The 57,671-nt window shown below is 39.7% G+C and carries 57 protein-coding genes and 1 tRNA gene (2 of these 58 running past the window's edge); 28 read left to right on the top strand and 30 right to left on the bottom strand.

Going from position 1 to position 57,671, the window contains the following annotated elements; genetic code table 11:
* Positions 1-712, bottom strand: partial view of a hypothetical protein gene (locus A9P82_RS03735; RefSeq protein WP_156522592.1) — the 5' portion only. Its footprint begins 437 nt before the window's first position; the window shows 712 of its 1,149 coding nt (coding positions 1-712); its start codon is at positions 710-712; the stop codon falls past the left edge of the window.
* Positions 713-780: 68 nt separating this feature from the next.
* Complete coding sequence (gene gpmI, locus A9P82_RS03730; protein WP_066204301.1) at positions 781-2,307, bottom strand: 2,3-bisphosphoglycerate-independent phosphoglycerate mutase; 1,527 nt, start codon at positions 2,305-2,307, stop codon at positions 781-783.
* A gap of 232 nt (positions 2,308-2,539) precedes the next feature.
* Between gpmI and A9P82_RS03725 the strand changes: the two genes are divergently transcribed.
* The 4 genes from A9P82_RS03725 to rpsP all read left to right on the top strand — a co-directional run bounded on the left by A9P82_RS03725 (position 2,540) and on the right by rpsP (position 6,240).
* Positions 2,540-2,923 (top strand): DUF4783 domain-containing protein, encoded by a 384-nt coding sequence (locus A9P82_RS03725; protein ID WP_066204299.1) that lies wholly within the window; start codon positions 2,540-2,542, stop codon positions 2,921-2,923.
* Positions 2,924-3,075: 152 nt separating this feature from the next.
* The gene (locus A9P82_RS03720; RefSeq protein WP_066204297.1) at positions 3,076-4,356 is read left to right on the top strand and encodes a UDP-N-acetylmuramoyl-tripeptide--D-alanyl-D-alanine ligase; all 1,281 of its coding nucleotides are present in this window, start codon (positions 3,076-3,078) and stop codon (positions 4,354-4,356) included.
* Positions 4,357-4,471: 115 nt separating this feature from the next.
* Positions 4,472-5,659 carry a glycine C-acetyltransferase gene (gene kbl / locus A9P82_RS03715; RefSeq protein ID WP_066204296.1) on the top strand — a complete coding sequence of 396 codons (1,188 nt, stop codon included), beginning with the start codon at positions 4,472-4,474 and terminating at the stop codon, positions 5,657-5,659.
* Positions 5,660-5,760: 101 nt separating this feature from the next.
* The gene (gene rpsP / locus A9P82_RS15800; RefSeq protein ID WP_066204295.1) at positions 5,761-6,240 is read left to right on the top strand and encodes a 30S ribosomal protein S16; all 480 of its coding nucleotides are present in this window, start codon (positions 5,761-5,763) and stop codon (positions 6,238-6,240) included.
* 124 nt (positions 6,241-6,364) lie between these two features.
* Here rpsP and A9P82_RS03705 read toward each other — a convergent pair whose 3' ends face one another.
* The 10 genes from A9P82_RS03705 to A9P82_RS15585 all read right to left on the bottom strand — a co-directional run bounded on the left by A9P82_RS03705 (position 6,365) and on the right by A9P82_RS15585 (position 14,448).
* The gene (locus A9P82_RS03705) at positions 6,365-6,619 is read right to left on the bottom strand and encodes a GlsB/YeaQ/YmgE family stress response membrane protein (RefSeq protein ID WP_066204293.1); all 255 of its coding nucleotides are present in this window, start codon (positions 6,617-6,619) and stop codon (positions 6,365-6,367) included.
* A 63-nt stretch (positions 6,620-6,682) separates the two neighbouring features.
* Positions 6,683-8,449 (bottom strand): alpha-glucan family phosphorylase, encoded by a 1,767-nt coding sequence (glgP, locus tag A9P82_RS03700; protein WP_231891200.1) that lies wholly within the window; start codon positions 8,447-8,449, stop codon positions 6,683-6,685.
* 162 nt (positions 8,450-8,611) lie between these two features.
* On the bottom strand, positions 8,612-10,237 hold the full coding sequence (locus tag A9P82_RS03695) for an ABC-F family ATP-binding cassette domain-containing protein (RefSeq protein ID WP_066204291.1): 1,626 nt from the start codon (positions 10,235-10,237) through the stop codon (positions 8,612-8,614).
* 400 nt (positions 10,238-10,637) lie between these two features.
* The gene (locus A9P82_RS03690; RefSeq protein WP_066204289.1) at positions 10,638-11,159 is read right to left on the bottom strand and encodes a GNAT family N-acetyltransferase; all 522 of its coding nucleotides are present in this window, start codon (positions 11,157-11,159) and stop codon (positions 10,638-10,640) included.
* Between the two features lie 31 nt (positions 11,160-11,190).
* Positions 11,191-11,571: a VOC family protein gene (locus A9P82_RS03685; protein WP_066209553.1), complete on the bottom strand. Its 381-nt coding sequence runs from the start codon at positions 11,569-11,571 to the stop codon at positions 11,191-11,193.
* 81 nt (positions 11,572-11,652) lie between these two features.
* Complete coding sequence (locus A9P82_RS03680) at positions 11,653-12,450, bottom strand: alpha/beta fold hydrolase (RefSeq protein WP_066209551.1); 798 nt, start codon at positions 12,448-12,450, stop codon at positions 11,653-11,655.
* Between the two features lie 73 nt (positions 12,451-12,523).
* The gene (locus tag A9P82_RS03675; protein ID WP_066204287.1) at positions 12,524-12,958 is read right to left on the bottom strand and encodes a VOC family protein; all 435 of its coding nucleotides are present in this window, start codon (positions 12,956-12,958) and stop codon (positions 12,524-12,526) included.
* Positions 12,959-13,025: 67 nt separating this feature from the next.
* Positions 13,026-13,613 carry a Crp/Fnr family transcriptional regulator gene (locus tag A9P82_RS03670; protein WP_066204285.1) on the bottom strand — a complete coding sequence of 196 codons (588 nt, stop codon included), beginning with the start codon at positions 13,611-13,613 and terminating at the stop codon, positions 13,026-13,028.
* A gap of 79 nt (positions 13,614-13,692) precedes the next feature.
* Positions 13,693-14,133 (bottom strand): helix-turn-helix domain-containing protein, encoded by a 441-nt coding sequence (locus tag A9P82_RS15590; protein ID WP_197492232.1) that lies wholly within the window; start codon positions 14,131-14,133, stop codon positions 13,693-13,695.
* Positions 14,134-14,169: 36 nt separating this feature from the next.
* Complete coding sequence (locus A9P82_RS15585; RefSeq protein ID WP_197492231.1) at positions 14,170-14,448, bottom strand: hypothetical protein; 279 nt, start codon at positions 14,446-14,448, stop codon at positions 14,170-14,172.
* Between the two features lie 137 nt (positions 14,449-14,585).
* Between A9P82_RS15585 and mnmA the strand changes: the two genes are divergently transcribed.
* The gene (gene mnmA, locus A9P82_RS03660; RefSeq protein WP_066204283.1) at positions 14,586-15,683 is read left to right on the top strand and encodes a tRNA 2-thiouridine(34) synthase MnmA; all 1,098 of its coding nucleotides are present in this window, start codon (positions 14,586-14,588) and stop codon (positions 15,681-15,683) included.
* 78 nt (positions 15,684-15,761) lie between these two features.
* Here mnmA and A9P82_RS03655 read toward each other — a convergent pair whose 3' ends face one another.
* Positions 15,762-16,088, bottom strand: a complete 327-nt coding sequence (locus tag A9P82_RS03655) for a putative signal transducing protein (protein ID WP_082915206.1) — start codon at positions 16,086-16,088, stop codon at positions 15,762-15,764.
* Between the two features lie 4 nt (positions 16,089-16,092).
* Positions 16,093-16,620 (bottom strand): DUF1572 family protein, encoded by a 528-nt coding sequence (locus A9P82_RS03650; protein WP_066204279.1) that lies wholly within the window; start codon positions 16,618-16,620, stop codon positions 16,093-16,095.
* A 101-nt stretch (positions 16,621-16,721) separates the two neighbouring features.
* Between A9P82_RS03650 and murA the strand changes: the two genes are divergently transcribed.
* Positions 16,722-18,029 (top strand): UDP-N-acetylglucosamine 1-carboxyvinyltransferase, encoded by a 1,308-nt coding sequence (murA, locus tag A9P82_RS03645; RefSeq protein WP_066209549.1) that lies wholly within the window; start codon positions 16,722-16,724, stop codon positions 18,027-18,029.
* A 126-nt stretch (positions 18,030-18,155) separates the two neighbouring features.
* Here the strand turns inward: murA and A9P82_RS03640 are convergent, their stop codons facing one another.
* The 6 genes from A9P82_RS03640 to A9P82_RS03615 form a co-directional block, all read right to left on the bottom strand.
* Complete coding sequence (locus A9P82_RS03640) at positions 18,156-18,563, bottom strand: EVE domain-containing protein (RefSeq protein WP_066204275.1); 408 nt, start codon at positions 18,561-18,563, stop codon at positions 18,156-18,158.
* A 102-nt stretch (positions 18,564-18,665) separates the two neighbouring features.
* On the bottom strand, positions 18,666-19,385 hold the full coding sequence (locus tag A9P82_RS03635; RefSeq protein WP_066209547.1) for a (Fe-S)-binding protein: 720 nt from the start codon (positions 19,383-19,385) through the stop codon (positions 18,666-18,668).
* Positions 19,386-19,540: 155 nt separating this feature from the next.
* The gene (gene ribH / locus A9P82_RS03630; RefSeq protein ID WP_066204273.1) at positions 19,541-20,023 is read right to left on the bottom strand and encodes a 6,7-dimethyl-8-ribityllumazine synthase; all 483 of its coding nucleotides are present in this window, start codon (positions 20,021-20,023) and stop codon (positions 19,541-19,543) included.
* Between the two features lie 86 nt (positions 20,024-20,109).
* Positions 20,110-20,799, bottom strand: coding sequence for a tetratricopeptide repeat protein (locus tag A9P82_RS03625; RefSeq protein WP_066204271.1), 690 nt, complete (start codon positions 20,797-20,799; stop codon positions 20,110-20,112).
* Positions 20,800-20,850: 51 nt separating this feature from the next.
* The gene (gene pdhA / locus A9P82_RS03620) at positions 20,851-21,849 is read right to left on the bottom strand and encodes a pyruvate dehydrogenase (acetyl-transferring) E1 component subunit alpha (RefSeq protein ID WP_082915205.1); all 999 of its coding nucleotides are present in this window, start codon (positions 21,847-21,849) and stop codon (positions 20,851-20,853) included.
* 167 nt (positions 21,850-22,016) lie between these two features.
* Entirely contained in the window at positions 22,017-22,769 is a 753-nt protein-coding gene (locus A9P82_RS03615; RefSeq protein ID WP_156522590.1) for a hypothetical protein, read from the bottom strand.
* 148 nt (positions 22,770-22,917) lie between these two features.
* Between A9P82_RS03615 and A9P82_RS03610 the strand changes: the two genes are divergently transcribed.
* The 6 genes from A9P82_RS03610 to A9P82_RS03585 all read left to right on the top strand — a co-directional run bounded on the left by A9P82_RS03610 (position 22,918) and on the right by A9P82_RS03585 (position 30,172).
* Positions 22,918-23,493 carry a thymidine kinase gene (locus tag A9P82_RS03610; RefSeq protein WP_066204267.1) on the top strand — a complete coding sequence of 192 codons (576 nt, stop codon included), beginning with the start codon at positions 22,918-22,920 and terminating at the stop codon, positions 23,491-23,493.
* A gap of 89 nt (positions 23,494-23,582) precedes the next feature.
* Complete coding sequence (locus tag A9P82_RS03605) at positions 23,583-24,269, top strand: heme exporter protein CcmB (RefSeq protein ID WP_231891199.1); 687 nt, start codon at positions 23,583-23,585, stop codon at positions 24,267-24,269.
* A gap of 96 nt (positions 24,270-24,365) precedes the next feature.
* A complete protein-coding gene (locus A9P82_RS03600; protein ID WP_066204265.1) occupies positions 24,366-25,196 on the top strand; it encodes an IS982 family transposase in 831 nt (276 codons plus the stop codon).
* Between the two features lie 152 nt (positions 25,197-25,348).
* Entirely contained in the window at positions 25,349-25,783 is a 435-nt protein-coding gene (locus tag A9P82_RS03595) for a hypothetical protein (RefSeq protein WP_082915203.1), read from the top strand.
* A 135-nt stretch (positions 25,784-25,918) separates the two neighbouring features.
* Complete coding sequence (gene fmt, locus A9P82_RS03590) at positions 25,919-26,854, top strand: methionyl-tRNA formyltransferase (protein WP_231891198.1); 936 nt, start codon at positions 25,919-25,921, stop codon at positions 26,852-26,854.
* 135 nt (positions 26,855-26,989) lie between these two features.
* Positions 26,990-30,172, top strand: a complete 3,183-nt coding sequence (locus A9P82_RS03585) for an ATP-dependent DNA helicase (RefSeq protein ID WP_066204261.1) — start codon at positions 26,990-26,992, stop codon at positions 30,170-30,172.
* A gap of 3 nt (positions 30,173-30,175) precedes the next feature.
* On the opposite strand, the gene msrA is transcribed toward A9P82_RS03585, so the two are convergent.
* A complete protein-coding gene (gene msrA / locus A9P82_RS03580) occupies positions 30,176-30,829 on the bottom strand; it encodes a peptide-methionine (S)-S-oxide reductase MsrA (RefSeq protein ID WP_066204258.1) in 654 nt (217 codons plus the stop codon).
* Positions 30,830-30,895: 66 nt separating this feature from the next.
* The gene (prmC, locus tag A9P82_RS03575; RefSeq protein ID WP_066204256.1) at positions 30,896-31,756 is read right to left on the bottom strand and encodes a peptide chain release factor N(5)-glutamine methyltransferase; all 861 of its coding nucleotides are present in this window, start codon (positions 31,754-31,756) and stop codon (positions 30,896-30,898) included.
* 80 nt (positions 31,757-31,836) lie between these two features.
* Between prmC and A9P82_RS03570 the strand changes: the two genes are divergently transcribed.
* Positions 31,837-33,165 (top strand): MATE family efflux transporter, encoded by a 1,329-nt coding sequence (locus tag A9P82_RS03570; RefSeq protein WP_066204254.1) that lies wholly within the window; start codon positions 31,837-31,839, stop codon positions 33,163-33,165.
* 72 nt (positions 33,166-33,237) lie between these two features.
* Positions 33,238-33,696, top strand: coding sequence for a VanZ family protein (locus A9P82_RS03565; protein WP_082915202.1), 459 nt, complete (start codon positions 33,238-33,240; stop codon positions 33,694-33,696).
* A 40-nt stretch (positions 33,697-33,736) separates the two neighbouring features.
* On the opposite strand, the gene A9P82_RS03560 is transcribed toward A9P82_RS03565, so the two are convergent.
* Complete coding sequence (locus A9P82_RS03560; protein ID WP_066204250.1) at positions 33,737-33,949, bottom strand: hypothetical protein; 213 nt, start codon at positions 33,947-33,949, stop codon at positions 33,737-33,739.
* Positions 33,950-34,282: 333 nt separating this feature from the next.
* Between A9P82_RS03560 and A9P82_RS03555 the strand changes: the two genes are divergently transcribed.
* From A9P82_RS03555 to A9P82_RS03545, 3 genes are all read left to right on the top strand, one after another.
* Positions 34,283-34,519: a (4Fe-4S)-binding protein gene (locus A9P82_RS03555; RefSeq protein ID WP_066204249.1), complete on the top strand. Its 237-nt coding sequence runs from the start codon at positions 34,283-34,285 to the stop codon at positions 34,517-34,519.
* A gap of 129 nt (positions 34,520-34,648) precedes the next feature.
* Positions 34,649-35,335 carry an aquaporin Z gene (aqpZ, locus tag A9P82_RS03550; protein WP_066204247.1) on the top strand — a complete coding sequence of 229 codons (687 nt, stop codon included), beginning with the start codon at positions 34,649-34,651 and terminating at the stop codon, positions 35,333-35,335.
* A gap of 110 nt (positions 35,336-35,445) precedes the next feature.
* Positions 35,446-35,898, top strand: a complete 453-nt coding sequence (locus A9P82_RS03545; protein WP_066204245.1) for a CAP domain-containing protein — start codon at positions 35,446-35,448, stop codon at positions 35,896-35,898.
* 77 nt (positions 35,899-35,975) lie between these two features.
* Here A9P82_RS03545 and A9P82_RS03540 read toward each other — a convergent pair whose 3' ends face one another.
* Positions 35,976-38,012: a M13 family metallopeptidase gene (locus A9P82_RS03540; protein WP_082915201.1), complete on the bottom strand. Its 2,037-nt coding sequence runs from the start codon at positions 38,010-38,012 to the stop codon at positions 35,976-35,978.
* Between the two features lie 180 nt (positions 38,013-38,192).
* Here A9P82_RS03540 and A9P82_RS03535 point away from each other — a divergent pair, with 180 nt between their 5' ends.
* From A9P82_RS03535 to A9P82_RS03520, 4 genes are all read left to right on the top strand, one after another.
* A complete protein-coding gene (locus tag A9P82_RS03535) occupies positions 38,193-39,248 on the top strand; it encodes an isoaspartyl peptidase/L-asparaginase family protein (RefSeq protein ID WP_066204243.1) in 1,056 nt (351 codons plus the stop codon).
* A 153-nt stretch (positions 39,249-39,401) separates the two neighbouring features.
* Entirely contained in the window at positions 39,402-41,576 is a 2,175-nt protein-coding gene (ppk1, locus tag A9P82_RS03530) for a polyphosphate kinase 1 (protein ID WP_082915388.1), read from the top strand.
* Between the two features lie 15 nt (positions 41,577-41,591).
* Positions 41,592-42,479 carry a Ppx/GppA phosphatase family protein gene (locus A9P82_RS03525; RefSeq protein ID WP_066204239.1) on the top strand — a complete coding sequence of 296 codons (888 nt, stop codon included), beginning with the start codon at positions 41,592-41,594 and terminating at the stop codon, positions 42,477-42,479.
* A gap of 6 nt (positions 42,480-42,485) precedes the next feature.
* On the top strand, positions 42,486-43,403 hold the full coding sequence (locus A9P82_RS03520; RefSeq protein ID WP_197492230.1) for a lipid A deacylase LpxR family protein: 918 nt from the start codon (positions 42,486-42,488) through the stop codon (positions 43,401-43,403).
* Here A9P82_RS03520 and A9P82_RS03515 read toward each other — a convergent pair.
* From A9P82_RS03515 to A9P82_RS03500, 4 genes are all read right to left on the bottom strand, one after another.
* On the bottom strand, positions 43,393-44,427 hold the full coding sequence (locus tag A9P82_RS03515; protein WP_255364077.1) for an NAD(P)/FAD-dependent oxidoreductase: 1,035 nt from the start codon (positions 44,425-44,427) through the stop codon (positions 43,393-43,395). The genes A9P82_RS03520 and A9P82_RS03515 overlap by 11 nt on opposite strands.
* Positions 44,428-44,481: 54 nt before the next feature.
* Entirely contained in the window at positions 44,482-46,293 is a 1,812-nt protein-coding gene (locus A9P82_RS03510; protein WP_066204234.1) for an ABC transporter ATP-binding protein, read from the bottom strand.
* A gap of 207 nt (positions 46,294-46,500) precedes the next feature.
* Positions 46,501-47,118 (bottom strand): TetR/AcrR family transcriptional regulator, encoded by a 618-nt coding sequence (locus A9P82_RS03505; protein WP_066204232.1) that lies wholly within the window; start codon positions 47,116-47,118, stop codon positions 46,501-46,503.
* 2 nt (positions 47,119-47,120) lie between these two features.
* On the bottom strand, positions 47,121-47,480 hold the full coding sequence (locus A9P82_RS03500; RefSeq protein ID WP_082915200.1) for a hypothetical protein: 360 nt from the start codon (positions 47,478-47,480) through the stop codon (positions 47,121-47,123).
* A 176-nt stretch (positions 47,481-47,656) separates the two neighbouring features.
* On the opposite strand from A9P82_RS03500, the gene A9P82_RS03495 reads away from it, so the two are divergent.
* The 7 genes from A9P82_RS03495 (at position 47,657) to A9P82_RS03465 (ending at position 55,979) form a co-directional block, all read left to right on the top strand.
* Positions 47,657-49,186: a glycoside hydrolase family 32 protein gene (locus tag A9P82_RS03495; protein ID WP_066204230.1), complete on the top strand. Its 1,530-nt coding sequence runs from the start codon at positions 47,657-47,659 to the stop codon at positions 49,184-49,186.
* Between the two features lie 194 nt (positions 49,187-49,380).
* Positions 49,381-50,916, top strand: coding sequence for a glutamine-hydrolyzing GMP synthase (gene guaA, locus A9P82_RS03490; RefSeq protein ID WP_066204228.1), 1,536 nt, complete (start codon positions 49,381-49,383; stop codon positions 50,914-50,916).
* An 85-nt stretch (positions 50,917-51,001) separates the two neighbouring features.
* Positions 51,002-51,075 (top strand) — tRNA-Met (locus A9P82_RS03485).
* A 243-nt stretch (positions 51,076-51,318) separates the two neighbouring features.
* Positions 51,319-52,440, top strand: a complete 1,122-nt coding sequence (locus A9P82_RS03480) for a DUF1972 domain-containing protein (RefSeq protein ID WP_066204226.1) — start codon at positions 51,319-51,321, stop codon at positions 52,438-52,440.
* 306 nt (positions 52,441-52,746) lie between these two features.
* Positions 52,747-53,895 (top strand): amidohydrolase family protein, encoded by a 1,149-nt coding sequence (locus A9P82_RS03475; RefSeq protein WP_066204224.1) that lies wholly within the window; start codon positions 52,747-52,749, stop codon positions 53,893-53,895.
* Complete coding sequence (locus tag A9P82_RS03470) at positions 53,885-54,925, top strand: glycosyltransferase family 9 protein (protein WP_066204223.1); 1,041 nt, start codon at positions 53,885-53,887, stop codon at positions 54,923-54,925. The genes A9P82_RS03475 and A9P82_RS03470 overlap by 11 nt, the downstream gene beginning before the upstream one ends.
* Entirely contained in the window at positions 54,918-55,979 is a 1,062-nt protein-coding gene (locus tag A9P82_RS03465; protein WP_066204221.1) for a glycosyltransferase, read from the top strand. Before A9P82_RS03470 ends, A9P82_RS03465 begins: the two co-directional genes overlap by 8 nt.
* A gap of 4 nt (positions 55,980-55,983) precedes the next feature.
* On the opposite strand, the gene A9P82_RS03460 is transcribed toward A9P82_RS03465, so the two are convergent.
* Positions 55,984-57,276, bottom strand: coding sequence for an O-antigen ligase family protein (locus A9P82_RS03460; RefSeq protein WP_066204219.1), 1,293 nt, complete (start codon positions 57,274-57,276; stop codon positions 55,984-55,986).
* Positions 57,263-57,671: the final stretch of a glycosyltransferase family 4 protein gene (locus tag A9P82_RS03455; RefSeq protein WP_066204217.1), read on the bottom strand. The gene runs 689 nt beyond the window's last position; only the last 409 of its 1,098 coding nucleotides appear in the window; its start codon lies beyond the right edge, outside the window; the stop codon is at positions 57,263-57,265. The genes A9P82_RS03460 and A9P82_RS03455 overlap by 14 nt, the downstream gene beginning before the upstream one ends.

The following is a 57,671-nucleotide window of genomic DNA, read 5'->3' as shown; positions in this document are numbered from 1 at the left end:
CTAAATTGTAGCACATCAGCATTCCTTTGTCCACAGGTGGAACGCCTATTTTATCTGGATACTTATATGGGTACAAACGAATGGTTACGGAAATAATTTTGTCCGGAAATTGTTTTTTAAGACTGCGTAAAAAAGCAAAATATTTATCGCGTGTAGATGCAGTCCAGTCGCAGTCTATTTGGATTTCGTTGTATGGAACCGGTCGCGTTTTTCTTACCGAATCTCGGAAAGCATCATAATCAAAATTTGGCGAATAGCCGACGGAGTCTCTATATCTATACATTTTGTTTTCGGCTATTGCATTTTCTATTTCGCTGCTTGTTTCGTTGATTTTTCTTTTCAGTTTTACAGCCAGGGAATCGTTGCACCATACGCTGTCTATTCTTTCAAAAGTTCTGTTTGTAATAAAAATTACGGGAGTATATGTTTGTGTAACAGTGAGTGGAGTAAAAATGGCAGACTCATAATTGTTACTGTTTGCAGGAACGGGAATTTTCAAATGCTCACTCCAGTCAACATCCATAAACTTGATGTAGAAATGTTGCACACCTAATTTTACAATAAGGGAATCTTCTTTTTTATTTGTAAAATAATCGCTGTAATTATTTGTGTTTTTCCAATAATAAAAAGAGTATTCTGCTTTTTTGTGTTTGCAAGAAAGCAGCAGTAATACAGTTAAAAACAGCAATAGAGAACATCTTGCGTTATACATAAAAAGCAAGGGATATATTTTTATCAAATATACCCCTTTTATATTGTGATAAAACGGAAAAATTATTTTTAAATCAACACATTTCCCGTCATCTCTTTCGGTATCTCAACGCCCATAACTTTTAAAATAGTTGGAGCAATATCGCCGAGTTTTCCCTGTTTAATTGTTCCTTTAAAATCATTGCTGATGATGAACAACGGAACAAGGTTTACAGAGTGTTGCGTATTCGGACTGCCGTCTTCATTAATCATATTATCGGCGTTGCCGTGGTCGGCTGTGAGGAAAATGGTGTAGTCGTGTTTCAACGCTTCGGTTACAATTTCTTCCACACATTTATCTACCGTTTCGGCGGCTTTGATTACCGCGCTGAAAACACCTGTATGTCCCACCATATCTGTATTTGCGAAGTTTAAGCAAATAAAATCAGCCGTTTCATTTTCGATTTCGGGAATAATTTTTTCAGTGATTTCATAAGCGCTCATTTCGGGCTGCAAATCATACGTTGCTACTTTCGGCGACGGCGCCATAATTCTTTTTTCGCCATCAAATTCTTTCTCGCGACCGCCGCTGAAAAAGAAAGTTACGTGCGGATATTTTTCCGTTTCCGCAATGCGGATTTGTTTCTTGTGATTGTCTTGTAAAACTTCGCCAAGGGTATTTGTCAAATTATCATTTTCAAATATCACATGAACATTTTTATACGTCGCATCGTATTCCGTCATCGTAGTGTAATGCAAATCGAATTTGTTCATACCGAAGTCGGGCAAGTCAATTTGCGTAAGCACTTGCGTTATTTCACGGCAACGGTCGGTACGGAAATTAAAACAAACAGCCACATCGCCGTCCTTGATTTTTGCATCGGCATTTTCTTTCAAAGCCGCATTCACAATAGGTTTGATAAATTCGTCTGTAACTTCCGCTTCATAAGATTTTTCAATCGCCGCAATTAAATCCGAGGCTTCTTCGCCAACGCCTTTTGTGATAGCGTCGTAAGCCAGTTTAATTCTTTCCCAGCGTTTGTCTCTGTCCATGGCGTAGTATCTTCCCGTAATGGTTGCGATTTGTCCTACGCCTGTTTTTTTCAAATGATTTAATAAATCTTCGATAAAACCTTTGCCGCTGTGCGGGTCGCAGTCGCGCCCATCGGTAAAAGCGTGGATGAAAACATTAGAGAAATTTTGTTCTTTACACGCATCAATAATCGCTTTCAAATGATTGATATGACTATGCACACCGCCGTTGCTCACAAGTCCGAGCAAATGCAAAGGCTTATTATTTTCTTTCGCTGTTTTAATGGATTCCAGCAAAACGGGATTGTTGTGAAAAGTATTTTCGCGAATAGCAACATTAATGCGCTGCAATTCCTGATAAACAATTCTGCCCGCACCGAGATTGAGGTGTCCGACTTCACTGTTGCCCATTTGTCCTTCGGGCAAACCAACCGCTTCGCCGTAAGTAACCAAAGTCGTGTGCGGATATTTGCCGTACAATGAATCTACAAAAGGTGTATCGGCGTTTTGGATGGCGTCAATTTCTTTACTTTTACCCAAACCCCAGCCGTCCATAATGAGAAGAATTGCTTTTTTCGTTTGCATTTTATAAAAAATTTTTGATTGAATAGTTCTGAATTTGCGGGCGTAAAGTTAGGCTTTTTCGCAACTAAAACTGAACACGGACTAAAGAAAACAAAATGCCGATTGCTATTCAGAAATTCTTTTTAAGAGAAAGCAGGGGGCTTGGTTTCTGTATTTATGTCATTAAAAGAAATTAATTTCATAATTTGGCGTGCTCTTTGCTGCATATATTAAAATTAAAAACGAACTAAGAATGAAAAGATTACTTACAATGATAATGGGCGTGCTTTTATTTGCTCCTTTAGGTGTGAAAGCAGCCGAAATAGGCGATATTGTAAACGCGTTAAAACAGGCAGACCCGGCAGAAATTACGAAATTTTTTGACAGTTTCGTGGATATAAAATTGCCCAACAAGGATGAAGTAAAAAACGTGAGCAAAAATCAGGCGAGCATTACTTTGAAGGATTTTTATACTGAGCAGGGCATTAACGGTTTTGAATTATCATCGAAACGTGAAATGGGTGGAACCGGGTATTTGGTGGGAAAACTGAAAACGGATTCCCGGACATTTAACGTAACGATTATGGTAAAAACAAAAGGCAGCACCACAACAATTCTCTCGGTAAGGATTAATTAAAAAATGATTTTGAAAAGAATAGCGGTTGAATAACTTCAATCGCTATTTTTGTTTAAGTTTCATACGGAGAACACAAAGAAATAAAGGCACAGAGAATATAACCCTCTGCCTCGTTTTCTCTGTGAAAGCTGTGTGAAATAAAAAATCTGATAATGAATATCCAATCTCTCTACGAAATATTTTTACAATATCCGTCCGTGCAAACCGACAGTCGCAAGGTGCAAAAAGGCGATTTGTTTTTTGCGCTGAAAGGCGAAAATTTCAACGGAAATTTATTTGCTCAACAAGCCTTGAACGACGGCGCAGCTTATGCAATCGTTGATGAAAACGTTGGCGATGATGAACGATTAATCTTAACGGATAATGTTTTACAAACTTTACAGGATTTGGCAAAACATCATCGCGAGCAATTCAATATTCCTTTTCTTGCGATTACGGGAAGCAACGGAAAAACTACGACAAAAGAATTAGTTAATGCCGTGTTGAGTTCGCATTTTAAAACATATACAACGCAGGGAAATTTCAACAATCATATCGGTATTCCATTGACCATTTTGAAAGTAAAACAAGATGCAGAAATTGCCGTGATAGAAATGGGTGCCAATCATCTGAAAGAGATTGAAGGTTATTGTTTGTATGCGCAACCTACGCATGGAATTATTACCAACATTGGCATTGCACATATCGAAGGATTCGGCAGCAAAGAAAATGTGCGCAAAGCAAAAGGCGAATTGTACGATTTCATTCGCACGCGCAATGGAACTGTTTTTGCTTTTGACGATTATGATTATTTGCACGAAATGTCCAAAGGCATTCGTGAAATAATTTGGTACGGTACAAAAAACGGAACGGTTGTTGGCAGTGCGACGCAACAAAATTCTTTTCTCGGAGTAAATTTTTCGCAAGGTATGCCTACAAAGTATAGCAACATTCAAACAAAATTGGTAGGAACATACAATCTGCCGAATGTTTTATGCGCGGTTGCTGTGGGAAAATATTTCGGCGTTCCCGAAGAAAAAATAAAAACGGCGATTGAAAATTACGAGCCGTCGAACAGTCGCTCGCAGTTAATTAATTTGGGTACAAACAAAATTATTCTGGATGCGTACAACGCCAATCCGTCGAGCATGAAAGCAGCGATTGAAAATTTTGCATCGTTGCCCGGTGAAAATAAAGTGTTGATTCTCGGCGGCATGAAAGAGCTGGGAAATGAAAGTGTGGCGGAGCATGAAAAATTAATCAACTTAATAAACAAATTTTCATGGAAGTCTGTAACGCTGATTGGGAGCGAGTTCCAGCCGTTTGAAAATAAATATCAATGGTTTGAAAATTCAGATGCGGCACGCAATTGGTTTAAAAACTGGAACTTTGACCACAGCACAATTTTGATAAAAGGCTCAAGAGGAATTGCATTGGAAAAGTTGTTGAGTTAATTTGAGAATGTGGTAATTTGAAAATTTGAAAATGACATTTTGCGTCATTGCGAGGAGCGAGGCACAAGCGGCGTGGCAATCTCATAAAAATTAATTGTAGAAAAATAAATAAACCATGAACCAAAAATTTGCCGAACGTATCGGCGCAGAATTAAGAGAAATCGAAGCCGCAGGGTTGTTTAAAAAAGAACGCATTATCGAAAGTCCGCAGGGCGCGGAAATATTAGTCAACGGGAAAACCGTGTTGAATTTTTGTGCCAACAATTATCTCGGTTTGTCGTCGCATCCAAAGGCTTTGGAAGCCGCAAAAGCCACAATTGACAAGCGCGGCTACGGCATGAGCAGCGTGCGTTTTATTTGCGGCACGCAGGATATTCACAAAGAGCTGGAAGAAAAAATTTCCCAATTTCTCGGCACGGAAGATACCATTTTATACGCTGCGTGTTTCGATGCCAACGGCGGCGTGTTCGAGCCTTTGTTTTCTGCAGAAGATGCGATTATTTCCGATGCTTTAAACCATGCTTCGATTATCGACGGCGTGCGTTTGTGCAAGGCGCAGCGTTATCGTTATGAGCATAACAATATGGAAGATTTGGAAAACAAATTGAAAGAATCGGCTCATTTGCGCAGCAGAATTATTGTAACCGACGGCTCTTTTTCCATGGACGGAACCATTGCGCAATTGGACAAAATTGTTGCGTTAGCAGAAAAATACGATGCCATTGTAATGACGGATGAAAGCCATTCTACCGGTTTTATCGGCGCCACGGGTCGCGGCACGCACGAGCATTGCGGCGTGATGGGAAAGATTGATATTATCACCGGCACTTTAGGCAAAGCCTTGGGCGGCGCGAGCGGAGGATTTACTTCGGGCAGAAAAGAAATTATTGAAATGCTGCGCCAAAGAAGCCGCCCGTATTTATTTTCCAACACATTGGCACCGAGCATTGTAGGCGCGTCCATCGCCATTATAGATATGCTGAGCGAAACTACCGAACTGCGCGACAAGCTCGAATACAACACCAAATATTTTCGCGAAAAAATGACGGAAGCGGGTTTTGATATTAAACCCGGCGTTCATCCGATTGTGCCGGTAATGTTGTATGACGCCGTGATTGCGCAAAAATTTGCCGCCGCTTTGCAGGATGAAGGCATTTATGTTACAGGCTTTTTCTTTCCCGTTGTTCCGAAAGGTCAGGCGCGCATTCGTGTGCAGATGAGCGCTGCGCATGAGCAGCATCATTTGGATAAAGCGATTGAGGCTTTCGGTAAAGTCGGCAAAAGTTTAGGTGTAATTAAATAATTTATGAAAACAATAGCTTGGATAAATTGATTAGAAGAATTACTTTTGCATTCCATTAATTTTTTAACCAAAATCATTTAGCCTTTAAATTTCTATTTAACATGGCAGTAAAAATTAGATTACAGAGACACGGAAGCAAGAAGCGTCCATTTTATTTTATCGTAGTTGCAGACGCACGCGCTCCGAGAGATGGTAAGTTTATCCAAAAGTTGGGAACTTACAATCCACTAACCGTTCCGGCGACAATCCAGTTAGACAGACAAAAAGCATTAGAGTGGTTGCACAAAGGTGCGCAGCCTACTGATACTGTCCGTCAGATTTTATCTTTCAAAGGTGTATTGTATTTGAAGCACTTGTTGAGAGGTGTAAAATTGGGCTTGTTTGACGAAGCAACAGCTATGACTAAGTTCCAGGAGTGGTACAACAATCATGAAGCAACAGTTGCAAAGCGCAGGGAAGAACACAAGAAACAACAGCGCGACAGTCGTAAACGTCCTGTGGTAAAGAAAGTTGAAAGCGCTGCTCCGGAAGCTGCTGTTCCTTCAAGCGAAGAAGCTGCCGCACCATCGGAGGAAGCATAGTTTCTTACAGAAGAATTATTGAAAGAGTCCATACCAAAAAAGTGTGGACTCTTTTATTTTTTTCAAAGAACCTGCCGGTAATTTGAGAAACAAATTACCGGCAGGTTTTAAAAGATGTTTGGCTTCAGGCTTTTTTGCGCACTACATGGTAAATCCACAAAAGAATAATACCGCCTACAACCGATAATACAAAACTCCTGAAATTCCAGCCGTTCACGCTGCCCCAGCCAATCAGGTTGCCAATGAATCCGCCGATAACACTGCCTACTATGCCAATGATAATAGTAATAATCCAGCCGCCGGGATCTGAGCCGGGACGTAAAGCTTTGGCAATTGCTCCCGCAATCAAACCAAAAATAATCCATGAAATGATGCCCATAGTTTTATAGTTTAGTTAATAAATAAGCTATAAAAACCATACCAAAACCACAGTCGGCACGAATTAACGATACAGCAAATCGTAATATTCGCTTGCCATGCGGTTGCTGTCAAATTGGAAACGTACGTCGCGCATTGCGTTTTTCATAATCTGTCTCCAGGTATCGAATCTGTCGTAATAAGTCGGAAGTATTTCGGTTTCCAGAATTTTATATATTGTTTCTACATCATATTCATCCTGTTCGTGGATGTGCATATTTGCATAATCAGCTTTTGGAACTACAAAGCCATTGTGCCCGTGATTGATGAACTCGGGAATCCAGCCGTCGTCGGTTGAGAAATTAACAGCACCGTTCATAGAAGCCGTCATTCCGCTTGTGCCGGATGCTTCGCGCGGTACACGCGGATTGTTCAACCAAACGTCAGCAGCTTGTTTCAGGCGTTTGCTCAATGTGAGTTCATAGCCTACAAGTACTGCAATATTTTTATATTTTTTGCTTTCATTGACGAGCCTGTCGAAAGTGCCGATTGCTGAATAATCGAGTGGATACGGCTTCCCGGCAAAGATGATTTGAACGGGATATTTTGTATTGCTAATCAGTTGTTGAAATTTTGCTTCATCTTGCAGCAATAAGTCGGCGCGCTTGTAGCCTGCAAAACGGCGCGCCCAAACGATGGTAAATATATTCGGGTCAAATATTTTCCCTGTTTGGTCGGCAACTATTTCAAAAGCACGTTTCTTTAAATATTTTTTTCTGTCGTCCATGATATAATCATCGCCTTCGTTGAAGGCACGGTACATTTGTTTGTCAGCCCAGTATGTCCAGTTTTGCGCATTGGTAATAGAAATGATGTCGCAAATGCCTTCGTATTTTCCCCACATTTTTCTTGAGACTTCGCCATGAAGTTTAGATACGGCGTTTGCTTTGGATGCGAAGCGCAATGCGACGAGCGAATGATTGAACGAATCTTCGGTAATACCGGTTAATCTTCTTACTTCATCAATGCTCAAACCGCAGAAGTAAGACATTTTCTGGCAGAGATAGATGTTATGTTTTTCATTGCCTGCTTCTTCCGGGGTATGCGTTGTGAATACCAGCTTTTCTTTCAGTTTTTGAACATCTTTATATTTGTTCAGTAAATAAAAAGCCGCCGGCAAAGCGTGTGCTTCATTGAGATGATATTTTTCCGCATCAAAATTTATTTTGTCCAGCAACGTTGCGCCGCCCACGCCGAGCAAAATATATTGCGCCAGTTTTGTGGCTTCGTTGGCATCGTACAAACGATGCGTGATAGTTTGAGAAACATAATCGTTCTCGGGCAAATCGGTTGTGAGTAGAAATATAGGCGCAGTTCTGAACGTTTTCGGATTGAGATATAAGGCTTTTACCCAAACATCTGCATCGTGTATTTTTATCGTGAATTTAATGCCTGTATCTTCGAGAAAAGAATATGTTTTTTCCAGCCATGAAGTTTGCATGGTTTGGTCTGCATTACGATTTTGGTCGTAATAACCGTACTTCCACAGAATACCGATGCCAATTATATTTTGACCAAGCTCGTACGCACTGCGCATGTGTGAGCCGGAGAGAAATCCGAGTCCGCCGCTATAAATTTTTAAAGGCTGATGAATAGCAAATTCCATTGAAAAGTATGCGACTTTCTTTTGATATTTTTCGCTGATGGGGTAAACTCCGTTAAAATTAAAATTGCTCATATTGTTGTTTGAATAATCGAGCCGAAGATAGAAAAAATATTTTTGATAGGAAGATGAAGCTATTGCGAAACTGTTGTTTGAAGCAGCATATTTTGATGCTGTTCGCAAGTTCATTCTGAAAGTGATCAACCGCACCGGGTACTCAAAATATTTGCTCGGTAATATATTTGAGCATCTTGTATTGAACTAAGAAAAAAATTGATGTTGATTTCAATTTAGATTTTATAAAAATGCGCGACAGCAATGCCGCGCATTTTCAAATCAGCTCATTTTAAATTAATTATACATCTCTTCGCGCAAAGCCTTTACGCGCGTGTCTTCAAGATATTCATCAAATGTCATTAGCCTGTCGATGATGCCTTTAGGCGTTAATTCTATGATGCGGTTGGCAACGGTCTGCATAAACGTATGGTCGTGCGAAGTGAACAATACCACGCCGGGAAAGTTTACACAACTGTCGTTGAACGCCTGAATGCTTTCCAAATCCAGGTGGTTTGTCGGTTGGTCAAGCACAATTACGTTTGGGTTTTGCAGCATCATGCGGCTGACCATGCAACGTACTTTTTCGCCACCGCTCAGTACATTTGTTTTCTTCGAAAGGTCGTCGCCGGAGAACAACATCTTGCCAAAGAAACCGCGCAAAAATGGTTCGTCCGCATCGGTTACGTGCGGTGGAACAAATTGTCTTAACCAATCCAGTAAAGGCAATCCTTCTTTAAAATATTTTCCGTTTTCGATAGGAAGGTACGCTTTGGTAATAGTTGTTCCCCATTCATATTTTCCGCTATCGGCTTGTGCTTCTTCATTCAGAACATCGAAGAAATAGGAGACTGCGAGCGGGTTGCGGCTGATGAAGGCAATTTTTTCGCCTTTCTTAATATCGAATGTTACTTTATCGAACAACACATTTCCTTCCACCGTTTTTTTCAGATTTTCTACATTCAAAATCTGGTTGCCCACTTCCCGCAACGGTTGAAAAATAATGCCCGGATAGCGTCTGTTCGATGGTTCAATTTCTTCAATTGTGAGTTTTTCCAAAGCTTTTTTACGCGACGTCGCCTGCTTGGATTTTGAAGCGTTCGCGCTAAAACGTGCGATGAAGTCCAGCAAGTCTTTACGCTTGTCTTCCATCTTCTTATTCTTATCTGCCAACTGCCGCGCAGCCAATTGAGAACTTTCGTACCAGAATGAATAATTACCTGTATAAACTTTAATTTTCTGCCTGTCCACATCAGCAACGTGTGTACACACGGCATCGAGAAAGTGGCGGTCGTGAGAAACTACCAATACGATATTTTCATAATCGGCAAGGAAATTTTCCAGCCAGCCAATGGTTTCTATATCCAAACCGTTCGTAGGTTCATCCAACAACAAAATATCGGGATTGCCAAACAATGCCTGTGCCAACAATACGCGCACTTTCATGTTCGACGGAATATCTTTCATCAGTGTTTGGTGCATATCTTCTTTAATGCCCAATCCGCTCAAAAACGCGCCGGCATTGCTTTCCGCCTCATAGCCGCCCATTTCGCCAAACTCCGCTTCGAGATGGCTTGCGTGCATGAAGTCGTCTTCCGTTGCATCGGGATTCATATAAATAGCGTCTTTCTCGTGCATGACGTCCCACATTTTTTTGTGTCCCATCAACACGGTGTTTAACACTGTTTCATTGTCAAACTCGAATTGGTTTTGTTTTAAGAAAGACAACCTTTCGCCGGGCGTAATTTCTACGGAGCCTTTGGTCGGCTCTATTTCGCCGCTTAGGATTTTAAGGAAGGTGGATTTACCCGCGCCGTTTGCACCGATAACACCGTAGCAATTTCCTTTTACAAAATTGATATTTACTTCGTCGAATAAAACCCGCTTGCCGTAAGCAAGCGTAATATTTCTTGCACTAATCATGTATTAAGAAGATAGATTTTTGAGAAGTGCAAAAGTAACATTTATCGGGCAAAAGGATATGAAAATATGATGATGTTTTTACAGGAATATTAGACCGGCAGAAAAAAAATTAATGCGACGCACTAAAAAATCCGACCATTTGTTCCAATCCGTTTTTTGAAAACATGATTGCGGTATTGTCCAGCGTATCTTGCGTTGCAGCCGCGCGGCAGTTACTCTCTTAGCTGTATGTCGCTTGTTCAGGAATAATCAATTTCCAATGTTTTTCGGAAATGATTTCAATATTATTGTCAATGATTTTAGTGACAGTATTATCATCAATCAAATAAGATGGAATAGATAATGTATTTGCGGCTTTTTTCACATTCTCCAAACTGTTTAGCGGTTGTTTATTCTTGCTTTAATCTTCACAGGTCAATTTGTATGTGATAAAATTTCCTTCCGTGCTATTCTTTTTAAAATTAAATTTTTCCAAAAGCCTTATTGAATGTTGATTTTCAGAATGTGTATATGCTTCTATTGATTTTAGCCCGACGTGTTGAATTGCAAAATCTATCACTTTTGAAAATGCTTCCTGCATTATTCCTTTTCCCTGAAAATCCGGTAACAATTCATATCCGGTTTCTGCTTTCAGATTATCTTCCGAAAAATCAAATAAGCAGATTGTTCCAATTAATTTATCTGTTCCGTTCAACGTGATTGCCCAATAAATGGAATCGTTCTTTTGGATATTTTCATGAATAGTCTGAATAAAAGCCTTTGCATCATTCGCTGATTTTGCAGGCTTCCTGCCGAGATATTTGTTTACGGTTTCGTTTGAACGCAAAGCAAATATTTCATTGTCATCGCTGCTTACAAGTTGCCTCAACGTAAGCCTGTCGGTTTTCAGAACTGGAAACGGATTAAAATTTCTGTCGCTCATCTAAATATTATCATTGAATTTGTCGGCTTGCTTATATTTTTTTCTGTATTTGCCAATAGTGCCCGAACGGGTCTTTAAACATTCCTTGCCTGTAACCATATTCGTGGTCTGTCACAGGGCTGATTTCTGTTGCACCCGCGGAAATGGCGCGGTTAAAAACTTCGTGAACATCGTCCACAAACAAACCGATAACCGCTGTTACGCCTTTGGCATTTACAGGTTCAAGCGCATCAAACCAACGCATAGTTTCGTGCAGATGAAAAACAGCGCCGTTTATTTCCAACTCTGCAACATGAATGCTTCCGTCATCGTTGCGAAAACAAAAATGTTCCGTTGCTCCGAACCTGGTGTAAAAATCAATGTTTAACGTGCCTTTCGGAATATGCAGTTCGGGTGCGAAATGTGTTGCCATATTTTTAGGATTAAATGTGTTTGTTCGTTTGTTCTTCTGTCTTAAAGCATTTCTACAATTTGAATATTGTTTCCGCAAGTGTTATTTGTTCAAAAACTTTTCAATCATCGGTACAACAAAATCACTTTCTTTTGTGTCCGGTTTTAGTGTTGTGATTTCGCCAATATATTCTCCGTGCCCGCCCGGAATTATTGCAAGTTCAGAGTTTGCAATTTGTCTGTGCAATTCAATAGCGTGTTCGGGCGTAATTACGTCTTTGTCGGCAATGATGATTAAGGTCGGCACTTTAATTGATTTTATTTGTTCGTCCGAAATGTCTTTGAAATTTACCATTCGTTTTGCATCTCTGTCGTGCATTATTTGCAAACCATTTGTGTCGGGCGCGACTTGTTTGTATGCCGTTTTCAGTTGTTCGGGCATATTTTCCAATTTCGCTTGTTTCATAAAATCCCAAAACCAATCTGGAACTCCATTGCGTTTTGCAAGTGCAGAACCAACAACAATTTTATTTACGATTACTGAGTGTCTGATTGCAATTTGCAAAGTTGTTGTTCCACCGTTGCTGAAACCGAAAAAGTCCGCTTTGTCAATATTTAGATTTTTAAGAAGCGTTGCAATGTCGTCTGCATCTTGCTCAAATGTCAAGTCTGCGTTTCTGTCGCTTGTCCGTCCGTGTGCTTGTAATTCAACGGCAATTACTTTTTTGTCTTTTGCGAACAACGGAATAACTTTCTCAAAATTGGATTGAATGGTCGAGCCGCCACCGTGAATAAGAACAAGCGGTTTGCCTTGTCCATAAATTTCGTAATACATTTTCAATCCGTTCACTTCGGAATATCCGCTGTCAAAAGTCAATTTGTCTGTCGTTGCTGTCGCCATTGTTTTAGGTACTGTTTTGCACGCTGTCAAAGTGAAAAATATCAAACTGAAGATTACAATTATTGGTTTCACGTTATTGTTGATTTGAAACATTGAACATCCAACGAACGCCAAACTTATCTTTACAAGTTCCCCAATAACCCCAAAATTCATCGTGCGGAGCAACGCCGTCCGTGATGCCTGTTGAAAGTTCTTTGTATAAGCGATCGGCTTCGGCTTTTGTGTCGGGATTTAAGCTGATAGTAACATTGTTGCCTTCTACCAGTTTATGCCCAAAACTTTCCAGCATATCGCTCGCCATAATTTGTGTGCCGCCGAGAATGGGTAATGCAACGTGCATTACTTTGTTTTTGTCGGCTTCTGAAAGTTCGGGCATTCCGGGCTGTGCAGGAATGTCTTTCATTCTTATCAGCGGTGTTGAAAATTCTGCTCCGAAAACTGTTTTGTAATGGTTAAATGCTTCTTCGGCATTGCCATTAAAGTTCAGATAGATGGATGTGTGTGCCATTGTTTTTATTTTTTACAAAAGTATTCAGTAGTACATTAAATCAACTTGCCATAGGACAAGAAATTGCTTACGCTTTTGCTACTTCTTTTCTTATTCTGCTTAGTGAAGTGTCGGTAATACCAAGATAAGAAGCGATATCTTTGATGGGCGCTTCTCTTAAAATTTGCGGATGTTCTTTTTGCAAAGCCAGATACCTGTCGGTTGCCGAGTCTGTAATCATAGAAACGGAACATTGTTTTAATAAGAACAGCCGTTGCGACATCCATGCGCGTCCCCATTCGGCAATTTCCGGAATGGTTTGATATAAGTGTTGAAAGTCTTCGAGCGTAATCTTCCAGCATTTGCATGGTGTCAATGCTTGGATATTTTCTTTTGCAGGTATTTGCAAAAACAAGGAATTGACTTCAATCACAATTTCATTGTTGCAGAAAAACTGTGTGGTAATATCGTTGCCTTTGTAATCGTGAACAAATGAACGAACCAAACCGTTTTCAAGACAATAATATTCGTTGGCAGTCTGGTCTTCTTTTAATAGAAATTCGTTTTTCTGAAAAACTACTTCTGTATGTGCCCGAAAAACTTCTTCCAGTATTTTACTGGTCAGGATGTTGCTGCGATAAATGTGTTGCAAAGTTGTATTTGGCAAGTCGCTCATGATTCGATGTTTGGCGGAAATAAAAATCTATCAGTCAAATTTAAAATAAAATTTTATTCGCGGCAGAGCTGTCGGGCATTTATCCTGTATCGTCAACCAAAAATTGTAAAAACCGGTCATTTTCATTTTTAAATAATTCTTTGGGCGAAGCGCCGGAAAGCCTTTTGATTTCTTTGATGAAATACGATTGGTCGTAATAGTTGAGCTGCGGAAAAAGCTGGCCTTCTTTGATATGCGAAAGAGAAGCCTGGAAACGAAGAATATTGCAATATGCTTTTAATGAAAGCCCGAACTGCTTGTTGAAATACTGATTGATTTGCCGCGCGCTCCAATACACTTTTTCGGAAAGTTCTTTCACGGAAAGTTCTCCGTTGGTTGCAAAAATCAATTCAAACAATTTACGTTTTCGTTCGTCTATTTCTTTTGGTAAAAGCGATTGGATTTTTTGCGTTGCTTTTGTGCAGAATGCGTCAAAATCGTTCAAATCATCTGCGTTGAAATCCAAAAAGTCATCCGGCAATATTTTGCCGCTGTCCAGTATACCTGCGATAGAATATTAAAAAATATATTCCACCGCAAGCGGATTAAAATTGATAGCAAAGAAGCTGGAAATATTATTTTGTTTAGGAATGAATTTTGGTTTTGTCTCTAAACCCAGAAGCGAAATACGAAACTGTCCATCTGTGGCTTTGGAAAAAGATAAATCAATTTTCCCGTTTGGAATAATCACGCCTTCTCTCACGGCAGAAAGGTTTTGCAGCGACGAAAAGCAATAGATAAAATCGAAAATTGATTTATCGGCTTTGGCGAAATGATAAAGTAAACCGTTGTTCATTTGTTGCTTTCGTATTGGGCAAATATATAACGATTGGGTATTTTGGTTCCGTTTGAATTGTTTTCCTGACGAAGCCGTGACACGACTTCGCCAATGTATTCTCAAATTAGCTTTACCTTTGCATAAATTTTTGAATCGTGAGTAAAGGAAAAGTTTTGGTAGCCATGAGCGGCGGAATTGACAGCACTGTTGTTGCATTAATGTTGCACAAGCAGGGCTATGAGGTTATTGGCATTACCATGAAAACATGGGATTACGCGAGCAGCGGCAGCAGTTCCAAAGAAACAGGCTGTTGTAATGTGGACAGCTTTAACGATGCGCGCATGGCTGCGGTGCAACACGGTTTTCCGCATTTTATTTTGGATATACGCGACGAGTTCGGCGATTTTGTGGTAGAGAATTTTGTGGAAGAATATTTGGCTGGTCGCACACCAAATCCATGTGTCATGTGCAACACGCATATCAAATGGCGCGCTTTACTGAAACGAGCAGACGCTTTGGGTTGCGACTTTATTGCGACAGGACATTATGCAAATATCCGTCAGCATGAAAACAGCAGATATTATTTAAGCAAAGGCTTGGACGAAACCAAAGACCAAAGTTACGTGCTTTGGGGCTTGGAGCAGGATTTGCTTAGCAGAACCTTATTGCCTTTGGGAAAATATCTGAAATCCGAAATTCGTCAGATGGCGGCGGATTATGGTTATCCCGAGTTGGCGAAGAAAAGCGAAAGTTATGAAATCTGTTTTGTGCCGGACAATGATTATCGCGGCTTTCTGAAACGCAGAGTAAACGGGCTTGAAGAGAAAGTTGCAGGCGGATTGTTTGTAGATAAAAACGGAAAAATTTTGGGCAAGCACAACGGTTATCCTTTCTACACAATTGGTCAGCGCAAAGGTTTGGTGGCGGTTGGTCATCCGGTGTATGTAACGGCGATTAATCCCGAAACAAACACAGTTGTTTTGGGCGATGAAGAAGATTTGGCTAAGACAGAACTGACGGTAGGAAAAATCAACTGGCAAAAATATCCCAATGTTGAAAACGGTAGGGAAGTACTTACAAAAATCCGTTATAAAGACAAAGGAACATTCGGCGAATTATTCAATGAAAACGGACAAATCAAAGTGCGCTTATTCAACAACGCTTCAGGCATCGCGCCCGGGCAAAGCGCTGTGTTTTACGAAGGCGACGATGTAATTGGCGGCGGTATTATTCAGCGGGAAATACCGTTTTAATATATTTTAACCGGAATGCTTTTATAGGGAAAGTTCACATAGCGACTTTCCCTTTTTATTGCTATTTGCACAGGTATTTTACAACAATCCTTTTCTCCATAAGTACACGACCATTAAAATAATTAATACTGCGAACAGAATGGCTACTACTTTAGTTTCGTTGAATCTCTTTTCAATTTTCGGTGCGAGATAACCATGTTCCTGTAGAATGGAAACTGCTTCTATAATATCCTTTTCTTCAACTTGCAATTGGATTCCGTTGCTGTATGCGGTAAGATAGGGTGCTGTTTGCGCAAGCAATTCATCTTTGGTAAAACAAAAAATTCCGTGTTCCTCCAACAGATGCCGCACAAGGTATATTTCGGAAAAACTCATGCTTGAATAGACAGTTATAAATTTTGCCATACGATCATTTCATGCCCATTTGTGTATTGAACTCATTGCTTTTCCCCACCGGAATTGATAATGATTGCCACGAAGCATCTTTTAGTATTTTGCCCAATAAAACAATCTGACCAACATGATAGCTGTAATGCATCAGTTGTCTTAGTATGGCGTCATAAACTTTCAAAGGCTCTGTGCGAATGGTTATTTCTTTTCCCAAATCCTCTGAATGCAAATTTTTTAAAGTATCCAGTAAACAATTCCACCCTTCGTCCCACATGGCAACTAATTCTTTCTTTGTACAACGAAAATCGGCAAATTCTGTATCTCTGTTGCGCCAAGATTTTTCGCCGTCTTCCATTAAAAAATTCGTCCATCGGCTAAGCATATTGCCGTGCATGTGCCGAATGATGATAGCAACGCTGTTGACCGCTGCTGACTGCCTGTAAAAACATTCTTCTTCCGAAAGTTGTGCGAGAGTTTTGTCGCCCATTGTTTTGTATGATTCAAAACGGCTGATGACACTTTCTAAGAAATTATTTTCTAATTGCATAGTACTATGTTTTTCAAAAGAATATTTTCAAACTTCACGATTAATTCTCTAAGATATACTTTTTGAATGTTAAATTTGTTCGCTGTATAAAAAACAAAATTATGTCATCATTTGAAGTTATTGGAGGGAATAAATTGCGTGGCGATATTATTCCGCAGGGGGCGAAAAACGAGGCGTTGCAAATCATTTCGGCGGTATTGCTTACTTCGGAAGAAGTATTAATCAACAACATTCCCGATATTCTCGATGTAAATTTATTGATAGAATTGTTACGGGATTTAGGTGTAAAAGTCAATCGCATTGACCGGCACGCTTGCGCTTTCAAAGCCGATGACGTGAATGTCGATTATCTTTCTTCGGAAGCATTCCGCAAAAAAGGAAGCAAGTTGCGCGGCAGCGTAATGCTTGCGGGACCAATGCTTGCGCGGTTTAAGAAAGCGTTTATTCCAAAACCCGGCGGCGACAAAATCGGTAGGCGGGGAGTGGATACGCATATAATCGGTTTTCAAAAATTAGGCGCAGATTTCCGTTACAATCCCGAAACTTTTTGTTTGGAATTTACAACACAAGGTTTGCAAGGAACGTATATGATGCTCGATGAACCTTCGGTTACAGGAACGGCAAATGTACTGATGGCGGCGGTTTTGGCAAAAGGCAAAACCGAAATTTATAACGCAGCGTGCGAGCCATACTTGCAACAGCTCAGTAAAATGCTCAACAGAATGGGCGCAAAAATTTCTGGCATTGGAAGTAATTTACTGATTGTCGAAGGCGTTGAAAGTCTTAGCGGCACGGAACACTCCATGTTGCCGGATATGATTGAAATAGGCAGTTTTATAGGGCTTGCAGCCATGACGCAAAGTGAACTCACGATTAAAAATGCGGGCATTGAGCATCTCGGTATTATTCCTGATAAGTTCAAAAAACTCGGTATTCAAATGGAATTTCGCGGCGATGATATTTATATTCCCGAACAAAGCCATTACGAAATAAGCACTTATATGGACGGAGGCATTCTCACAATATACGACAATCCTTGGCCCGGGTTCACACCCGATCTAATCAGCATTGTTTTGGTAACGGCAATTCAGGCAAAAGGCAGCGTGCTCATTCATCAGAAAATGTTTGAAAGCCGTTTGTTCTTCACCGATAAATTAATTGATATGGGCGCGCAGATTATTCTCTGCGACCCGCACCGCGCCACAGTTATAGGGCTTGACAGAAAATTTCAGCTGCGCGGCATTACTATGAGTAGCCCCGATATTCGCGCCGGGCAAGCATTGCTGATTGCAGCCTTGAGCGCCGAAGGAAAAAGCACTATTCAAAACATTGAACAAATCGACCGAGGTTATCAAAATATCGATAAACGGTTGAATGCGTTGGGCGCGCAGATTAAGAGAGTTGACTAAAAGATAATTGCTGTGTGAAGCGTCCTCGCTTCACACTTTTATTTTATTGCTTCATGGCAATTGTCGGCAAGAGCCGACAGAATAAAAATGCGCGGCGAAGACACCGCGCATAGCAGATTAAGAGAATTATTTTTTCGCCATTTCTAAAATAGTTTCCCATTCCTCATCTGAAACGGGACAAACCGATAAACGACCTTGCCTGATTAATGCGAGGTTTTGTAATTTTTTTTCGGCTTTCATTTGTGCAAGCGTTACCGGTTTCTTTAGTTTTTTTACGGGCTTCAAGTCCACTGCCACCCAGCGTTCGTCGTCGGTTGTCGGATCTTGATACGCTTCTTTTACAACCTTAGCAATACCTACGATTTCCATTCCTTCGTTGCTGTGATAAAAGAAAACTTCCTCGCCTTTTTTCATGGTGCGAAGATTGTTGCGCGCCTGATAATTACGCACGCCGTCCCAGAAAGTCTGCTTGTCTTCCGTAAATTTTTCCCAACTGTATTTATGAGGTTCTGATTTTACGAGCCAATGTGCCATTTGAATTATGAATTATGAATTAAGAGTCTGTTATCAGTTAGCCGTTCACTGAATATTGTTTATCCCATTAATCTTTACAATCTACCAAAATCATGGTTCAGACTACCATCCGCTTGCCAATACATCTGCCAAATGCAGCGATTTTATGTGCGCGCCTTTTTTATTGGCGCAGCCGGAAATGTGCATCAGGCAACTCATATCCGTACTGATTAAATATTCCGCATCGGTTGCGATTGCATTGGTAATTTTTTGGTCTGCCATTGCAACACTTATTGGATTAAACTTTACGGCGAATGTGCCGCCAAATCCGCAGCAGGTCTCGTTTTCAGCCATTTCTACCAGTTCGAGACCTTCCACATTTGCCAGCAATTTTCTCGGCTCTTGTTTTAAGCCGATTTCACGCAGTGCGGCGCAACTGTCGTGATAAGTAGCTTTTCCTTCAAGCTTTGCGCCTACCTTTTCTACTTTTAAAACATTGACTAAAAAATCGGAAAACTCGTAAATGCGCGAACTGATTTTTTCAACATCTTGCTTTAAAGAAGAATTTTCAAACAAGGTTTTGTAATAATTTTTTACAAAGCCGGCACAACTTGCACTCGGCGCAACAATTAGTTCATCGCCTTTAAAATCTTCGAGAAATTTTTTGCAAACACTTTTCGCCTCTTCCTGGAAACCTGCGTTGAACGCGGGCTGTCCGCAACAGGTTTGATTCGTATTATACGATACGCTGCATCCGACTTTTTCTAACACTTTTACCATATTGAATGCGACGGTAGGATACAGTTGGTCAATAAAACAAGGAATAAATAATTGTATGTTCATCACATGAATAGTTGAAAGCGGAAAGTTAAGATATATGTTGTACATAAATAAAAAACGCTCCGAACTTTTGGAGCGTTTTCTTTTAATTTTTTCTCACAATAACACTGATATTCACGGACGTATTTTTATTTGTGCAAACCTGCGGAATCTGTGAGCTACTTGTTCAAGTCTCTTTTCAGTTCAATCATCTTCAAAGCTGTGATTGCAGCTTCTTCGCCTTTGTGTCCGTGAATACCGCCTGTGCGTTCGATTACTTCTTCTTCACTGTTTACGGTAAGTACGCCAAAAATTACGGGCGCATCTAAAGAAAGATTGAGTTGCGATACACCCTCTGTAACCATGTTGCACACATATTCAAAATGCGGTGTGCCACCGCGGATAACTGTGCCAATCGTAATAAATGCATCAGCTTTTTGTTGATTGCTTTCTGCATAAGCCTTTATTGCAAACGGAATTTCCACCGCACCGGGAACCACAAGTGTTCTGTATTGTGCGCCGTTTTCCTGCAAAATTTTTATGCAGCCATCTTCTAATTTATCTACCAAATGTGCGTTCCATTCGGTTTTCACTATTACAACAAAGGCATCCTTCAATTGAGGAATGCCTTTGTTTAAAATTGTATTGCCTTGTGTTGCCATGATTATATTACACTAATTATTGCCAATTACACGAATTAGATGCTTTTATGATTTAGAGAAATGAGCGGTCATTCGTGAAATTTGTGTTACTCGTTAGGTTGAACCTGTAAGCGATTCAGATACTTATCTGCCTGAATGCTGTATTGCGAATTTGGAAATTTATCTTTCAGTTCTTTATACAAGGTAACAGCATCTTGTGTTTTGCCGCTTACTTCACTTAGCAATGCTGCACGGTACAAAAATTCAGAAGCATTTACTTCATCATCTTCAAATTGTGCCGCAGCTTTTTTGTAATAATCAATTGCTTCTGCATTCTTTTTCAATTCACTATAAGCATCGCCCAATGAACCGTAAGCCATCATCTGGATTTGCTTTTGGTCTGTTGAAAAATCACTAAGATATTTCACGGCATTGTTATAATCGCCGAGACGGAGATAACTTTCGCCTGCATAATATTTAGCAAGATTAGCGGCGTTTGTACCGCTATAGCTGCGGATAATAGACAATGCACCTTTATTTACGCCTTCGCCGTTTAGCACAAATTTGTAGGTAGCCGTATCCACAGTCGGGCTGAAAATTGCTTGCTGAAATGCTGCCTGTACGGCAGCGAGTGCATTATTTGCATTAGTTTCTTTTGGTTCAGTAACGAATTTTTTATATCCGAACCAACCTGCCAAAACAATTATCACAATCGAAAGAACCGTCAATACGGGCTTTTGAATTCTGTTCCATGTATCCAAAAATTTGTCTCCGGAGAGTACCTGATTTTGAGCCATAATTTGTTTTAAAATAAATGAATCTTTTTTTGAACGTGCAAATGTAAGGGATTAGTCCGTGATGTACGGATAATTTTCATCCATCATTACATCTTCCAAAACTGCTTCCGGTTTCGGGAACGGGCTTTCTTCCGCAAACTTCACGGCATCTTCCACCACTTTGTTGATGCGTTCGTCAATTGCAGCAATTTCTTCATCGGAAGCAATATTGCCGTCTTTTATTTTTTTACGGATAACCACAATCGGGTCTTTGGATTTGTACTCTTCTAATTCTTCTTTTGTGCGGTATTTTCCCGGGTCGGAAATAGAATGCCCTTTGTAGCGATACGTTTTTATTTCCAGTAAAGTCGGTCCGCCTTTTTCGCGTGCGCGTTTTACAGCGCGGGAAACTGCTTCGTGAACTGTTTCGGGATTCATGCCATCGACTTTATCGCCGGGCATATCGTAAGCATCAGCTAATTTATAAATATCAATCACGTTGGAAGTTCTTTCCACAGAAGTTCCCATTGCGTAATGATTATTCTCGCAAATGAAAACTACAGGCAGATTCCACAACATGGCAAGATTGAATGTTTCGTGCAACACGCCCTGACGCGCAGCGCCATCGCCGAAGAAACAAAGTGCTACATTGTCTGTGCCATTGTATTGTTCAGCGAAAGCCAAACCTGCACCTACGCCTATTTGTCCGCCCACAATTCCATGTCCGCCAAAAAAATGATGTTCTTTACTGAAGAAGTGCATACTGCCGCCTTTTCCTTTGGCACAGCCTGTTGCTTTTCCGTACAGTTCAGCCATTGCAGCGTTTGGTGTAATACCTTTTGCAATACCCAAACCATGGTCGCGGTAAGCAGTAATAAACGGGTCTTCGGGGCGTGTAGCCGTCATACAGCCGGCTGCGATTGCTTCCTGACCCACATAAGCATGAAAAAATCCGCGAATTTTTCCGGCCATTTTATATTTTTCTTCTGCCGCCAATTCAAACTGACGGATGAGTTGCATTAATTCGTACCAATAAAGGTATGTTTCTTTTGAATATTGAGTTGTAGCCACAGTCTAAAAATTTGAGCGCAAATATAATGATTAATGTTATAAAGAGACAATTCGATAACGGGATAATATGTTGTAATTAATAATTAAAAATCTGGAATTAGTAATTGCCGGCGTTCACTGCAATGTCTGGTACAGAAAGCGCATAATTTTTAATTAGTAATTGTTAATTATCTAAACCTTCTTTTAATCAGGTGTTCAAACTGCTTAACAACCGGATTGGTTAAATCCCAGCCAAGTTTCAAATATAATTCGCGTTCTGCCCAACCGCGCGCCTGCTCGTAATCGTTGAATTTGTTTAACGTGATGATGCTTCTTTCGTACATAAATTCATCGCCGCGAAACAAATCATTGATATAAACGTAGCGGTCATTAATGCCAACTGCATTTGTCAAATCTGTGATGGGCGTGCTTTGCAGCGTTTCAATTAATTCACTTTTATCGGATTTATATTTTTCGTTTAATTCCTGTCCGGCATTTTCTTCAACCGGCGCCTGATGAACAATAGTCGGCGCTTCGCGTAAAAATCCGAACGCCTCCCAAGGGTTGTATTGCTCCAAAGGACCATCTTTACGAGCATCTTTTTCGGATACAGTTATTTCTTTTTCTTCAACAATCTCTTTGTCTTCTGATTCGGGTGCAGGTTGTTCAATAATTTCAGCGATCGGTTCTTCCTGCAATAAATGAACTTCTTTTTCTGTTGCTTCTGTATTTGTTTCTACAACGGCAGTAGTTATAAATGACGGCATTACAACAGCCACGCTGCGTTTAATTATTGCGTTATTATTTGTATGCTGCAATTCCGCAACCAACAGTTGCGATACCGTTAAAAGTTTTGCAGCCTCTGCATTTGAAGCAATGAGCGATTGCAACTTATCGATAAGTGATTGAACTTTTTCTTGATTAAAATCCGTTTTTTCCATTTTCGTTTCGGGAGAATTGGTTAAAAACAATAATTTTGAACGGTCGTAAAAATTGTAATAAAAGTACAACGTAATTCTTTAACGGCGAATGATGTTTTGTTATTTTTATACGAAATGATTTTGTTTTAAAATTTTTTACTTAACATAAATGTTCATAGAACCAAGCCTGAAAGGCGAAAACAGAGGTTGGATTGAAGTGATTTGCGGCTCCATGTTCAGCGGAAAAACCGAAGAACTGATTCGCAGATTAAAGCGCGTAGAAATTGCAGGGCTGAAAGCAGAAATCTTCAAACCCTCGATTGACGTGCGTTACAGCGAGCAAGCTGTTGTGAGCCACGATGCCAATGAAATTCAAAGTACGCCTGTAAGCTCTTCGCAAAATATTTTGTTGCTGTCGCAGGATGTAAATGTTGTAGGTATTGACGAAGCACAATTCTTTGACAGCGAAATTGTAAACGTATGCGAAATACTCGCCCGCAAAGGCGTTCGCGTAATTGTTGCCGGTTTGGATATGGATTACAAAGGTCGCCCGTTCGGACCGATGCCGCAATTGCTGGCAGTGGCGGATTACATTACAAAATTGCACGCAATCTGCGTGAAGTGCGGCAACATTGCGAGCATGTCTTACCGCAAAGTGTCGCAGGATTCGCAAGTGTTATTAGGCGAAAAAGAAACTTATGAACCGCGTTGCAGAAGCTGTTATTACGAAGGAGAGAATATTTGATACGCCTCGGTACGTGTCTTCACGTACCGAAATAAAATAGTGGTTCGTGCAGACACGAACCGCGGCTAAAAAATAATAATAAGTGGTTCGTGCAGACACAAACCACGGCTAAAATATATAAATTGAACCGTTCCGTACTTGCATTGATTAAAAAAGATTTGTTGCTCGAAATGCGGCAGCAATACACGCTTTACGGCATTTTGCTGTATGTGGCTTCGACCATTTTTGTTGTGTACATTACGCTCGGTCAGCCGGAAGATACGGTGTGGAATGCGTTGTTTTGGGTGGTGCAATTATTTGTGTGTGTGAATGCTGTGGCAAAAAGTTTTTTGCAGGAGAACAAAGGACGAATGTTATACTTCTATTCCATTGCCAGCGCGAAAGATTTTATTGTTGCAAAACTTGTCTTCAACGCAATCTTAATGTTGGTAATGACTTTGCTTTCCATGCTTGTATTTACGGTGCTTTTGGGCAATCCGTTGTACAATCTTTGGCAGTTCGTCGGTATTGCAAGTTTGGGCGGATTGGGATTGAGTTTCGTATTTACATTTCTCGCGGCAATCGCTGCTAAAGCACAACAGCAAGCTGCTTTAATGGCTGTGATGGGATTCCCTGTAATTGTGCCACAACTGATGTTGCTCGGTAAGGTTTCCAAGATTGCGTTTTCTCCAGCATTATATTCGGGCTTGGGAAAGATGATTGGATTGCTGGTTGCGTTTGATGCTTTGGTAATTGTACTGGCGTTGATATTGTTCCCTTTTTTGTGGAAAGATTGAAGTAATTAACCCAAGTTGCGGGTTATGGTATAAAAAGCGAAGAGCATCGAATAAAATAATAGTTTTGAGTTACCACACTTAAAACGGTATTTATCGATGCTCAACGGGGATAAAGTTATAAGAATATTTTGTTTGGTAGATGATTTATTAAAAGGAATTGGTCATCAGGAAGATGTACGTTGTCGAGTAAGCGATAGCGAAGTGATAACAACGGCAATCGTAGCGGCTCTTTATTTGGGGGGACATCATGATAATGCGAGAGGTTTTATGCAAATGACGGGCATGTGTCCTCAGATGTTGGACAAAAGCAGATACAACAGGCGTTTGCACAGATTAGAGCCATTGTTGTGCAGTATGTTTTTTCAGCTTGGCGGGTATTTGAAAGACATCAGCGGAGCAAGCAGTTATGTGATAGATTCCTTTCCTGTAGCGGTTTGCGACAATATAAGAATATCGCGCAGCAAGATGCTGAAAGGCAAACAATGGCGTGGCAGGCAAAGCAGTATGCGCAGATATTTATACGGAGTAAAGGTGCAAGTGCTGACAACAGCGAAAGGCATACCGGTTGAATTTGGTTTTGTTCCCGGCAGTGAGAGCGATGTGCAGGCATTGAAAAAGCTGCCGTTAAGCGTAGCGCCTGAAAGTTGTATTTACGGCGATGCCGCTTATACGGATTACACCATCGAAGATGATATGTTGGAAGCAGAGAACATTCATTTAATGATTGGCAGGAAGTCCAACAGCAAAAGAAAGGATGAACCTTGGGTAAGATTTTTGAAAGAACACAGCAGAAAAAGAATTGAAACAACATTCAGCGAAATCAAAAATCTGTTCCTTAGAAAGATTCACGCTGTAACTTTTAAAGGTTTTTTACTGAAAATATTGATGTTTATTTTCGCTTATACCTTGAATAGACTTACTGATTAAATAGCAACTTGAATTATTTAATAATTCACAATTAAGAATTAATAATTGTTGATGCTCATTTGCAATTCCTGATAATGAAACGCCTAATTCTTAATTTATAATTAATAATTCTTAATTCCCGCCGTATCTTCGCTGCATAAAAATATTCTGATATGCTGAAAGGTTTGCTCGATTTACACAATCTGCTTCGTTGGTTCATTTTAATTTTGTTGTTGGTAAACATTATTAAAAATTATGCAAGCATCAACAAGCCATTTACCACCGGCGATAAGAAACTTGGTTTGTGGCTGATGATATGTGCGCATACAACTTTCTTAGTCGGATTAATTCTTTTAATTATAAAATTAACGCAGTTGCCCGCAGGCGTGTCCGTGATGAAAAACGATGCTTTGCGTTTCAGCTTTGTAGAACATCCTGTTGCGATGCTGATTGCAATTGTATTGATTACGATCGGGCGCGGCGTTTTCAGAAAAAATATATCCGATGCAAAGAAACATACAAGAGCTGCAACATTGTTTTTGCTTGCATTGATTGTGATTTTAGCAATGATTCCCTGGGCAACTTCATCGTTGGTTCCGGGAATGTAATTTTTTAAATAAAAAATGTATAAGGTTTTAGACTGCGAAGTTTAAAACCTTTTTTCTTTGCGAAACTTTGAGTCTTTATGGCAAATTATAGCCACTAAGACACGAATACGCTAAGAAGCATAAAGAAAGATAATTATGAAAGATTTCAAAGACTTAAGAATCGTATTCATGGGAACGCCCGAATTTGCTGTGGCTTCGCTTGATGCGTTAATCAATGCAGGTGCAAATATCGTGGGCGTAATTACGATGCCGGATAAACCTTCCGGGCGTGGAATGCAGCTTTCGCAAAGCGCAGTAAAAAAGTATGCGGTAGAACATAATCTGTTTTTATTGCAACCCGAAAAACTGAAAAATGAAGATTTTATTCAGCAATTAAAATCCTTGAATGCAGATGTTCAAATCGTAGTTGCATTCCGAATGTTGCCCGAAATTGTTTGGAATATGCCATCAATGGGAACAATAAATTTACACGGTTCTTTGCTGCCGCAATATCGTGGCGCAGCGCCGATTAACTGGGCAATTATCAATGGCGAAAAAGAAACAGGTGTTACTACTTTTAAGTTGCAACACGCGATTGATACCGGCAATATTTTATTGCAGGAAAAATTTCCGATTGACGAAAAAGATACTGCCGGAACTGTTCATGATAAGATGAAAATAATAGGAGCGGAGCTTTTGCTAAAAACGCTGAAAGGCTTGTGCGGCGATAGTTTGCAGGAAACTATGCAATCTTCTTCCTTTGAGGAAAAATATTTAAAACCTGCACCGAAAATTTTTACCGAAACCTGCAAAATAGATTTCTCCAAAACAGTTGAAGCAGTGTATAATCTCATTCGCGGGTTGTCGCCTTTTCCTGCAGCGTTTACCGAGCTGAATGGAAGAAAGTTGAAAATTTTCTTTGCGGAAAAAGAAATTGTTGCGCACGATAAAACAACCGGAGAATATGAAACCGATGAAAAATCCTTCCTGAAGTTTGCTTGCAGCAATGGTTTTATTCATGTAAAAGATATTCAGTTGGAAGGTAAAAAAAGAATGCAGATTGAAGATTTTTTAAGAGGTTATCGATTTTGATTTCTATTATCAAATAGATTCCGAAACTATAATAAAATATTGTAAATTGCTATTCTGAGTCGTTTACACTGCTTGATTTTTCCTTGTATATTTTCCCTTTTTCTGTGTACTTTACAGCAGTTTATTTAGTGTTTTATGACTATCAAAGAACAACTCGAAAAATTTAATCAGGCATATAACTCCCTCAATGCCGAACAGCACAAAGCCGTTGATACGATTGAAGGCGCGGTAATCGTAAACGCCGGTCCGGGTACGGGAAAAACGCAGATACTGGCGACGCGTATCGGCAATATTCTGATGCAGACCGATACCAATCCCAACGAAATTCTGTGCCTTACTTATACCGATAACGGCGCGGTGGAAATGCGCAACCGCCTGTTGAAAATCATTGGTACGGCGGCGTATGGCGTGAAGATTCATACATTTCATTCTTTTTGCAACGAAGTGATTCAGGACAATCTCAGCTATTTCGGCAAGTGGAATTTGGAGCCTGTCAGCGATATTGAAGAAATCGATTTGTACAACAAACTGATTGATTCCATTGAGCCGGATAATATTTTAAAGCGTTTTCGCGGCGATGTGTATTACGAAGCCGCAAGACTGAAATCGTTATTCAGCCTGATGAAAAAAGAGGCTTGGGATGCGGATTATTTTAACGAAAAAATTAATGAGTACCTGCGAGATTTGCCCACACGCGATGAATTTGTTTATAAAAGAAAATACAAGGAATTTAATGTGGGAGACCCAAATCCGAATAAGATTGCAGCCGAAACAGAAAAGATGGAAATGCTGCGTGCAGCTGCAAATCTTTTTCCGCGCTACAACAAAATGATGGCGGACATGAGCCGTTATAATTTTGACGATATGATTTTGTGGGTGCTGAATGCTTTCGCAAAAAACGAAGATTTGCTGCTCGATTATCAGGAGCGTTTTTTGTATTTTCTCGTAGATGAGTTTCAAGATACAAGCCGTTCGCAAAACCTGTTACTGCAATATCTCACAAACCATTGGGACGTACCGAATGTGTTTGTCGTAGGCGATGCAGACCAAAGTATTTTTTCTTTTCAGGATGCAAATGTTGCGAATATTATTGATTTTGAAAAAAAATATGAAGGCGAAATCGTGAAGATTGATTTGGTCAATAATTACCGTTCTACGCAAGTCATTCTGGAGGCGGCTTACAGGCTTATTTCGAACAATAAATTAAGAACCGTTTCCATTGAAAACGATAAGCCGCTTACGGCTTCAAACGCAGCACTGCAAAGCGTTTCCGCGCAGCCGGCGATTATAGAATATCCCAATGTTACGCACGAAGCGATGGATATTGCTTTGCAGATTGAAAGCCTTGTAAACAGCGGTGTCAGCGGAAAAGAGATTGCCGTGATTTATCGCAACCACGCGCAGGTGGAAAGCATTGCCGCTATTCTCGAAAACAAAGATATTCCTGTCAATTCGAGAAAAAAAATCGATGTGTTGGAACTGCCTTTTATCCAGAATATCATCAGTATTTTGACGTGGATTGATAAAGAAAATACCATTCCGTTTAGTGCGGATGACTTGTTGTTTAAGATGCTGCATTTTAATTTTTTCTCTGCAAAACCTTCTGCTATCGCGCTTTTGAGTATGCGGATGAACGAAAAAAATATCGGCAGAAAAGACGACCGATATTCATTGCGCAGAATGTTGAGCGAGCTGAAAGCAAGCAACGGCGACTTATTTGCGCAGCCCGATAACAGCTTGCAACAGATAAGCGAAGTGCTGGAATATTTGCTGAAGCAAGCCAATAATATAACTGTTCAGCAGCTGGTTGAGCTGGTTATTCAGCGCGCAGGCGTGTTATCATACGTCATGCAAAACGCAGAAAAGCCCTGGCTGATGCAGATTTTAAATTCGTTCTTCAATTTTATCAAAGATACTTGCAAACGCAAGCCTGACTTGACTTTGCACGAATTGTTGTATAATATCGGCATTATGCAGAGGAATAAAATTGCCGTGCCTTTGTACAAAGTTGTTGCTTCGGATAACGGCGTGAACCTGATTACTGCACACGCATCTAAAGGCTCGGAATACGATTATGTTTTTGTTACAGGTTGTATCAATAAAATTTGGGACGAAAGCAATGCAGGCAATAACAGAACGTATAAATATCCCGATAATTTATTGAGCGGCGGCAACAGTCATGGAGACGATTTGGAAGAAAGCAGAAGATTGTTTTACGTGGCGATTACGCGCGCCAAAACGCATTTGCAGATTTCTTATTCCGTAAAAGACAAGAATGAAAAGCCGTTGGTGCAATCCACTTTTGTGAAGGAAATATGCGACGGCATGAACTGGCAACCTTTGCCGAAAGCCCTTCCTGATGCGCAATTGACAGATTATCTTGCTTTGCAGTTCAGTGAAACGGCACTGCCGGAAATTGAACTTGTGGAAGAAAATTATATCAGTCAAATCCTGAAAAATTATTCGTTGAGCGTTACGCATCTGAACAATTATCTGGATTGTCCGCTGAAGTTTTATTACCAAAACCTGATTCGCGTTCCTTCCGCAAAAAGTGAAAGTATGGTGTTCGGAAGCGCCATACATTTTGCCTTGCAGCGTTTGTTTGAAAAGATGAAAAGCAACGATAATACTTTTCCATCGTCGCAGGAATTACTGGACGATTTTAATTGGTTTATGCAGAAAAACCGCGATGCTTTCACGCCGGAAAGTTTTATTTTAAAAATGGATTACGGCAAAAAAATATTACCGGCTTATTACGAATCGCATATCGATAACTGGAATAAAATTGTGTTGGTAGAACGCAATATCCGGAATGTTTCCGTGGACAATGTTCCGCTTAACGGAAAGCTGGACAAACTGGAATTTTCGGGCAAGCAAGTGAACGTGGTGGACTATAAAACGGGTAAATATCAAAATGCTAAAAAGAAACTGAATGCGCCTGATATGGAGAACGCAGCCAAAGCGAGGGAAAACGGAGAACTTGAAAAAGCTCACGAGTTAGAAGTTGGTGGCGATTACTGGCGGCAGGCTGTTTTTTATAAAATACTGATGGACAACGACCGCACGAACGACTGGGATGCCATCAGTACGGCGTTTGAATTTGTTGAACCTGTAAGCGATGAATATAAAACGGAAAAGGTGTTGGTAACGCCACAGGATATTTCCATTGTTACGCAACAAATAAAAGATACATGGCAGAAGATTCAGGGTCGCGAATTTAAAACAGGTTGCGGCAAACCCGATTGCGAATGGTGCAAATTTGTAAAGACTAATAATATGGCTGTCGCTTTGCATGAAGCGAGCGAAGAAGAAGTGTAAATTTTATTTCAATTCGTTTTTAAAAACTTTTTCAAATTTTTCCAGTTTGGGCTTAATCACATACTGGCAATACATTTGTCTCGGATTGTTGTTGTAATAGTTTTGATGATAATTTTCTGCCGAATAAAAATTGCTGTACGGTTCTATTGCCGTTACAACAGGGTTTGCCCAAGCGCCGCTTTTATTTAGCTCTGTTTTGTATTTTTCAGCTTTATTTTTTTGTTCTTCGTTATGAAAGAAAACTACGCTTCTGTATTGCGGTCCTACATCATTTCCCTGACGGTTTAAGGTAGTCGGGTCGTGCGTTTGCCAAAAAACTTTCAGCAATTCATCAAAAGAAATTTCGGACGGGTTATAAAAAATCTGGCATACCTCTGCATAGCCGGTTGTACCCGTACAAACCTCTTCGTAAGTCGGGTTGGGAATCGTACCGCCGCTGTAACCGCTTACTACTTTTTCAACGCCTTTCAGCCTTTGAAAAATAGCTTCGGTACACCAAAAACAACCTGTTCCGAATGTTGCGGTATCAACGTTGTCGGATATTGCAATACTGTCAGAGAATTTTTCGTCCATATTTTTTTGATGATTTTTTTGTTCCACACAAGACGTTAATAATGCAAAACATAATACCGTGCTTGTTATTAATCTGGTAGTCATAATCACAATTTTGTCCCTCACTTATGTTGCAAACTACTACACAATTATTTTACTGCAAAGAAAAAATTATTTTTTAAACATACACTTAACCATTCTATCTTTACCCTGAAAATCTTTTCTTAATTCAATTTGATTGAACGAAAGGTTTTGCAGCATCGCTACAACTTCCTGTCCTAAATTTTCATTGATTTCAAAGAAAAGATAACCCTTTGGCGATAAATGCGTTGTGGAGAATTTGGCAATTGTTTCGTAAAACAATAACGGCTTTTCGTCGGGCACGAACAATGCCGTGTGCGGTTCATATTCCAGCACATTTTTATTCATTTCGTTTTTTTCGGTTTGCCTTATGTACGGCGGATTGCTAACGATGATGTCGAAAGAATTTAATTGATGCCAACTTTTTTCATCCAGAATATCCATTTCATAAAACCCGATTTCGGTATGGTGGTTGGCAGCATTTTGCTTCGCAATCTCCAAAGCCTTTGAAGAAATGTCAATCGCGGAGACCTTTGCCGAAGGAAATTTATTTTTTATACTGACTGGTATAATTCCGCTTCCTGTGCCGATGTCAAGTATTTTATCATTGATATTTTTTTGCGAAATAGTTTTGCAAATCCAATCGACCAGTTCTTCTGTTTCCGGTCGTGGAATTAATACATTTTCATTTACAAAAAAGTCCAATCCGTAAAAATGAGCTTCTTCCAAAACATACTGAACGGGACGATGTTGCAATAGTTCGGAAGTATATTTTTTAAATAACAATTCTTCTTGTTCCGAAAGCGGAATGTCTTTCTTTAGTAATCTGTCAATACGTTTCTGATGCGTTATTTTTTCCAATACCAAATCTGCGATGCCGGGTGTTTCTTCCGTATCGTAGATGTTTTTTAATTGTTGTGTAAGCGTTTGCTGTGCTTCGTAAATGGTCATTGGAAAATTTTTTATTCCGCGCCGAAAGTAATGTAAATATAAAAATTACGCCGAAAGAAAAACAATAACTTTGCCCGCTTATGTTGAAGCAGGAAGCTATAAAAACGTGGAAATTATCCTTACCGATTATTCTGGGAGAAGTTACGCAAATGTCGCTGGGATTGATAGATTCCGCAATGGTGGGCGCTATCAGTTACAAACAGTTGGCGGCTGCGGCGTTGGTTAATAGTGTGCTTACGATTCCGTTTGTTTTCGGCATCGGGCTTACAATGTCTATTTCGCAAAAAGTAGCATTGGCACACGGCAGGAGAGACGGGCAACAGGTTTCGCATTATCTTTTTAATGGTTTCCTGTTGTGTACACTTGGTGCTGTTTTTATTTCACTTTGTTTGGAGTTTGGTAAAAATATTTTATATCATCTTGGTCAGGATGCAGATGTGGCGCGGCTTGCAGAGCCTTTTCTCAGAATTGTAAGCATTTCACTTATTCCATCGTTAATGTTTATCGCTTTGAAACAATTCACGGATGGACTCGAAAAAACGCGCACAGCCATGATGCTTTCATTACTGTCTATGCCTTTGAATGTATTTTTAAACTGGATGCTGATTTACGGGCATTTTGGTTTTCCGAGACTGGAGTTAGTGGGCGCTGCGCTTGGAACTTTAATTACACGAACTATTATTTTAGTTACACTTATTTTAATTGTCTGTTTTCATCCAACTTTTCGCAGGTATATTTTAGTAAGAAAAAATCAATGGAATATTCGTTGGCAAAGTATCAAAGATTTGCTTGGAATAGGTGTTCCAAGTGCGTTGCAGGCTGTGTTGGAAGCAGGAGCTTTCGCTGTTTCGGCAATTTTGGTTGGCACGCTTGGCGCAGTGTCGCAGGCAGCGCACCAGATTGCTTTGCAATGTGCTGCGCTTACGTTTATGGTTTCGCTTGGTCTAGCGCAGGGAAGTGCTATCCGCATAGGTAATGCTTTCGGTAGAAAAAATTGGGACGAAATAAACCATATCGGCAAGAGTACTTTTTATTCGGGATTGTTATATGGCTTGTGTTGCGCTATATTGTTTATTATCTTCAGAAAACAACTGTCGTTGATTTTTAATGCTGATGTGCATGTGGTTTTGCTTGCTTCGACGTTAATGATTTTTGCGGCTGTTTTTCAAATATCCGATGCTACGCAAGCCATAGCTGTCGGCTGTTTGCGGGGAATCAACGATGTAAAAGTGCCTACGATTTATATGGCAATTGCTTATTGGATAGTCGGCGTTCCTGCGGGTTGTTTACTGGCTTTTACGTTTCATTTTGGTGCATCGGGAATATGGGTGGGTTTTGTTATAGGCTTGAGCGCTGTTTCAATTTTGCTTAATAAAAGATTTAACAAAATGATTGCGAAAAAATTTTAACCATTTTCTCTGCATTCATGTTTAGATAGCTTTCGATATTTCTTATCTTCGTTTTCTTTGAAAGCTATTTGAATGAAGGCAAAGAGAATTTTTTCGCTATTATACTTATTGTTTCTTTCTTATGTCGTTTTCGGCATCCGGGTTTATCCGAGAATGGAAGTATTTAAAAATATTCATATAGGATATAACTTAAATATATTGAAGCGGTATAGTGATATTAATTCATTATACAAAGGGAAAAAAATCTTTGAGAATATCGATTTCTGGGGCAACATATTATTATTTGTACCAGTACCTTTTTGTCTTTCTGCATTATTTGGCATCAGCAAATGGAGTACTTTACTGCTGTATGGTTTTTTGTGCAGCGTAGCGATTGAAGTAGTGCAATTTATATTTAAAATAGGTTTTGCCGATATAAACGATGTGCTTACCAATACAATAGGAACGTTACTGGGTGTTTTGCCCGGAATATTGTGGGGAAAAACAAAGCAACAAAATAAGTCTCAAAACGGCAGAAATAGCTATAATTAACCATTACAGCCGCTTTGAAACTTACAGTTGAAATTTGTGATTAATGTTGCTCTTCATTCCGTTTTCTGCTCCATCTTCGGAAGTCGTTCCAATGATGAAATTCAGGGGTTACGTTTTTGTTCGCCGATTCTTCCGGTACAGAATAAAATCCGTTTTCTTCTACGGAAATGATTTTGTTGCGACCGGTTGTAGAATGCAAATAAATGTAGTCGCCTTTTTTGAGGAAAGGGTTTGATGAATACGAATTAGACATGGATTCATCCTTTTTGTTTCGTTTGAAAAAGAATACCATAACAAGTTAGTTTAGCCAAAGCTAAGTTATATTTAACTAATAGATGATAGTATGTGTTTTTTGTTTGAAAGCAGAGAATTAAAGTTAGTTAAGAAACGAATAAAATGGTGTGATTGTATTTTTGGTAACAATTTGTTCATCATAAGACTGCAAATGGTCATATGTGTTTTTGTATTATATGTGCATAAATCCGTGGGATTCATTTAGAAAGTTCTTTTACTAAAAAATATTTGCCGGCTTTCTATTTTTGTCTTTAGGAAATATTGTAACTTTCCTCAACAAAATTTTGTTCTCATGCCTAAAAATATTCTGCATTATACCAAAGGAAACCTTACTGTAATATGGCAGCCGAAATTGTGCCAACACAGTAAAATTTGCTGGCATGGTTTACGTGAAGTTTTTGACCCGTTTGTACGTCCGTGGATTAATATGGAGGGAGCCTCTGCCGAACGGATTGTGGAGCAGGTAACGCGCTGTCCAAGCGGTGCACTTACTTATGAAATTCATAAGGAAAGTGAAGTTCAAGAATAATTTTATTCTGTTTTAAAGTTATTAACAGGCTGCTGCGTAAATTAATTCTATTAACAATTAGAAAAAAGTTATAACTTGTCGTCTGAATAATCAACCTGAATCACATTATTAAAATTAAAAACAATCACAATGAAAAAGTACATTGCAGAGTTTATCGGTACATTTTGGTTAGTGCTGGGCGGTTGCGGAGCAGCCGTTTTTGCAGCCACATTTCCCAATACGGGTATCGGTTTTTTAGGCGTTGCGCTTGCATTTGGTCTTACTGTTTTAACAGGTGTTTATGCTTTGGGGCATATTTCTGGCGGGCATTTTAATCCTGCGGTATCGGTAGGTTTATGGCTGGGCGGTCGTTTCAGCGGTAAAGATTTGATTCCGTATATTGTTGCGCAGGTCTTGGGCGGCATTGCGGCAGCCGGCGTATTGTATTTGATTTTGTCCGGTAAGCCGGATTTTCTTGGTGTGGGCGATTTTGCCTGCAATGGTTACGGAGCTCATTCGCCTGGCGGATATTCCTTAACTGCATGCGCCATTTGCGAAGTGGTGCTTACATTTATGTTTCTTATTGTAATTATGGGCGCTACGCACAAAAATGCTGCAAACGGCTTTGCGGGTATTGCTATTGGTCTGGCGCTTACGCTTATTCATTTGATTAGTATTCCGGTAACTAATACATCTGTCAATCCGGCGAGAAGCCTTGGTGTTGCTGTGTTTCAGGGCGATTGGGCTTTGGGGCAGGTGTGGTTGTTTTGGGTTGCGCCGATTATAGGCGCCGCAATTGCAGGTGGCGTGTATCGGGTATTAGCACCGAATAAATAAAGATTAAAAGAAGTTTTTCTTTGATATAATAAACAGCCTGTGATTCAAATCACGGGCTGTTCGTTTTTCATTGGCTTGCTTTTTGTTTTATCCGAATCAAAAAGGTAATTATGTCGAAAATTTATTTTGCAATCATCGGTTATTTTGTATTGCTAAATATCTCGTCCTGTACAGCGCAGAAAGAAGCCGGCTCATCCTTTGAAAAACAAATATTGTATTACACCAACCGGTATCGCGCAGAACATAATTTGCAACCTGTAAAGTTGATTGATTTTATCAGCAAAGAAACTGCGCAGCATAGCCGCGATATGGCAAGTGGTCGCACGCCGTTTGGGCATGACGGCTTTCAGCAAAGAACCAATGATTTGCGTGCAAAACTTGGCGCAATTGCAACCGGAGAGAATGTCGCTTACGGAAAAATATCTGCCAAAGAAGTTGTTGATATTTGGATAAACAGTCCGCCGCACCGGAAAAATTTGCTCGGCAATTTTACAATGGTAGGTATTGGTATTGCGAAAAATAAAGACGGAATTTTGTTCTTTACGCAATTGTTTGCGAGATAAAAAATGCCACGAATACACAAATTTGTTGTTTTCTCTATTTGTGCATTCGTGGCAATAATTATTAAACTAAAATTTACTTACCAAATCTTCACTTGCTCTTCGGGTTTGCGATACATTTTATCGCCTGGTTGTACATTAAACGCTTTATAGAAAGGTTCAAAGTTCATCAACGGACCGAGTACACGCCATTGTGCAGGTGAATGCGGGTCTAAGTTAATGCGCTGGCGAATTTGTGCTTCGGTGTATTTACTTCTCCAGATTTGCGCAATGGACATAAAGAATCTTTGGTCAGGTGTATAACCATCAATCTTTGTGGTATCCTGACCTTCCTTTGTCATTTTAAATGCATCATAAGCAATGGCAACACCGCCAAAATCTGCGATATTTTCTCCTGTTGTGAGTTTGCCGTTTACATGCAAACTATCTAACATGGTAAAGCCATCATAAAGTTGTTGTATTTGTTTTACTTTCTCGTCAAACTTCGTTTTATCTTCTTTGCTCCACCAGTCGTGAATGTTGCCGTCTTTGTCGTACTGAGAACCCTGGTCGTCAAAACCGTGTGTCATTTCGTGCCCGATAACCATTCCGATGCCGCCGTAGTTTACTGCGTCATCGGCATCTTTGTCGAAGAAAGGATATTGCAAAATGCCCGCAGGAAAAACAATCTCGTTCATCGTTGGGTCGTAATAGGCGTTGATGGTCGGCGGTGTCATGCCCCAAAGTGTTTTATCAACCGGTTTGCCAAGTTGGGACATCATAAAATCAAAATTGTTTTTGTTAGCGGCAATTACATTTTCAAAATATTTGCTCTTGTCAATATCCACTTTGCTGTAATCGCGCCACTTGGAAGGATAACCGATTTTTCGGATAATCGCTTTTAGTTTATCCTGTGCAACAACTTTGGTAGAATCGCTCATCCAATCGAGCTTTTGAATACGGGCAGAAAATGCTTTTTCAAGATTGCTTACCAGTTCATCCATGCGTTGCTTTGCTTCCGGTGGGAAAAATTTTTCTACATATAATTGTCCTAATGCTTCGCCGAGATTCCCGTCTGTCATGGCTACAATGCGCTCCCAGCGTGGCTTTTGAACAGTTTGACCCGTTAATAGCATTGAATATTTGAATGCAGCATCTTCAAAAGGTTTGCTTAAAATACCTGCTGCTGAAGTAAGCGTTCTTGCTTTTAAATAAGTTTTCCATGTATCAATCGGCACGGAAGTCAGTAAAGTATTCAGCTTATCATAATAAGCGGGTTGTTCCAAATCAACGGAATCTATATGCGCGCCAATGGCATCAAAATATGCCGACCAACCGATATTTGGCTGCGATGCAATAATTTTTGCGACAGGAATTTTATTGTAGTTGCCGTTTACATCGCGCAGTTCCACTTTTGTTTTATGAGAGGTAGCTATTTCTTTTTCCAGATTATAAACAACGCTTGTATTTTTCGCAGCTGTAGCAGAATCTACACCTGTTAATTCAAACAAAGTGGTAAGATAATTTTTATAGGCATTTTGAATTGCAAGGGTAGGAGCATCGTTTTTAAAATAATAATCCCTGTCGGGTAATCCTATGCCCGTCTGATATAATATGGCAATATTCATTGCGCTGTTTTTTTGGTCGGCACCTACGCTAAAGCCAATCAGGGCGCCGCCGCCGTTCTTTTTACGTTCTGATACAAATTTCATCAATGACTTTACGTTATTGATGGAATCTATTTGTGCGAGAATGGGTTTTATCGGGTCGTAACCGCGCTTGTCAATCGTCGTTGTATCCATGCCGGAAGCATAGAAATCGCCTACTTTTTGTTCAATACTTCCGGTTTTACCGTCGTTCTTTTCGGCATTTTCCAATAGCACTTTTAGCTTGAGTTGCGTGTCGTCGTGCAGCTTGTTGAAACCACCGATAGCTGTTTTATCCCCGGGAATTTTTGCGGTGTCTAACCATTTGCCATTTACAAAACGATAAAAATTGTCGGAGGGTTTTGTTGCGCTGTCGATGTATTGCGTTTCAATAAAATGCTTTTGTGCCGTGTCGGACGAGCTGCCGCCGGTACACGCAGTCATGCCGCAAATCGCAGATGCCGCCATAACCGAGAGTGATACTTTATTCATTGTGAAATATTTTAAGTTAAGCAAGTTATGAAAATATTATTTATCTGTTCTTGAAAATGGATGAATGATATTTCATTTCTCTCATAAAAAATTTAATTTGAACTCTTTTAATGCCGTAACGTATTCCATTTTTCTTTAGCTTTAGCTTTTTATCAATCATTACATTTTAAACAAACAAATATGATGCAGCGCAGAAAATTTCTTCAGATGGGTTCGCTTGGCGCGGGCGGTTTTTTATTTTCCAAAAACTTGAAAGCAAACTTTAAAAATAATGCTGTAACTAAGCCTTTAGTGATTACGACATGGAACACCGGCATTGATGCAAATGTAGAAGCATGGAAAGTGTTAAGCACCGGGGGACGAGCATTAGACGCCGTAGAAAAAGGTGTAATGGTTACAGAATCGTCAATAAATTGTTGCGTAGGACTTGGCGCAAACCCTGACAGGGACGGCATTGTAACACTTGATGCTTCTATTATGGATGAACACGGAAATGCCGGCGCAGTGGCTGCAATTGAAAGAATCAAGCATCCGATTTCGGTAGCGCGTAAAGTAATGGAAAATACGCCGCACGTGTTGTTGGTGGGCGCCGGCGCGCAGGAATTTGCATTGTCGCAAGGCTTTCAGTTGGAACCTCAAAAACTCTCGCCCGATGCGGAAGCTGAGTATAAAAAATGGTTGAAGACATCAAAATATCAGCCTGTGATTAATATCGAAAAAGGTAAGAATGAGACAAAGGGACAAACTGCGTTTGCTCCAATGAAATTGTCTAACGGAGATTGGAATCACGATACCATAGGAATGTTAGCGATTGATGTAAACGGTAATCTCAGCGGAAGTTGTACCACGAGCGGCATGGGATTTAAAGTGCGCGGCAGAGTAGGAGATTCGCCGCTCATCGGCGCTGGTTTGTATGTGGACAATGAAATAGGCGCAGCAGTTTCCACAGGTCTTGGCGAAGAGGTAATAAAATCTGCCGGAACGTTTTTGATTGTTGAATTTATGCGGCAGGGGTATTCGCCGGAAGCCGCGTGTAAAGCCGCTGTGGAACGCATTGTAAAACGTACCGGAGTTGCCAAAGCGCATACTTACCAGGTGGCTTTTATTGCGCTGAATAAAAAAGGAGAAACCGGCGCTTTTTGTGTACAAAAAGGTTTTAATTACGCAGTTTATTCCAATGAAATTAATAACTTATTGTTTGATTCAAAATATTTGTACACCGATGGTGTAAGCTGATTTTTCTGCCCGCGAATTTGCGATGTGTATTATGCGGGCATGACAGTGCGGGAATATTAAATAATTGTTTCTTTGTATTTCCCAAATAAGTGAAGTCTATTTTTGTTAGCAATAAAATATAACAATACAATGACTTCAGAGAATTTACACTTGATGAAATCGACACCCATTATTCCACGTGATATCAGTTGGCTCAGTTTCAATGAGCGAGTGTTGCAAGAAGCAAACGACCCTTCTGTTCCTTTAAAAGAACGCATTAAGTTTCTCGCAATCCATTCAAATAATCTCGAAGAGTTTTTTCGTGTGCGTGTGGCGGCTTTGAAAAGAATGGTTGAGTTGAAAGGTAAGAATACCAACTTTCATTTTGAAGAACATCCACAGGCAATCATCGACCAGATTCAAACTATCGTGTTGCGTCAGCAGAATGAATTTGCAAGAATTTGGGAAGGCATTATCAAGGAAATGAGTAAGGAAAAAATTTTCCTCAGAGATATTCATGAACTCACACGCGCGCAAAAGAATTTTGTACACAAATATTTTGACGAAGAGGTCGCATCAAATGTAATTCCCTTGATGATTGAGGATTTACCCACATTACCTTATCTGCGTGATAAGAGCTTGTATCTCGGTGTCGTAATGAGCCGTCGCAAAGATGTGTACGAACAAAAATATGCGTTGATAGAGATTCCTGTTCATGCGTTGGGGCGCTTTGTAATTCTGCCCTCGAAGCCCGGAGAGCACGATATCATATTGATGGAAGATGTGATTCGTTTTAATCTTCCGATTATCTTTTCCTATTTCGGTTATGATACTTTTGATGCACATATTTTCAACGTAACCAAAGATGCAGAGTTTGATATCGACAATGATATTTCTACAACGCTTGTGCAAAAAATAGAAAAAGGAATTAAGAACAGGCGTAAAGGTAAAGCCGTTCGCTTTACTTATGACAAGGAAATGAATGCCGGCATTCTTGAGTACCTTATTCAGAAGCTGAATCTTACGCAAAAAGATAATATTATCCCCGGCGGGAAAATTCACAATTTCCGCCATTTTATGGACTTTCCGAATGTATTTCCGACTACGAAAAGAACACGTAAAAATACTTCTTTCATTCATCCTGAATTGGCAGATTCTCTGCGTGTAACCGACGTGGTGCTGCAAAAAGATGTGCTGCTGAGTTTTCCGTATCACTCTTTCGTTTCGGTTATCGATTTGTTGCGGGAAGCCGCGATGGACCCGGAAGTAATGAGCATCAGAATCACAGCGTACCGCTTGGCAAGTAATTCAAAAATCATCAATGCGTTAATCAACGCCGCCCGTAACGGGAAAGAGGTAATTGTAATGATGGAACTTCGTGCGCGCTTCGACGAAGAAGCTAATCTTGAATGGAAAACCAGACTGGAAGAAGAAGGCGTAAAAGTTTTAATAGGCATTCCGGATATGAAAGTTCATGCAAAAATTTGTGTGATAAAAAAACGTGTCAATAAAAAAATTATTGAATACGGTTTTGTGGCAACGGGAAATCTGAATGAAAAAACGGCACGTATTTATGCAGACCACATGCTGATGACTGCCAACAAAGGTGTAATGGCAGACATCAATAAAATTTTTAAATTTCTTACCACCGGAAAGCCGGAAAGAGTAGTAGATTTAAACAGTTGTAAAAAATTATTCGTGTGTCCCACAGGCATGCGCACGCATCTGATGGACCTGATTGATTATGAAATAAAGGAAGCCAAGGCAAAGCGTCCGGCAGAAATTATCATCAAATTAAACTCCATTAGCGACGATACTTTAATAAGAAAAATTTATGAAGCGGCGGCGGCAGGTGTTTCTGTAAAAATGGTCGTACGCGGCATTTATTGTGCGCATAGCGCCAGTAAAAAGTTTAAAAAAGATATTTTTGCGGTCAGCATTGTGGATGAGTACCTTGAGCACGCACGCGTACTGATTTTCTTTCATTCGGGAAAAGAGAAAACATTCATAGCTTCTGCCGACTGGATGGTGCGAAATCTTGACCACCGGGTCGAAGTAGCTGTTGAAATTACCAACAGGCATATCAAGAAAGAACTGCGGGAAATTATGAATATACAATTGAGTGATAACGTAAAAGCACGTATCTTGGACAATGATTTGTCAAACAGGTATGTGCAGGCAAACGGCAAGAAAAAGATTCGTTCACAGATAGAAATCTTTAATTACCTGAAGCAACAGGCGGTAACATATCGCAATAATCATCACGAGCCTAAAAGAATAAAAGGCGTGAAAGTTGCCGAAAACCTTGAGTCGAAAGCCGCGTTACTAAAAGAAAAGGTTATTAACTAAATTTTTAAACTATTGATGAAATTAGCAGGAATTGATATAGGAAGCAATGCGGCGCGTTTGTTGATTGTGGATGTGCAGAAAAAAGGCAGAAGCGAAATATCTTTTAATAAAGTAAATTTGGTAAGAGTGCCGCTGCGTCTTGGTTTTGATGTGTTTAAAGACGGCCGCATCAGCAAAGAAAAAAAACAAATGCTGCTTAATACAATGATGGCATTTAAAAATTTAATGAATGCTTATTCCGTAGAAGCCGTGAAAGCCTGTGCTACCAGTGCTATGCGCGATGCCAGCAATAGTAAACGCATCATCAATGAAGTGAAAAAAAAATCGGATATCGATATTGAAATTATTTCCGGCGACAAAGAAGCTACGCTGGTTTTTGAAACACACATTGCCGAAAAACTGGATAAGAAAAAATCGTATCTCTATATCGATGTAGGCGGCGGCAGCACGGAAGTCGATTTCTTTGTGGAAGGACAGCAGGTGTATCAAAAGTCATTCAATCTTGGAACCATAAGGTTGCTCCAGAGACAGGTAAAAGAAGCTGACTGGGAATCTGTAAAAAATGAAATCAGGAAAAATATTAAAAGCAAATTACCGGTAACAGCTATTGGTTCAGGCGGCAACATCAATAAAGTTTTTTCATTGAGTAAAACCAAAGACGGTTTGCCGCTCTCGTTGAAGCAATTGCGGGCTTATCATAAAAGTTTATCCGTATTATCCATCCCGCAACGCATGGCGAAATACGAATTAAAGCCCGACCGTGCGGACGTGATTGTGCCTGCGTTACAAATTTATATCAACATTATGCATTGGGCGCATACGAGCGAAATTATTGTGCCGAAAATCGGCGTAGCCGACGGATTGGTGCACGAATTATACAGTGAAATAACTCATAAAAAATAATTGACTTTGAGGCGTAGATTTTTATTTCTCTTTATTTGCTCTCTGAATATTTTTTTATTACAAGCGCAAGCACAACCTCACAGCGAGTTCCAGCTCATCAGCGATAATGATTCTTATACTTTGCAAGGCAAAGACGGATATTATACCAATGGCTTGCAACTGGTTTACAGATGGAAAAACTCCAAAGACGCATCATCAAAAACCATTCGTTCTATCGAACTTGGTCAGTTGATGTACAATGCAAAAAATGGCAGCTATAACGAATTGAGCGAGCTTGACCGTCCCGTAACAGCATTTCTATTTGTCGGATACAATCAAACAAATTTTACCCGGAGCGATAATGTATTAAGCTGGAGTGTTTCGGTTGGCACAATTGGTCCACCCGCATTTGGAAGACAAGTGCAGGAAGCAATTCACAGTACTTTGGGGATGTATAAACCTCGTGAATGGCAGTTTCAATTAAAGACCGAAGTAGGCGCGAACGGTTCATTTGAATGGTCGCCAAATGTGATTAAAAACAAAACTTGGTTTGATGTAAAACCTATTGCTGGCGGAACTTTAGGAAATACTTTTACGGATGTAAATGCAGGCGCAGCAATACTTCTGGGGGAATTTAATAACAATTCAAATTCTGTTTTCTGGAATGCAAACCTGAATAGCAATCAAAAAGAATCATTCTTTTATCTGTATCCGCAACTTGTTGTGAAGGCTTATGATGCAACTGTGCAAGGCGGAATGTTTATAAAAGATAAAGGTGAATATGTTGGTAAACTAAATCGTACGTTATTTCGTCCGCAAATGGGTTGGATGTATGCAAATAAAGGTTTTCTGATGAATCTTGCATTGACTTATGAAAATAAAGAATCGCTTACACAAATTAAAACACAGTTGTACGGAACTATCTCTTTTGGTTTTACTTGGTAAATCTTTGCACATCGGCTTCAGCATCAATTTTTGCATCATGTAAAAGATGTCGTGTCAATTGATTCGCATAAAAAGGTGCAAGCGTGCAACCTTTTGTTCCCATGCCGTTAAGAATCCCAATTTGCGGATAAGCTGTGTGTAAACCTACAAATGGTCTGCGTTCTGTGTTGGCGGGTCTTAATCCTGCAAAGTGTTCTTGAATGTTGTAAGCGACTTTTAAATAATTTTGCAAATAAGTTTCCACTTTATTTTTAAAGTTATTTGTAGGTAAATCATTATCATAATTCCATTCGTACGTCGAGCCAATCCAGAACAAATCATTTTCTTTCCAGGGAACAATGCTGAAACCTTGTTTGTAAATAAAATCTCTTGGTAAATCGGGAATAGAAACAATTAGAGCTTCGCCTTTGTTTAATGCAAATGGCAAATGTTTGAAGTAATTATTGTACACGGAAGAAATGCCGTCGCAAAAGATTATTTTCTTTGCCGTAATATTTTTATATACAACAAAATCATCTTTTAATAATAGTTTGTTTTCGCTGAAAGCCTCTGTTTGTAAGCGTTTCAATTCGTGCAGATAATTTCGCCAGCCAATTAATAAATCGATTAAATTGATGCAATACGCCGGAAAAATTTCGCCAATACCGAAATTGAAATGAAAATATTGTTGCCAAAAAATCTCATTGTTGCAAGGTTGAATGTAATCGTGTTGCACATCATTCAATCTTTTTTCAAAAGCGTTGCGCATTTGTTCCGTTGTGTGAATATCGAGGACGCTGCATTGATTAATGATATTTTGAAGCTTAATCTCCGCTGCAATTTTATGATAAGCATTCCACGCAAAAGGCATCAATTCGTCAATCTTCCAGGTCTTTACAATTCGTCTGCCCGTAACAGGATTTATGACACCACTTGCAATGCGCGAGGCGCGGTTCGGTTTCTGTTTGTCAATCACTAAAACAGATTGATCTTCCTGCATTAAATAATAACTCAGGAATGTGCCGCAAATGCCTTGCCCAACGATGATATAGTCGTATTGAGAATTGATGATTGTGCCGGTAGTGAAGAAATTCTGTTATCAAATTGCCTGTTCTTCCGAGAACTGCATTTGATGCAATTTAGCATAAAATCCGTTTTGTGCGAGCAGCTCTTCATGGTTGCCTGTCTCTTTTATTTCTCCTTTGTCGAGAACAATAATTTTGTTGGCTTTGCGAATGGTCGATAACCTGTGGGCAATTACAATAGAGGTTCTTCCGGAAATTAATTTATCAATTGCGTGTTGCACCAGCATTTCGCTTTCGGAATCGATGGATGAAGTGGCTTCGTCCAGCACTAAAATCGACGGATTGTAAAGCAATGCGCGGATAAATGAAATCAATTGCCTTTGTCCCAAACTCAGCGAACTTCCACGTTCCATGACCTTAAAATCGTAACCGCCGGGCAGCTTCATAATAAAGTCGTGAACGCCAATCATTTTTGCAGTTTCAATTACCTGTTCTCTCGTAACATCTGAATTGCGCAGCGTAATATTATCGATGATAGAACCCGAAAACAAAAAGACATCCTGCAACACTACGCCAATGTTTTTGCGCAGCGTATCGGTATTGAAATCTTTGATATTTACGTCATCGATTTTTATTTCGCCCTGCTGAATTTCGTACAGCCTGTTCAGTAAACTGATGATAGAAGTTTTACCGCTTCCGGTATGTCCCACAAGTGCAACGGTTTCGCCTTGCTTAATGTGGAAGTCCACATCTTTCAATACATAATGCTGCTCTGAATAAGCAAACCATACATGATTAAAATCCACACGCCCCGCTAATTTTCCGGGATTGTATGCGTCCGGCGCAGCCGATGGAAGCACGTCATCAATTTCCATTATTTTGAATACGCGCTCTGCTGCAATCATACCCATTTGGATGGTGTTGAACTTATCGGCAATGACGCGCAAAGGACGGAAAATCTGGTTGAGATAAAGCATGAAAGAAATAAGCAAGCCGGCGTCTAATTTTCTATCGGAAACATACCAAATCAATATGCCGGTACTTACCGCCAAAATCAATTCGACCACAGGGAAAAAGATGGAATAAGCATAATTTGCCGCAATGTTTGCATTACGATGCTCTTTGTTGATGGCTTTGAATTTTTCCTCTTCCCTTTTTTCCGCGGCAAATGCCTGCACAATGGCGATGCCCGAGATATGCTCCTGTACAAAAGCATTCAGAGCGGCAACTGCATTGCGCACGCGGGTATAACTTTTGTTCACACTTTCTTTGAAATAGTAGGTGGCAACGATTAAAAATGGAAAAGGAATAATACATATTAATGCCAGCTTCCAGTTAATCCAGAACATGGTAACCAATGTGATGATAATGGAAAGCAAATCTGCCAGTATAGGAATAAAGCCGTCGGAAAACATATCATTGATACGTTCCACATCGTCAATGGTGCGCGTAGTGAGCGTTCCGATAGGCGTGCGGTCGAATTGCCGTAAATTGAGACTACTGATTTTTTGATAAACGTTGACGCGCAGATTCCGCACTACACTTTGCCCAAGCCATGACGTAATAAATGTGAATATAAACCGCGCAGCTGTCTCAATGAAAATAAATGCAATCTGAAACACTGTTATGGATACAATAAACTTGGCGACATCGTTCAGGTTGTCATTGGATATGAACCAATGCAGCCACTGCGGAACCGCAGCGCTTTTGCCTGTAGCTCTGTCGATAGTTACCTGTATAAGGTACGGACGTACCGGCGTGAAAAAGCCGAGTATGACAGCCAATGCAAGACTGCACAAAAACTGTGTTCTGTACGGCTTTACATAACCAAATACTTTTTTGAAAAGGGATAAATCAAACTTTGTTTTCTTCGTGTTCTTACTCATTTGCGAGTGCAAAGATAAGCATCAAAGAATAATCGTTTGTCAACATTTAGTAAACATTAAGCTCTTTCATCCGGTATGCTATAGCTATGGCAAGGAAAAGATTCTTGCAAAGAATCTGCAAATAAAACTAAGTCTGAATTTCTGAGTCTGAAAACTTGTGTACGAATGTGTGGGATGTAAATTAAAGCCCTAAAACCAGGCAGGCAATTAATTCAGTATCGGAATGATGATTTTATCAAACTCTTTTTTTCCTTCCTCTGTGAAATGGGGGAAGAGTAAGCCCCATAAAGCTTTCTTGTAAAGTGTAGCGCTTACCGGTTTGCCGCGTAATAATTGTTGCGGTATCCAAAAATCAATGGATAAGAATAGGGATTGTGCAAGCAAGTCGTGCTCGCCGGGATAGGATTCCTGTTTTATAATGCCGCGTTGAATATTGTACTTGATTCTTTTTTTTAACTGTAACAATATCTTATTATTCAATGCCGCCCACTCTTTTTTGATGTCGGGATAAGTGCGTTCTATTTCCCAAATATTGTTGATATAAAAAATATTTTCGTTGAGAAATGTAAATAAGTCGGAGAATTGTTTGTCGAAATCGGATAAGTCGGGGTAAACCAAATAAGCTGATAATATTTCCGAAAGTTCATATAAAAGAGCATCGTAAACGGCGCTCACAATAGCTTCTTTATTTTTGTAATGATAGGCAAGATTGCCTACGCTAATGCCCACCTCGTCAGCAATTTGTTGCAGGCGCACATTGGCAATACCGTATTGAAAAAACAGGCGTTCAGATGTTTTTATTATCCTCTGTTTAGTTGCCGTCATGTTCAGCTTAGATTTACTACAATAGATTTTTCGTTAATAATCATGGTGCCGCGCTGGTCTTTTGCTGCCAGCCTGCGCATATAATGAGCTGTTACTTCAGCTTTCTTAAAAGATGCGAAATTAGTAATTTTTCGTTTTATCAGTTTAAGTGGCTGCAAATAGTGGGCAAATACAAGGCATACGTCCCATGCTCCATGCCTGCGTTCTATATTTTCAATCACGGCAGTATCCTGCAACCAAAAATCATCCAGAATAAAACCGGTATCGGAAAGCGCGCCAGCTTTATCGGTTGAGTATAAATTTTCGATGAAGCTTAGCATGGCTTCATACGCCAATTCGTCTATGATGATATGCTTCGGCACAGAAGTGTTTAGAAAAATTTTTCTAAAGGTAAAGCATTTGCGCCGGAATATTTGCCGGGCGACAATTTTTTACAATTAAGTGAAAGTGGGAGCATTTCTTCGAAGTATTTTGTGTATAGAGTGTTTGGATGTTTTGTTATATCTTTCGGAATATTTTTTACAGAAATATAAAATCAATGAGAGTAATATTCTTGTCTTGTCTTTTATCTGTTATATTGATTCGTTGTGCCGCTCAGGAGAAAACGCCTACGCCGCAGTGGCGTCCCGTTTACCATTTTACACCGGAAAAAACGTGGACAAACGACCCTAACGGATTGTTCTATTTTGATGGATTTTTTCATTTGTATTTTCAAAATAATCCTTTTGATAATGTGTGGGGGCACATGAGCTGGGGGCACGCCGTGAGTAAAGATTTGGTTCACTGGCAACACCTTCCGGTAGCTATTCCCGAAGTGGTAAAGAAGGATTCTGTTATTTCTATTTTTTCGGGTTCGGCTGTTGTGGACAGTCATAACTCAAGCGGATTTTCTAAAAACGGAGAATCGCCTCTTGTGGCAATTTTTACCGGCGATTTGCCAAAGCAGAAGAAAGAAGCACAATACATAGCTTACAGTAATGATACCGGGAAAACATTTTCTTTTTATACGGGAAATCCTGTGATAGATTTAAACAGAGCTGACTTTCGCGACCCGAATGTTTTTTGGTACGAGCCTGCCAAAGAATGGGTAATGACGGTATCGTTGGTACATGAACACAAGATTAGGCTTTATGGTTCAAAAGACCTTAAAGCATGGACTATATTGAGCGATTTCGGTCCCGCAGGATATACCGGGCACGATTGGGAATGTCCGTTTTTAGTTCCGCTTCCGGTTAATGGAAATTCATCGAAAATAAAATGGGTATTATTTGTTTCGTGCTGGGGGGATAAAGCGCCGTACATACAATATTTTACAGGCGACTTTGACGGTAAGAATTTTCACAATGATAATTCAAACAAGCAGATATTGACTGTGGATAATGGAGATTGTTTTTATGCCGCTATTCCGTGGAGGCTCGAACATAATCAACAAATTTTAATAGGCTGGTTGGTTCCGGGTAATACAGCAACCAATCCCTGGCGTGGGCAAATGTCCATACCAAGAGATTTATCTTTACGTAACACGAATGAAGGGCTCCGGCTTTTTCAGCAACCGGCATCTATCATTCGCAAAACTCTATCCGCTTTGTCTGCCGGAAGAAATAATACCTGGAAGCATATCAGGATAAACAACAAAATATTAATGCCGACAGGAATAGAAAAATATACGGGAAATGCTTATTGGGCAGAAGCAACTTTTGATGTAAAGAAGACATCCAAAGCCGGTATAAATATCGCCGAAGATACTACGAACAATCACAAAATTGCCGTAGGATATGATGTGAATAAACAATTGTTGTATATCGATTTCGGAGTTGCGGGAAAGAGATACAAATCTGTTGAAAATATATTGCAGACGGCGCCTTTAAAATCTATAAACGGCAAAGTAAAAATTCAGATATTACTGGATAAATCGTCCCTTGAAGTATTTGGCAATGATGGAGAAAAAGTGATAAGTGCCATGTTGTACCCAACAGCAAATGAAACGGGAATTTCACTGTTTTCGGAAGGAAAGGCTACTGTTGAACGGTTGTCGTTGTGGGATTTAAATAGAACGGGAGAGAAGTAATTTTTTAGGTAATACTAAGTCCCGAACGTTCTGTTATTGTCGCAAATGCGCTCCATCTGTAGCCCGCGCCGAGGAATAAACATATTGGTACAATAAAGAATGAAAATATTTTATGATGAGCCTTTAGCTTTTGCATTTATTTTCTCATTTCGCCTCTAATTTAATTACTTTTGCGCAAAATTTCCCCGCTCGTTATGACCGAAAAAATTATTATTCTCGATTTTGGAAGCCAGTACACACAACTCATCGCGCGCGCTGTACGCGAAGCAAATGTTTATTGCGATATTCTTCCGTATCACAAGTCATTTGAATTTGACAGCAGCTTAAAAGGCATTATCCTCAGTGGTTCGCCTTTCAGCGTAAATGAAGAAAACGCACCCGATGTGGATGTCGCTTCATTTATAGAAAAAGTGCCTGTGTTGGGTGTGTGTTACGGCGCACAACTGACTGCAAAAAAATTTGGTGGTCGTGTAGAAAAATCCAACAAACGTGAATATGGTCGCGCGCAAATGCTGAAACAAAAAGACGACGCTTTACTCAACGGCGTTTCCGAAACTTCACAAGTGTGGATGAGTCACAGCGATTCCATTAAAGAGCTTCCGGAAGGATTTGAAATATTGGCAACAACGGCAAGTATTCCTGTTGCTGCTTTTAAGAAAACTGATGATATGCCTCACGCATTGTACGGCTTGCAGTTTCATCCGGAAGTATATCATTCTATTGAAGGAAAAAGAATATTGTTTAATTTTCTGGTAAACATCTGTGGTTGCTCGCAGGACTGGACACCTGCATCATTTGTGGAAGAAACCATCGGACAACTGAAAGAAAAAATTGGCAACAGCCATGTTATCATGGCATTAAGCGGAGGTGTGGACAGCACGGTGGCTGCAACGCTTATCAGCCGTGCAATAGGCGACAGGTTGCACGGGATTTTTGTGGACAATGGCGTGCTACGCAAAAACGAATTTGAGCAGGTTTTGGAAACCTATAAAACGATTGGCTTAAATGTAAAGGGCATTGATGCCAAAGATTTATTTTATAAAGAACTCGCAGGAAAAACCGACCCTGAGGCAAAACGAAAAACGATTGGGAAATTATTTATCGATGTATTTCAGGAAGAAGCCGGCAAAATAAAAGAAGCGGCGTTTCTGGGACAAGGAACCATTTACCCCGATGTAATTGAAAGTGTGAGTGTGCATGGTCCGTCCGTTACCATTAAATCACATCACAATGTCGGCGGCTTACCCGAAACCATGAACCTGCAATTGGTAGAGCCTTTACGTTCCTTGTTTAAAGATGAGGTGCGCCGCGTTGGATTGGAGCTTGGCATTCCGCAGGATATGATTAACCGTCATCCTTTTCCCGGTCCGGGATTGGCAATCAGGATTTTGGGAGAAGTAACCGCCGAAAAAGCACAACTGCTGCAAGAGGCTGATGAGCAATATATTACAGCGTTAAAAGATAATGATTTGTATGATAAAGTGTGGCAAGCTGGAGCGATTTTATTGCCTGTAAAAAGTGTGGGTGTTATGGGCGACGAACGTACTTACGAATATACCGTTGCCTTGCGTGCCGTAACTTCTGTTGACGGTATGACGGCAGACTGGGCACATCTTCCTTATGAATTTCTGGCAAATGTATCTAACGCAATTATTAATAATGTGCGCGGTATTAATCGCGTAGTGTACGACATCAGCAGCAAGCCGCCTGCAACAATTGAGTGGGAGTAAGAATTTGTTGAATTTATTTTTGAATAAAACAAAATTCCAATTACTTTTGCAACCCGTTGAAATAAAAAATGTTTTAACGAACCACGGCGAGGTAGCTCAGGTGGTTAGAGCGCAGGATTCATAACCCTGAGGTCTCGGGTTCAATTCCCGATCTCGCTACAATATTTTTATTAAGACTTTAAATCGGCTCATTAGAGCCGATTTTTGTTTTATAAATTTCATGCTCCATATAAAATTTATCGTTTTTAGACTGTGCTGCTCATTTGTGCCAAATCTTAAAATTTTCCATCTTTATATAAACCTGTAGCCCAATTATCATATTCACTGATAGTATTAAATATTTCATGTTTGAAGCAACTCTTCAAACGATATGGTTGTTTATACCTTCATATTGGAGTTAAGATGAATATAGCTATTATTGGAACCAGAGGTATTCCTAATAATTACGGAGGTTTTGAGCAGTTTGCTGAATATCTTTCAGTCGGGCTTGTCAACTTGGGGTATACTGTTACTGTATATAATTCCCACAAACATCCCTTCAAGGGAAGTAATTGGAATGGAGTAAATATTGTCCATTGTTTTGACCCCGAACATCTCATTGGTACCGTCGGGCAATTTGTTTACGATTTTAATTGTATTGTAGATACACGTCATCAGGAATATGACATTATTCTTCAGTTAGGTTATACCAGCAGTTCCGTGTGGGGCAGGCTTTTACCGAAGAGAAAAAGCGTGATTACAACCAATATGGATGGCTTTGAATGGAAACGAAGCAAATATTCAAAAGTAGTACGCCGTTTCCTTCTTTATGCCGAAAGCTTAGCTGTAAAACACAGTCATTATCTTATTTCGGATTCGATTGGTATTCAAAAATATATATCGAATAAATATAATGCAAAGACGGAATATATTCCTTATGGTGCACACATTTTTGACGAACCGGAAGAGCTTATACTGAAAGAGTACGATGTTGAAAAATACGGCTATAATATGCTTGTGGCAAGATTGGAAAAAGAAAATAATATTGAAACAATTCTTGACGGAACATTGCTCGCTGCGAGTAAAACTACTTTCCTCGTTGTTGGAAATTGCGAAACGAAATACGGTAAATATTTAAAAGAAAAATATGCACCTTTTAAATTCATCCGTTTTATGGACAGTATTTATGATATTGACAGGCTGAATAATCTCAGGTATTTTTCCAACATTTATTTTCACGGGCATAGTGTTGGTGGGACCAATCCGTCGTTGATTGAAGCGATGGCTTCGCAAACCCTAATATGCGCGCACGACAATGTTTTCAACAAAACCATTTTGGGCAAAGACGCTTATTATTTTTCCGATGCCGAAGACGTTGCAAACACGCTCAATCGTGTTTCAAAAAACAATAACCGTGAAATGATAAGAGGAAATATAGCGAAAGTTATTAATCATTATTCCTGGGAAAATATTGTTCATCAATACTTGGAACATTTTGAACAAATTCTCTTTGAAAAGCAACATAAATGCGTATTAGCGTTGTAATTGTGATTTGTGACAGAAGAGAAATTTGCTTGCACTTTTGAAATGCACGGGTACAAAATTTTGTATGCAATACAATTCAGAAAATGTTTATAGAATGATTTAAATCCGAAATATTATAATGTAGAAATGTATGTTCCCCAATTTATAAGAAGAAAACTGAAAGACAGAGAGATCCTCAACTTCTATAAAATTTTTTCTTTTGCCATCGCCTTGGTTCGTGTCTCACGGCACCATAATATTTCCGTACGTGAGGACACGTACTGAAGCAAAAGAAAATAAAAGAAAGGTTGAATCCACATTGTAAATATGCTTTTACACAATCTAAAAATATCGGATAAAGACATCGTTCATCTTTTGATTAAAGAAAAAAAGATAGAAAAAATTTCTTTTAATCAGGCGGAACATAATATTAATAAAGAGGAAATTTATTTTGAAAATTGTTTCGTATTTCCCGGGCTTATCAACTCGCACGACCATTTGGATTATAATCTTTTTCCAAAGTTAGGCAATCGTGTTTATAAAAATTATCTCGAATGGGGAACAGATATTCATTTGCAAAACAAAGAGATGATTCAAGAGATTTTGCGTGTCCCCAAAGCGCTTCGTGCAATGTGGGGCGTTTATAAAAATCTGATTTCAGGCGTTACAACGGTTGTGCAGCACGGCGAAGCATTTGAACTGAAAGAAGTTCCGATAACTGTTTTCGGAGAATGTGTTTCATTGCATTCCGTAAGGTTGGATAAACGTTGGAAATATAGACTGAATAAGCCTTTCGGAGAAAAACTTCCTTATGTAATTCATATCGGCGAAGGCACGGACAAGGAACGATACCATGAAATAGATGAATTGTTTGAGTGGAATTTCTTTTGTCGTGAAATCGTTGGCGTGCATGGTATAGCAATGAATGTGCGGCAGGCGAAAAAGTTTAAAGCGTTGGTGTGGTGTCCCGATTCTAATTTCTTTCTTTATAACAAAACTGCCGCAATTGACGAATTGAAACATCATACAAAAATATTATTCGGTACAGATTCTTGTGTGTCCGCCGATTGGAATATCTGGCATCATCTTCGCGAAGCGCGGGAAACAAAAATGTTGGATGATGAAGCGTTGATAAACTCCGTAACTTCTTTGCCAGCCGATATTTGGAAGATTAATGCTGGTGCCATCAAAGAAAATTGCGGTGCGGATTTGATGATTGTAAAACAAAAAAATAAAAACTATGCAGAAAGTTTTTTTGCAACAAATCCCGAAGATATACAACTGATACTGCACAAAGGAAATATCGTTTTGTTCGATGCTTCATTGATGCTTCAGCTAAAGTATCTTTCGCTTAAAACTTTTTCTGTTGTTTATGTAAACGGAGAGAAAAAATATGTTTACGGCAATGTGCCTTCATTAATAAAAAACATAAAAAAATATTCGCCCGAAATAAAATTTCCTGTTGATGTCGAATAATATACAACTTCATATTCCTGCAAAGCCGTGGCTCGGAAATAAGCCGCCCAAGCGGGTTTTGGCGATTCGGCTGCAAGCCATGGGCGATACGGTTATCACGCTTCCGTACTTAAATGCTTTACGAAAATCATTGCCGGAGGAAACACAACTCGACTTCCTGACAAGAAAAGAAGTCGATTCGATTCCGAAGAGTTTGGCTTTGTTTAACCATGTTTATTCAATCGGCGGTAAGCGGAATTTTTATAAGCAATGCGTTTACGCTTTGTTCATGTTACCGAGATTGATTTTCAGAAGATACGATGTGGTGCTGGACTTGCAAAACAATCCGATTAGCCGGTACACAAGAAAAATCCTGAACGCCAAAGCATGGTCCGAGTTTGATAAATATTCGCCCCATGCGGCGGGAGAAAGAACAAGATTGACAATTGAAGCCGCAGGTTTTAAAAGCGTGATGAACGCACAATTTCAATTCAAAACAGGATATGACGATGAAGAAAAATTGCTGTTGGCGCATGGCTGGGACGGCGCAAGTAAATTGGTAATTCTTAATCCGGCTGCGGCTTTCGGCACACGCAACTGGAACATTGATAATTATGTTTCATTCGCAAAACTCTGGTTACAGCAGTTTCCTGATACGCAATTTGTTGCAATGGGTACAAATTTTATCAAAGGCAAGGCATTATACTTGAAAGAGAAATTGCGCGATAAGCTGATTTGTTTAATTGATAGAACAACACCGGCGGAAGGTTTTAAAATTATTCAGCGTGTACAATTTGTGTTATCGGAAGATTCAGGATTGATGCACATGTCGTGGGTTTCGGACAAACCGACTGTTGCTATTTTGGGCTCAACAAGAAGTGATTGGGTATCACCGCAAAATAAAAATTCTTTGGTGTTCAGTTCCGATGATTTGCCTTGCGGCAATTGTATGCGGGAATTTTGCAGCAGGGGCGATGTGCATTGCCTTACACGTTATACGCCCGAATTTATTTTTGAAAAAGTGAAAGATTTTATTACAAAAATTGAGTAAGAAAACATTAGTCATATTAACGCCCGCATTTCCTTTAGACGCCTCAAACCAAGAATCCATCTGGGTTCCGGCAAAGCAGCGATTGATAAAATGTATTAACAGAAACTTTCCCGACCTTGAAATTATCGTTTTAAGTTTTCAATTTCCCGTAAGCAAAAACGAATATTATTGGAACGGAAATTTGGTGATTCCGTTTGCCGGAGCAAATAAAAACGGGATGACCAACAAGTTGCTTTGGATAAAAGTTTTTAATAAACTGCGGTCGCTTAACAAGCAGAAAAAAATTATCGGCTTGCTGAGTTTTTGGTGCGCTGAATGCGCTTTTGTGGCGCATTATTTTTCTAAGTTGTATCGCATAAAACATCTTTGCTGGATAAGCGGACAAGATGCGAAGCGCGAAAATAAATTTGTAAAACGTATTCGCCCGAAGCCTGAAGAACTCGTTGCCATGTCCGATTTTTTGATGGACAAATTTTATGAAAATCATCATATTCGTCCCGCGCATTTAATTCCCAATGCGATTGATACGCAACAGTTTCAATTAAGGAAATCTTCCAGAACAATTGATATTATTGGTGTTGGCGGGCTGTCGCCTTTAAAGCAATACGATGTTTTTGTCGATATTGTCGCGGAATTAAAAAAAGTTTTTCCGGACATCAACGTTTATTTGTGCGGCGACGGCTTGGAAAGAGAAAGACTGGAATTGCAGATTGAAAAATTGAATTTGACTCAAAATATTACGCTTACGGGCAAACTTTCGCAGGAAGAAATTTTCGATTTGCTGCAACAGTCAAAAGTTCTTTTACACACTTCCAATTACGAAGGTTTTAGCAATGTATGTCTCGAAGCATTATATGCCGGCGCTCATGTTGTGAGTTTTATAAAAGCCATGAACAGTGAAATCAGTCATTGGCACAAAGTAAGTACTAAAGAAGAAATGATGCAGAAAACCTTGCATTTATTGAATGACAGTGCGCTTGAACATGAGTCCGTTTTGCTTTTCGATATGGGCGATACCGCAAGGAAATTTATGCAATTGTTCAGTGAGAAATAACTGCTTAATTTTCCAGTACCATTTTTGGAATATCTATATGCCTGCGTTCACTTTTCGCGTAAGAAACGGCGAGATAAACGATGGTAAGAATAAGCGACAGGTCGCACTGGCAGTCCATTACGATTAAGTCGGAAAATGAGCTGAATACCATGATGATAAAGATGTTGCGCAACAAAGGAATTTTCTCTACAAAACCAAGATAGCCGATATATCCGTAATAAACCAGAAGTAATAATAAACCCGCAAAGCCAAAGCACACAAGGCTTTCAAGGTATGCGCCGTGAAACGAATATTTTAAATAGCCGTTATCGCCGGGCGTGTCGTTGCCGATGTTCATGTGAAAAGCGCGTATTTTTTTGTCTAACAAATCTCTTGCGTCGCCGGTACTTACGCCGGTAATAAATTTGTCTTGTTCCTGTAAAATTTCCAATGAATAACGCCAGTAAACCAGCCTAAGGCTTAGTCCGTCAAAGTATATGCTTTGGTTGAACGACGGCGCAGTAAGATAAGAAAGTTTGAAGCCTTTAAAATCATCGTATCTTTTGCGAATCGGGTTGTTGGTAAATACAATGCAAGCAGCAAACAGTGCTATACAACCGACTAACAGAACTTTTTGCATTTTGGAAAAATGCTTATATAAGTTTAGCAAAATAAGGCAGCCGTAAATAAACAGGAACATACGGGACGAAAGCAGTATTATCCATATTGTAAAAAACAAAAGCATCCATATTTTCCATTTTTTAGATGCGGGAATATTGAAAATAATTGCAGTACAGATAACGCAAATTAATTCGGCATAAATAGCATTAGAAAGTAATGCGCTGACCAGCGGATGATAAAACATTACGGTTATGTCGCCGGTGGTAAAATATTTTTTAAGTGCAATAATGGTTGCAATGCTCATCCACAAAAATGCGGCGTAAACAAAGGCTTTGAGCAAGAAAATGATGGCATCTTTTTTAAAAATATTTTTCGAAAAAAAGATGATGGGTAATACCAGCAAAGGCAGCATATTTTGCGCCGTGGCAATCGCCTGCGCTTTATTTTCAGCAGTAAATATGCTGATGATATACAGGCAATAATATGCAGTAGTAATGAGCCAAAAAGATTCTTTTTTCAATCGCAGTATTTTGTTTTTAAAATCTCTTTCGGCAATCCATACAACACACAAAAAAATAATGGCAGAGCTGTTGAACGCGCTTAGCCTGATGCCCAGAACGGTTGATAATAAGAGGAATAAAATGCCTGTAAAATACAGCTTGCAGAAAATGTTCCCTTGGGGTTTATATTGTTCCATTTTTTTGTTTTTTCAGCACGCTGCGATAAACTTTTAAAGTGGCTGCTGCAGTTTTTTGCCAGGTATATTCTTTCAATATTTTGTTCATAAACCTGCGGTTTGCCGGCGCATTCATAGCAGTATCAATCGCTTGTTTGATGCTTTCTAAATCGGCTGGATTGCAATAGTAGCCTGCTTCCGAAAAATAATTTCTGGTATCGCCTTTGTCGCTTACAACAATGTTGCAGCCGCAGGCAGCGGCTTCCAAAGAGCTTAATCCTGTTGTCTCAAACCAGCTTGCCAGCACGTGCGTTTTATGTTCGTTATACAGTTTTGATATAATTTTTTGGTCGGAAAAATCGATGAACGTAACTCTTGAAGAAGCGGCTCGTTTACACTCTTCAAAATACGCCTGA

The organism is Arachidicoccus sp. BS20, assembly GCF_001659705.1.
GTDB lineage: Bacteria > Bacteroidota > Bacteroidia > Chitinophagales > Chitinophagaceae > Arachidicoccus.
The sequence above is the reverse complement of the archived record's forward strand: the minus strand, read 5'-3'. Positions and strand labels throughout refer to the sequence as shown.

What these genes read in the sequence shown, in the direction of transcription:
- gpmI (WP_066204301.1), bottom strand. Translation starts at nt 2,307, where the DNA reads ATGCAAACGAAAAAAGCAATTCTTCTCATTATGGACGGCTGGGGTTTG.
- A9P82_RS03725 (WP_066204299.1), top strand. Translation starts at nt 2,540, where the DNA reads ATGAAAAGATTACTTACAATGATAATGGGCGTGCTTTTATTTGCTCCT.
- A9P82_RS03720 (WP_066204297.1), top strand. Translation starts at nt 3,076, where the DNA reads ATGAATATCCAATCTCTCTACGAAATATTTTTACAATATCCGTCCGTG.
- kbl (WP_066204296.1), top strand. Translation starts at nt 4,472, where the DNA reads ATGAACCAAAAATTTGCCGAACGTATCGGCGCAGAATTAAGAGAAATC.
- rpsP (WP_066204295.1), top strand. Translation starts at nt 5,761, where the DNA reads ATGGCAGTAAAAATTAGATTACAGAGACACGGAAGCAAGAAGCGTCCA.
- A9P82_RS03705 (WP_066204293.1), bottom strand. Translation starts at nt 6,619, where the DNA reads ATGGGCATCATTTCATGGATTATTTTTGGTTTGATTGCGGGAGCAATT.
- glgP (WP_231891200.1), bottom strand. Translation starts at nt 8,449, where the DNA reads ATGAACTTGCGAACAGCATCAAAATATGCTGCTTCAAACAACAGTTTC.
- A9P82_RS03695 (WP_066204291.1), bottom strand. Translation starts at nt 10,237, where the DNA reads ATGATTAGTGCAAGAAATATTACGCTTGCTTACGGCAAGCGGGTTTTA.
- A9P82_RS03690 (WP_066204289.1), bottom strand. Translation starts at nt 11,159, where the DNA reads ATGAGCGACAGAAATTTTAATCCGTTTCCAGTTCTGAAAACCGACAGG.
- A9P82_RS03685 (WP_066209553.1), bottom strand. Translation starts at nt 11,571, where the DNA reads ATGGCAACACATTTCGCACCCGAACTGCATATTCCGAAAGGCACGTTA.
- A9P82_RS03680 (WP_066209551.1), bottom strand. Translation starts at nt 12,450, where the DNA reads ATGGCGACAGCAACGACAGACAAATTGACTTTTGACAGCGGATATTCC.
- A9P82_RS03675 (WP_066204287.1), bottom strand. Translation starts at nt 12,958, where the DNA reads ATGGCACACACATCCATCTATCTGAACTTTAATGGCAATGCCGAAGAA.
- A9P82_RS03670 (WP_066204285.1), bottom strand. Translation starts at nt 13,613, where the DNA reads ATGAGCGACTTGCCAAATACAACTTTGCAACACATTTATCGCAGCAAC.
- A9P82_RS15585 (WP_197492231.1), bottom strand. Translation starts at nt 14,448, where the DNA reads ATGAACAACGGTTTACTTTATCATTTCGCCAAAGCCGATAAATCAATT.
- A9P82_RS03655 (WP_082915206.1), bottom strand. Translation starts at nt 16,088, where the DNA reads ATGGCAAAATTTATAACTGTCTATTCAAGCATGAGTTTTTCCGAAATA.
- A9P82_RS03650 (WP_066204279.1), bottom strand. Translation starts at nt 16,620, where the DNA reads ATGCAATTAGAAAATAATTTCTTAGAAAGTGTCATCAGCCGTTTTGAA.
- murA (WP_066209549.1), top strand. Translation starts at nt 16,722, where the DNA reads ATGTCATCATTTGAAGTTATTGGAGGGAATAAATTGCGTGGCGATATT.
- A9P82_RS03640 (WP_066204275.1), bottom strand. Translation starts at nt 18,563, where the DNA reads ATGGCACATTGGCTCGTAAAATCAGAACCTCATAAATACAGTTGGGAA.
- A9P82_RS03635 (WP_066209547.1), bottom strand. Translation starts at nt 19,385, where the DNA reads ATGAACATACAATTATTTATTCCTTGTTTTATTGACCAACTGTATCCT.
- ribH (WP_066204273.1), bottom strand. Translation starts at nt 20,023, where the DNA reads ATGGCAACACAAGGCAATACAATTTTAAACAAAGGCATTCCTCAATTG.
- A9P82_RS03625 (WP_066204271.1), bottom strand. Translation starts at nt 20,799, where the DNA reads ATGGCTCAAAATCAGGTACTCTCCGGAGACAAATTTTTGGATACATGG.
- A9P82_RS03615 (WP_156522590.1), bottom strand. Translation starts at nt 22,769, where the DNA reads ATGGAAAAAACGGATTTTAATCAAGAAAAAGTTCAATCACTTATCGAT.
- A9P82_RS03610 (WP_066204267.1), top strand. Translation starts at nt 22,918, where the DNA reads ATGTTCATAGAACCAAGCCTGAAAGGCGAAAACAGAGGTTGGATTGAA.
- A9P82_RS03600 (WP_066204265.1), top strand. Translation starts at nt 24,366, where the DNA reads ATGCTCAACGGGGATAAAGTTATAAGAATATTTTGTTTGGTAGATGAT.
- A9P82_RS03595 (WP_082915203.1), top strand. Translation starts at nt 25,349, where the DNA reads ATGCTGAAAGGTTTGCTCGATTTACACAATCTGCTTCGTTGGTTCATT.
- fmt (WP_231891198.1), top strand. Translation starts at nt 25,919, where the DNA reads ATGAAAGATTTCAAAGACTTAAGAATCGTATTCATGGGAACGCCCGAA.
- A9P82_RS03585 (WP_066204261.1), top strand. Translation starts at nt 26,990, where the DNA reads ATGACTATCAAAGAACAACTCGAAAAATTTAATCAGGCATATAACTCC.
- msrA (WP_066204258.1), bottom strand. Translation starts at nt 30,829, where the DNA reads ATGACTACCAGATTAATAACAAGCACGGTATTATGTTTTGCATTATTA.
- prmC (WP_066204256.1), bottom strand. Translation starts at nt 31,756, where the DNA reads ATGACCATTTACGAAGCACAGCAAACGCTTACACAACAATTAAAAAAC.
- A9P82_RS03570 (WP_066204254.1), top strand. Translation starts at nt 31,837, where the DNA reads ATGTTGAAGCAGGAAGCTATAAAAACGTGGAAATTATCCTTACCGATT.
- A9P82_RS03565 (WP_082915202.1), top strand. Translation starts at nt 33,238, where the DNA reads ATGAAGGCAAAGAGAATTTTTTCGCTATTATACTTATTGTTTCTTTCT.
- A9P82_RS03560 (WP_066204250.1), bottom strand. Translation starts at nt 33,949, where the DNA reads ATGTCTAATTCGTATTCATCAAACCCTTTCCTCAAAAAAGGCGACTAC.
- A9P82_RS03555 (WP_066204249.1), top strand. Translation starts at nt 34,283, where the DNA reads ATGCCTAAAAATATTCTGCATTATACCAAAGGAAACCTTACTGTAATA.
- aqpZ (WP_066204247.1), top strand. Translation starts at nt 34,649, where the DNA reads ATGAAAAAGTACATTGCAGAGTTTATCGGTACATTTTGGTTAGTGCTG.
- A9P82_RS03545 (WP_066204245.1), top strand. Translation starts at nt 35,446, where the DNA reads ATGTCGAAAATTTATTTTGCAATCATCGGTTATTTTGTATTGCTAAAT.
- A9P82_RS03540 (WP_082915201.1), bottom strand. Translation starts at nt 38,012, where the DNA reads ATGAATAAAGTATCACTCTCGGTTATGGCGGCATCTGCGATTTGCGGC.
- A9P82_RS03535 (WP_066204243.1), top strand. Translation starts at nt 38,193, where the DNA reads ATGATGCAGCGCAGAAAATTTCTTCAGATGGGTTCGCTTGGCGCGGGC.
- ppk1 (WP_082915388.1), top strand. Translation starts at nt 39,402, where the DNA reads ATGAAATCGACACCCATTATTCCACGTGATATCAGTTGGCTCAGTTTC.
- A9P82_RS03525 (WP_066204239.1), top strand. Translation starts at nt 41,592, where the DNA reads ATGAAATTAGCAGGAATTGATATAGGAAGCAATGCGGCGCGTTTGTTG.
- A9P82_RS03510 (WP_066204234.1), bottom strand. Translation starts at nt 46,293, where the DNA reads ATGAGTAAGAACACGAAGAAAACAAAGTTTGATTTATCCCTTTTCAAA.
- A9P82_RS03505 (WP_066204232.1), bottom strand. Translation starts at nt 47,118, where the DNA reads ATGACGGCAACTAAACAGAGGATAATAAAAACATCTGAACGCCTGTTT.
- A9P82_RS03495 (WP_066204230.1), top strand. Translation starts at nt 47,657, where the DNA reads ATGAGAGTAATATTCTTGTCTTGTCTTTTATCTGTTATATTGATTCGT.
- guaA (WP_066204228.1), top strand. Translation starts at nt 49,381, where the DNA reads ATGACCGAAAAAATTATTATTCTCGATTTTGGAAGCCAGTACACACAA.
- A9P82_RS03480 (WP_066204226.1), top strand. Translation starts at nt 51,319, where the DNA reads ATGAATATAGCTATTATTGGAACCAGAGGTATTCCTAATAATTACGGA.
- A9P82_RS03475 (WP_066204224.1), top strand. Translation starts at nt 52,747, where the DNA reads ATGCTTTTACACAATCTAAAAATATCGGATAAAGACATCGTTCATCTT.
- A9P82_RS03470 (WP_066204223.1), top strand. Translation starts at nt 53,885, where the DNA reads ATGTCGAATAATATACAACTTCATATTCCTGCAAAGCCGTGGCTCGGA.
- A9P82_RS03460 (WP_066204219.1), bottom strand. Translation starts at nt 57,276, where the DNA reads ATGGAACAATATAAACCCCAAGGGAACATTTTCTGCAAGCTGTATTTT.